This is a genomic window from Citrobacter sp. JUb117 (assembly GCF_024809055.1).
GTDB classification, from domain to species: Bacteria; Pseudomonadota; Gammaproteobacteria; order Enterobacterales; family Enterobacteriaceae; genus Citrobacter; species Citrobacter gillenii.
Genome location: NZ_JANUFB010000002.1, coordinates 57,672 through 113,037, shown reverse-complemented (window position 1 = coordinate 113,037; position 55,366 = coordinate 57,672). Strand labels below are relative to the sequence as shown.

General features: G+C 52.9%; 62 protein-coding genes, 2 tRNA genes and 1 riboswitch (2 of these 65 only partly in view). Of the genes, 45 read left to right on the top strand and 19 right to left on the bottom strand.

Translation table 11 applies throughout. The features are described 5' to 3' along the window. Positions 1-618: the 5' portion of a propanediol utilization microcompartment protein PduB gene (pduB, locus tag M2374_RS04460; RefSeq protein ID WP_096756651.1), read on the bottom strand. 195 nt of this gene lie to the left of the window's left edge; the window shows 618 of its 813 coding nt (coding positions 1-618); its start codon is at positions 616-618; its stop codon lies beyond the left edge, outside the window. After that, positions 618-899: a propanediol utilization microcompartment protein PduA gene (pduA, locus tag M2374_RS04455; protein WP_003030255.1), complete on the bottom strand. Its 282-nt coding sequence runs from the start codon at positions 897-899 to the stop codon at positions 618-620. The genes pduB and pduA overlap by 1 nt, the downstream gene beginning before the upstream one ends. Positions 900-1,424: 525 nt before the next feature. Between pduA and pduF the strand changes: the two genes are divergently transcribed. The 23 genes from pduF to ldtA all read left to right on the top strand — a co-directional run bounded on the left by pduF (position 1,425) and on the right by ldtA (position 21,481). After that, complete coding sequence (gene pduF / locus M2374_RS04450) at positions 1,425-2,234, top strand: propanediol diffusion facilitator PduF (protein ID WP_096756652.1); 810 nt, start codon at positions 1,425-1,427, stop codon at positions 2,232-2,234. 204 nt (positions 2,235-2,438) lie between these two features. Further along, on the top strand, positions 2,439-3,350 hold the full coding sequence (gene pocR / locus M2374_RS04445) for a transcriptional regulator PocR (RefSeq protein WP_115258156.1): 912 nt from the start codon (positions 2,439-2,441) through the stop codon (positions 3,348-3,350). A 331-nt stretch (positions 3,351-3,681) separates the two neighbouring features. Continuing rightward, positions 3,682-3,857, top strand: a riboswitch (cobalamin riboswitch). An 87-nt stretch (positions 3,858-3,944) separates the two neighbouring features. Further along, a complete protein-coding gene (locus tag M2374_RS04440; protein ID WP_146716948.1) occupies positions 3,945-5,324 on the top strand; it encodes a cobyrinate a,c-diamide synthase in 1,380 nt (459 codons plus the stop codon). After that, positions 5,321-6,280: an adenosylcobinamide-phosphate synthase CbiB gene (gene cbiB, locus M2374_RS04435; RefSeq protein WP_153879968.1), complete on the top strand. Its 960-nt coding sequence runs from the start codon at positions 5,321-5,323 to the stop codon at positions 6,278-6,280. The genes M2374_RS04440 and cbiB overlap by 4 nt, the downstream gene beginning before the upstream one ends. A 10-nt stretch (positions 6,281-6,290) precedes the next feature. After that, entirely contained in the window at positions 6,291-6,923 is a 633-nt protein-coding gene (locus M2374_RS04430; protein ID WP_096756656.1) for a cobalt-precorrin-8 methylmutase, read from the top strand. Continuing rightward, positions 6,920-8,068 (top strand): cobalt-precorrin-5B (C(1))-methyltransferase CbiD, encoded by a 1,149-nt coding sequence (gene cbiD, locus M2374_RS04425; RefSeq protein WP_181689003.1) that lies wholly within the window; start codon positions 6,920-6,922, stop codon positions 8,066-8,068. Before M2374_RS04430 ends, cbiD begins: the two co-directional genes overlap by 4 nt. After that, positions 8,053-8,658, top strand: coding sequence for a cobalt-precorrin-7 (C(5))-methyltransferase (locus tag M2374_RS04420; protein ID WP_115258160.1), 606 nt, complete (start codon positions 8,053-8,055; stop codon positions 8,656-8,658). The genes cbiD and M2374_RS04420 overlap by 16 nt, the downstream gene beginning before the upstream one ends. Beyond that, complete coding sequence (locus M2374_RS04415) at positions 8,648-9,217, top strand: decarboxylating cobalt-precorrin-6B (C(15))-methyltransferase (RefSeq protein ID WP_115258161.1); 570 nt, start codon at positions 8,648-8,650, stop codon at positions 9,215-9,217. Before M2374_RS04420 ends, M2374_RS04415 begins: the two co-directional genes overlap by 11 nt. Next, on the top strand, positions 9,210-9,983 hold the full coding sequence (locus tag M2374_RS04410; RefSeq protein WP_096756660.1) for a cobalt-precorrin-4 methyltransferase: 774 nt from the start codon (positions 9,210-9,212) through the stop codon (positions 9,981-9,983). The genes M2374_RS04415 and M2374_RS04410 overlap by 8 nt, the downstream gene beginning before the upstream one ends. Continuing rightward, positions 9,964-11,019 (top strand): cobalt-precorrin 5A hydrolase, encoded by a 1,056-nt coding sequence (gene cbiG / locus M2374_RS04405; protein ID WP_115258162.1) that lies wholly within the window; start codon positions 9,964-9,966, stop codon positions 11,017-11,019. Before M2374_RS04410 ends, cbiG begins: the two co-directional genes overlap by 20 nt. Next, on the top strand, positions 11,019-11,744 hold the full coding sequence (locus M2374_RS04400) for a precorrin-3B C(17)-methyltransferase (RefSeq protein ID WP_096756662.1): 726 nt from the start codon (positions 11,019-11,021) through the stop codon (positions 11,742-11,744). The genes cbiG and M2374_RS04400 overlap by 1 nt, the downstream gene beginning before the upstream one ends. Beyond that, entirely contained in the window at positions 11,741-12,526 is a 786-nt protein-coding gene (locus M2374_RS04395) for a cobalt-precorrin-6A reductase (RefSeq protein ID WP_181596600.1), read from the top strand. Before M2374_RS04400 ends, M2374_RS04395 begins: the two co-directional genes overlap by 4 nt. Positions 12,527-12,536: 10 nt before the next feature. Beyond that, on the top strand, positions 12,537-13,331 hold the full coding sequence (locus tag M2374_RS04390) for a sirohydrochlorin cobaltochelatase (protein WP_115258164.1): 795 nt from the start codon (positions 12,537-12,539) through the stop codon (positions 13,329-13,331). Beyond that, positions 13,328-14,041 (top strand): cobalt-factor II C(20)-methyltransferase, encoded by a 714-nt coding sequence (locus M2374_RS04385; protein ID WP_117343324.1) that lies wholly within the window; start codon positions 13,328-13,330, stop codon positions 14,039-14,041. The genes M2374_RS04390 and M2374_RS04385 overlap by 4 nt, the downstream gene beginning before the upstream one ends. Beyond that, entirely contained in the window at positions 14,038-14,775 is a 738-nt protein-coding gene (cbiM, locus tag M2374_RS04380; protein WP_181689004.1) for a cobalt ECF transporter S component CbiM, read from the top strand. The genes M2374_RS04385 and cbiM overlap by 4 nt, the downstream gene beginning before the upstream one ends. A gap of 2 nt (positions 14,776-14,777) precedes the next feature. Beyond that, a complete protein-coding gene (locus M2374_RS04375; RefSeq protein ID WP_096756667.1) occupies positions 14,778-15,059 on the top strand; it encodes an energy-coupling factor ABC transporter substrate-binding protein in 282 nt (93 codons plus the stop codon). After that, positions 15,046-15,723: an energy-coupling factor ABC transporter transmembrane protein gene (locus tag M2374_RS04370; protein WP_096756668.1), complete on the top strand. Its 678-nt coding sequence runs from the start codon at positions 15,046-15,048 to the stop codon at positions 15,721-15,723. The genes M2374_RS04375 and M2374_RS04370 overlap by 14 nt, the downstream gene beginning before the upstream one ends. Positions 15,724-15,731: 8 nt before the next feature. Next, positions 15,732-16,547, top strand: coding sequence for an energy-coupling factor ABC transporter ATP-binding protein (locus tag M2374_RS04365; protein WP_181689005.1), 816 nt, complete (start codon positions 15,732-15,734; stop codon positions 16,545-16,547). Next, entirely contained in the window at positions 16,544-18,064 is a 1,521-nt protein-coding gene (locus tag M2374_RS04360; RefSeq protein ID WP_181689006.1) for a cobyric acid synthase, read from the top strand. The genes M2374_RS04365 and M2374_RS04360 overlap by 4 nt, the downstream gene beginning before the upstream one ends. Then, positions 18,061-18,606 carry a bifunctional adenosylcobinamide kinase/adenosylcobinamide-phosphate guanylyltransferase gene (gene cobU / locus M2374_RS04355; RefSeq protein ID WP_096756671.1) on the top strand — a complete coding sequence of 182 codons (546 nt, stop codon included), beginning with the start codon at positions 18,061-18,063 and terminating at the stop codon, positions 18,604-18,606. Before M2374_RS04360 ends, cobU begins: the two co-directional genes overlap by 4 nt. Further along, the gene (gene cobS / locus M2374_RS04350; RefSeq protein ID WP_135911858.1) at positions 18,603-19,346 is read left to right on the top strand and encodes an adenosylcobinamide-GDP ribazoletransferase; all 744 of its coding nucleotides are present in this window, start codon (positions 18,603-18,605) and stop codon (positions 19,344-19,346) included. Before cobU ends, cobS begins: the two co-directional genes overlap by 4 nt. A 25-nt stretch (positions 19,347-19,371) precedes the next feature. Beyond that, a complete protein-coding gene (gene cobT / locus M2374_RS04345) occupies positions 19,372-20,436 on the top strand; it encodes a nicotinate-nucleotide--dimethylbenzimidazole phosphoribosyltransferase (RefSeq protein WP_135911859.1) in 1,065 nt (354 codons plus the stop codon). Between the two features lie 118 nt (positions 20,437-20,554). Continuing rightward, positions 20,555-21,481, top strand: coding sequence for a L,D-transpeptidase (ldtA, locus tag M2374_RS04340; protein WP_117343330.1), 927 nt, complete (start codon positions 20,555-20,557; stop codon positions 21,479-21,481). Between the two features lie 30 nt (positions 21,482-21,511). Here the strand turns inward: ldtA and M2374_RS04335 are convergent, their stop codons facing one another. The 5 genes from M2374_RS04335 to M2374_RS04315 form a co-directional block, all read right to left on the bottom strand. Next, the gene (locus M2374_RS04335) at positions 21,512-22,186 is read right to left on the bottom strand and encodes an ABC transporter ATP-binding protein (RefSeq protein ID WP_181689007.1); all 675 of its coding nucleotides are present in this window, start codon (positions 22,184-22,186) and stop codon (positions 21,512-21,514) included. A 10-nt stretch (positions 22,187-22,196) separates the two neighbouring features. Next, entirely contained in the window at positions 22,197-23,885 is a 1,689-nt protein-coding gene (locus M2374_RS04330; RefSeq protein ID WP_115258171.1) for an iron ABC transporter permease, read from the bottom strand. Further along, positions 23,869-24,906 carry an extracellular solute-binding protein gene (locus tag M2374_RS04325; protein WP_115258172.1) on the bottom strand — a complete coding sequence of 346 codons (1,038 nt, stop codon included), beginning with the start codon at positions 24,904-24,906 and terminating at the stop codon, positions 23,869-23,871. Before M2374_RS04325 ends, M2374_RS04330 begins: the two co-directional genes overlap by 17 nt. Positions 24,907-25,127: 221 nt before the next feature. Next, positions 25,128-26,195, bottom strand: a complete 1,068-nt coding sequence (dctP, locus tag M2374_RS04320; protein ID WP_228758144.1) for a TRAP transporter substrate-binding protein DctP — start codon at positions 26,193-26,195, stop codon at positions 25,128-25,130. 52 nt (positions 26,196-26,247) lie between these two features. Next, positions 26,248-26,838 carry a nuclear transport factor 2 family protein gene (locus M2374_RS04315; RefSeq protein ID WP_181491242.1) on the bottom strand — a complete coding sequence of 197 codons (591 nt, stop codon included), beginning with the start codon at positions 26,836-26,838 and terminating at the stop codon, positions 26,248-26,250. 109 nt (positions 26,839-26,947) lie between these two features. On the opposite strand from M2374_RS04315, the gene M2374_RS04310 reads away from it, so the two are divergent. Beyond that, entirely contained in the window at positions 26,948-27,835 is an 888-nt protein-coding gene (locus M2374_RS04310) for a LysR substrate-binding domain-containing protein (protein WP_117343333.1), read from the top strand. A gap of 43 nt (positions 27,836-27,878) precedes the next feature. On the opposite strand, the gene M2374_RS04305 is transcribed toward M2374_RS04310, so the two are convergent. Next, positions 27,879-27,954, bottom strand: a tRNA-Asn gene (locus M2374_RS04305). 6 nt (positions 27,955-27,960) lie between these two features. Here M2374_RS04305 and M2374_RS22320 point away from each other — a divergent pair. From M2374_RS22320 to M2374_RS04295, 3 genes are all read left to right on the top strand, one after another. Beyond that, positions 27,961-28,095 carry a DUF5951 family protein gene (locus tag M2374_RS22320; RefSeq protein ID WP_226794618.1) on the top strand — a complete coding sequence of 45 codons (135 nt, stop codon included), beginning with the start codon at positions 27,961-27,963 and terminating at the stop codon, positions 28,093-28,095. Positions 28,096-28,114: 19 nt separating this feature from the next. Then, on the top strand, positions 28,115-29,602 hold the full coding sequence (locus tag M2374_RS04300; protein WP_310470870.1) for an EmmdR/YeeO family multidrug/toxin efflux MATE transporter: 1,488 nt from the start codon (positions 28,115-28,117) through the stop codon (positions 29,600-29,602). 99 nt (positions 29,603-29,701) lie between these two features. Further along, positions 29,702-29,777: transfer RNA gene (locus tag M2374_RS04295), tRNA-Asn, on the top strand. Between the two features lie 316 nt (positions 29,778-30,093). On the opposite strand, the gene purT is transcribed toward M2374_RS04295, so the two are convergent. Further along, a complete protein-coding gene (gene purT / locus M2374_RS04290; protein ID WP_146716936.1) occupies positions 30,094-31,272 on the bottom strand; it encodes a formate-dependent phosphoribosylglycinamide formyltransferase in 1,179 nt (392 codons plus the stop codon). 131 nt (positions 31,273-31,403) lie between these two features. Between purT and yebG the strand changes: the two genes are divergently transcribed. The 4 genes from yebG to ptrB all read left to right on the top strand — a co-directional run bounded on the left by yebG (position 31,404) and on the right by ptrB (position 35,067). Beyond that, on the top strand, positions 31,404-31,694 hold the full coding sequence (yebG, locus tag M2374_RS04285) for a DNA damage-inducible protein YebG (protein WP_115258185.1): 291 nt from the start codon (positions 31,404-31,406) through the stop codon (positions 31,692-31,694). Between the two features lie 119 nt (positions 31,695-31,813). Then, complete coding sequence (gene yebF, locus M2374_RS04280) at positions 31,814-32,167, top strand: protein YebF (RefSeq protein ID WP_096756683.1); 354 nt, start codon at positions 31,814-31,816, stop codon at positions 32,165-32,167. 93 nt (positions 32,168-32,260) lie between these two features. Next, the gene (locus M2374_RS04275; RefSeq protein WP_096756684.1) at positions 32,261-32,920 is read left to right on the top strand and encodes a tellurite resistance TerB family protein; all 660 of its coding nucleotides are present in this window, start codon (positions 32,261-32,263) and stop codon (positions 32,918-32,920) included. 86 nt (positions 32,921-33,006) lie between these two features. Further along, positions 33,007-35,067 (top strand): oligopeptidase B, encoded by a 2,061-nt coding sequence (ptrB, locus tag M2374_RS04270; RefSeq protein WP_181506896.1) that lies wholly within the window; start codon positions 33,007-33,009, stop codon positions 35,065-35,067. Here ptrB and exoX read toward each other — a convergent pair. The 3 genes from exoX to M2374_RS04255 form a co-directional block, all read right to left on the bottom strand. Next, positions 35,064-35,726: an exodeoxyribonuclease X gene (gene exoX, locus M2374_RS04265; RefSeq protein WP_096756686.1), complete on the bottom strand. Its 663-nt coding sequence runs from the start codon at positions 35,724-35,726 to the stop codon at positions 35,064-35,066. The genes ptrB and exoX overlap by 4 nt on opposite strands. Positions 35,727-35,749: 23 nt before the next feature. Beyond that, positions 35,750-36,406, bottom strand: coding sequence for a carbon-nitrogen hydrolase family protein (locus M2374_RS04260; RefSeq protein WP_153879980.1), 657 nt, complete (start codon positions 36,404-36,406; stop codon positions 35,750-35,752). Positions 36,407-36,512: 106 nt separating this feature from the next. Beyond that, a complete protein-coding gene (locus M2374_RS04255; protein ID WP_096756688.1) occupies positions 36,513-36,737 on the bottom strand; it encodes a DNA polymerase III subunit theta in 225 nt (74 codons plus the stop codon). A 144-nt stretch (positions 36,738-36,881) separates the two neighbouring features. On the opposite strand from M2374_RS04255, the gene yobA reads away from it, so the two are divergent. The 4 genes from yobA to pphA all read left to right on the top strand — a co-directional run bounded on the left by yobA (position 36,882) and on the right by pphA (position 39,543). Next, positions 36,882-37,256 carry a CopC domain-containing protein YobA gene (gene yobA / locus M2374_RS04250; protein ID WP_135911868.1) on the top strand — a complete coding sequence of 125 codons (375 nt, stop codon included), beginning with the start codon at positions 36,882-36,884 and terminating at the stop codon, positions 37,254-37,256. A gap of 4 nt (positions 37,257-37,260) precedes the next feature. Further along, positions 37,261-38,133 carry a copper homeostasis membrane protein CopD gene (gene copD, locus M2374_RS04245; RefSeq protein WP_115258190.1) on the top strand — a complete coding sequence of 291 codons (873 nt, stop codon included), beginning with the start codon at positions 37,261-37,263 and terminating at the stop codon, positions 38,131-38,133. A 16-nt stretch (positions 38,134-38,149) separates the two neighbouring features. Then, on the top strand, positions 38,150-38,488 hold the full coding sequence (locus M2374_RS04240; protein ID WP_146716933.1) for a YebY family protein: 339 nt from the start codon (positions 38,150-38,152) through the stop codon (positions 38,486-38,488). 413 nt (positions 38,489-38,901) lie between these two features. Then, positions 38,902-39,543: a protein-serine/threonine phosphatase gene (gene pphA / locus M2374_RS04235; protein ID WP_146716932.1), complete on the top strand. Its 642-nt coding sequence runs from the start codon at positions 38,902-38,904 to the stop codon at positions 39,541-39,543. Here pphA and M2374_RS04230 read toward each other — a convergent pair whose 3' ends face one another. The 5 genes from M2374_RS04230 to yebS all read right to left on the bottom strand — a co-directional run bounded on the left by M2374_RS04230 (position 39,544) and on the right by yebS (position 45,560). Then, complete coding sequence (locus M2374_RS04230; protein WP_045444034.1) at positions 39,544-39,735, bottom strand: YebW family protein; 192 nt, start codon at positions 39,733-39,735, stop codon at positions 39,544-39,546. 102 nt (positions 39,736-39,837) lie between these two features. Further along, entirely contained in the window at positions 39,838-40,074 is a 237-nt protein-coding gene (locus M2374_RS04225) for a YebV family protein (RefSeq protein ID WP_161959030.1), read from the bottom strand. 100 nt (positions 40,075-40,174) lie between these two features. Then, positions 40,175-41,596 carry a 16S rRNA (cytosine(1407)-C(5))-methyltransferase RsmF gene (gene rsmF, locus M2374_RS04220; RefSeq protein ID WP_181689008.1) on the bottom strand — a complete coding sequence of 474 codons (1,422 nt, stop codon included), beginning with the start codon at positions 41,594-41,596 and terminating at the stop codon, positions 40,175-40,177. A 78-nt stretch (positions 41,597-41,674) separates the two neighbouring features. Then, positions 41,675-44,308, bottom strand: a complete 2,634-nt coding sequence (locus M2374_RS04215) for a PqiB family protein (RefSeq protein WP_181689009.1) — start codon at positions 44,306-44,308, stop codon at positions 41,675-41,677. Further along, on the bottom strand, positions 44,277-45,560 hold the full coding sequence (gene yebS, locus M2374_RS04210; protein WP_096756695.1) for a membrane integrity lipid transport subunit YebS: 1,284 nt from the start codon (positions 45,558-45,560) through the stop codon (positions 44,277-44,279). The genes M2374_RS04215 and yebS overlap by 32 nt, the downstream gene beginning before the upstream one ends. Before the next feature lie 128 nt (positions 45,561-45,688). Here yebS and M2374_RS04205 point away from each other — a divergent pair, with 128 nt between their 5' ends. From M2374_RS04205 to htpX, 4 genes are all read left to right on the top strand, one after another. Then, entirely contained in the window at positions 45,689-46,186 is a 498-nt protein-coding gene (locus M2374_RS04205) for a GAF domain-containing protein (protein ID WP_137362929.1), read from the top strand. A 96-nt stretch (positions 46,187-46,282) separates the two neighbouring features. Then, on the top strand, positions 46,283-46,969 hold the full coding sequence (gene proQ, locus M2374_RS04200; protein ID WP_096756697.1) for an RNA chaperone ProQ: 687 nt from the start codon (positions 46,283-46,285) through the stop codon (positions 46,967-46,969). 19 nt (positions 46,970-46,988) lie between these two features. Then, positions 46,989-49,037 (top strand): carboxy terminal-processing peptidase, encoded by a 2,049-nt coding sequence (prc, locus tag M2374_RS04195; protein WP_096756698.1) that lies wholly within the window; start codon positions 46,989-46,991, stop codon positions 49,035-49,037. Positions 49,038-49,229: 192 nt separating this feature from the next. Next, positions 49,230-50,111, top strand: a complete 882-nt coding sequence (htpX, locus tag M2374_RS04190; RefSeq protein ID WP_096756699.1) for a protease HtpX — start codon at positions 49,230-49,232, stop codon at positions 50,109-50,111. A gap of 49 nt (positions 50,112-50,160) precedes the next feature. Here the strand turns inward: htpX and M2374_RS04185 are convergent, their stop codons facing one another. Then, positions 50,161-51,534 (bottom strand): MFS transporter, encoded by a 1,374-nt coding sequence (locus tag M2374_RS04185; RefSeq protein WP_117342934.1) that lies wholly within the window; start codon positions 51,532-51,534, stop codon positions 50,161-50,163. A 175-nt stretch (positions 51,535-51,709) separates the two neighbouring features. Between M2374_RS04185 and kdgR the strand changes: the two genes are divergently transcribed. After that, positions 51,710-52,501 (top strand): DNA-binding transcriptional regulator KdgR, encoded by a 792-nt coding sequence (kdgR, locus tag M2374_RS04180; protein ID WP_096756701.1) that lies wholly within the window; start codon positions 51,710-51,712, stop codon positions 52,499-52,501. A gap of 113 nt (positions 52,502-52,614) precedes the next feature. Here the strand turns inward: kdgR and M2374_RS04175 are convergent, their stop codons facing one another. After that, the gene (locus M2374_RS04175; protein ID WP_181689010.1) at positions 52,615-52,854 is read right to left on the bottom strand and encodes a YobH family protein; all 240 of its coding nucleotides are present in this window, start codon (positions 52,852-52,854) and stop codon (positions 52,615-52,617) included. Positions 52,855-53,017: 163 nt separating this feature from the next. Here M2374_RS04175 and mgrB point away from each other — a divergent pair, with 163 nt between their 5' ends. From mgrB to ftsI, 5 genes are all read left to right on the top strand, one after another. Further along, entirely contained in the window at positions 53,018-53,161 is a 144-nt protein-coding gene (gene mgrB, locus M2374_RS04170; protein WP_115258239.1) for a PhoP/PhoQ regulator MgrB, read from the top strand. 74 nt (positions 53,162-53,235) lie between these two features. Beyond that, positions 53,236-53,517, top strand: coding sequence for a YebO family protein (locus M2374_RS04165; RefSeq protein WP_117342933.1), 282 nt, complete (start codon positions 53,236-53,238; stop codon positions 53,515-53,517). A gap of 639 nt (positions 53,518-54,156) precedes the next feature. Then, complete coding sequence (locus M2374_RS04160; RefSeq protein WP_003034983.1) at positions 54,157-54,300, top strand: DUF2627 domain-containing protein; 144 nt, start codon at positions 54,157-54,159, stop codon at positions 54,298-54,300. 12 nt (positions 54,301-54,312) lie between these two features. Beyond that, positions 54,313-54,522 carry a transcription antiterminator/RNA stability regulator CspE gene (cspE, locus tag M2374_RS04155; protein ID WP_001062678.1) on the top strand — a complete coding sequence of 70 codons (210 nt, stop codon included), beginning with the start codon at positions 54,313-54,315 and terminating at the stop codon, positions 54,520-54,522. A 219-nt stretch (positions 54,523-54,741) separates the two neighbouring features. Beyond that, a protein-coding gene (ftsI, locus tag M2374_RS04150) for a peptidoglycan glycosyltransferase FtsI (protein ID WP_181689011.1) crosses the window boundary here: on the top strand, positions 54,742-55,366 show its start. The gene runs 1,121 nt beyond the window's last position; 625 of the gene's 1,746 nt are visible here — the first part of the coding sequence; it begins with the start codon at positions 54,742-54,744; its stop codon lies beyond the right edge, outside the window.

Genomic DNA, 55,366 nt, shown 5'->3' with positions numbered 1-55,366 from the left:
CAGTGCGGTATCGGCCATCAGTACACCAACCGATGCCGGTGCGCCGACGATCACACCACAGGCACGACCAATGGGTGCGCCGAAGGCTTTTTCCAGCGCATAGCTGGCACGTGCGGTGTATTGCATTTCGATGTGACCGGCTTCATTGGCGTAGACATCACCAAATGTGCGATCCAGTTCTTTCAGCGCGACTTCAATTCCGCGTTTTACGTCGGAAACATCGTTGCCGCCGAGGATAATCAGTGAACCGTGGCCTGCTCCGCCTTTGGTATCTCTCGGAAGCTCAATGCTCACCACTTCAGTATTGGTGGCTTTTACTGCTTCATCCGCGGCCATGATATGGGGGCCTGCGCCGGTACGGGCGCCTAGAATGCCAATGGAGCGATAGCGTTTTTCAAGCTTCATCGCGTCCAGTAAGGCGCTGTCGACGTTGGCGATCACCAGACCGACGGTGTCGCCAATCGCGGTGCCGACAAATTCCGTTAAACTGCAGCTTTTCTCTGCCATAGCCGTCTCTCGTGTTGGAAGATTATTTTCAGGGATAGCCTTGTGTTCTGGCGTTGCCACTCGAGCAATCACCTGCGCCATGATCTGTTCAACCAGCTCATTGCTGCTCATCAGCTAATTCCCTTCGGTAAGATTTTTTCGACATCGGTATGAGGACGTGGGATCACGTGTACGGCTTTCACTTCACCCACATTACGTGCGGCAGCGGCGCCTGCATCTGTTGCCGCTTTTACCGCGCCAACATCACCGCGAACAATCACGGTGACCAGCCCTGAACCAATTTTTTCGTAGCCGACCAGCATCACATTGGCTGACTTCACCATTGCATCTGCGGCCTCTATGGCTGCAGTTAAGCCTTTGGTTTCTACCATTCCTAACGCTTCTTGTTGCATAAAGACCTCGCCTGGGTTGTTCCGATTTTCATGACTATAAAAAGAAGCGAGGAAAAAGAATGGCTGACTTGAAACGGAGAGTGAAAAAATAGTAAGCGAACGGTGATGTAAAATTGCTTGATTTTATTTTATCAGATTGTTTTAAAATGATTTTTGTGATCTTGTGGATGTGAAAAATTGGTTATGTCAATACCAGATTTACATTTTTGCTAGTGACACGATAAATATCATTTGCTATGCGGGGGAAATGAAATTGTGATGCTTGTTTGAAAACAGAAATCTGCTGTTGGCAATATTTTATTATTTTTATAATGCGTTTTTAATAGGGCTAATGCCCGTTTTTGTTAGCTGTTTTAATAATGCTGACAGCAAGAATTTGTTATCACTACACGATTTTAAAAAGGTGGAAGTGCTCAGATTGCCAACAATTTGCCGACGGCGCTTTTTATAGTAAGCCTTGAAGTACTCTACTGCCAGCAGGGAGTCCGCTGGTACAGACACGAACTCTGCTTAGAAGGTGTCACAATGAACGATTCACTAAAAGCGCAATGCATTGCCGAGTTTTTAGGTACCGGGCTGTTCCTGTTTTTTGGCATTGGATGCCTGAGTGCCCTTAAGGTGGCCGGTGCGAGTTTAGGGTTATGGGAAATATGCATCATTTGGGGTCTTGGGATTTCGCTGGCGGTCTACCTGACTGCCGGAATATCCGGGGCACACCTCAACCCTGCGATTACCATCGCTCTGTGGCTGTTTGCCTGTTTCCCTGGGCGTAAAGTTTTACCCTATACGGTCGCGCAAGTCGCGGGTGCCTTTGGCGGCGCGTTGCTGGCCTATTTGCTGTACGGCAGTTTATTCATTGAATATGAGACGGCGCACCATATGGTTCGTGGCAGTCTTGAAAGCCTGCAACTGGCCAGTATTTTTAGTACTTATCCGGCCTCTGCGCTTAGCGTATGGCAAGCGGCGCTGGTGGAAGTGGTCATCACGTCCATTCTGATGGGTATGATTATGGCGCTGACGGACGATGGCAATGGGGTGCCTAAAGGTCCTCTCGCGCCATTGCTGATTGGTATTCTGGTTGCCGTCATCGGTGCATCAACAGGTCCGCTCACAGGATTTGCCATGAATCCGGCGCGTGATTTTGGTCCTAAGTTGTTTGCCTGGTTTGCCGGATGGGGAGATGTTGCGATGACGGGGGGACGCGATATCCCATACTTTATCGTCCCGATTGTGGCACCGATCATCGGCGCGTGCGCCGGGGCAGCAATTTATCGTTACTTTATTGGCAAAAATTTACCGTGTAATACTTGTAAGCTGGAGGAAAATGAGAACTAGCTTCATGGAAATTGTTTATTTCTGAAATGCAAAAACTGATTTCGTGATCCGGTTTCCTGAACAGCTTAAAAAGTCTCCCCACAATGGGAGACTTTTGTTATGGTCCATTAACACCTTTTATCATTGCGTCTAATAGCGAGATGAAAAGTGAATGTAAATAATGTGTTTTTATTTATAACAATAAATTAACTGAGAGGTTTTATCATGATTTCTGCGAGCGCCCTGAACTCAGAACTCATTAATAAAATCGCACAGGATTTTGCACAGGCCACCAGTCTGGCCGTTGTGGTTGTCAATATTCACGGTGATGAAATTTCTGAACTCTTTAATTTTACCCCTTTCTGCCAGTTGATGCGCCAGCATCCGCAGCACAGCACGCGATGCCGTATGAGCGATCGTTGTGGGGGCCTTGAAGCATCAAAATCAGACCAGCCGTGTATTTATCGCTGTCATGCTGGCCTTACCGATTTTTCTATCCCTTTGGTGATTGCAGGCCACTTGGTTGGTTTTGTTTTATGCGGTCAGGTGCGCTTAAGCAATGACGTAGGCCTGGTTGATATTTTGAATGTCGATGATCGCTGGCAAGCCGATCCCGAACTGCTCAATGAATTTCGTAATGTTCCGGAAATGGACTATTCTCGCGTCATCGCCTCTGCAGATTTGCTGAAGTTGATTGTTGAAAATTGCCTTAAAAAACAATTGAATTTCGTTGTCATTAAAGACAGTCCACAGCAGTCAGAGTCGGTGCGTTCAACCCGTAGCCCGACTCCGCATGACAGCAAAATGAAAAAAGCGTTGCGCTATATCGACGCACATTTGTCGGATGAGCTTCGTCTCGAGGAGGTGGCTTCGCATGTTTATCTCAGCCCGTACTATTTCAGCAAGCTGTTCAAAAAATATCAGGGGATCGGTTTTAATGCCTGGGTAAACCAACAGCGAATGGCAAGTGCTAAAGAGTTGCTTTGTCATAGTGACTGGAGTATTGCCAGTATTGCGCGAAATTTAGGCTTTTCGCAAACCAGTTATTTTTGCAAAGTTTTCCGCCAGACATACCAGGTGACGCCGCAGGCTTTTCGCCAGCAAATTAGTGTTGTTTCGTCCGAAGAGTCAGCATAAATAGCAATATTTTGCTATTGCCGATTTTTGATATCGTATTGTATGTCCGTCATTATAAAATGAAAAATAAGGATAGAAGACAATAAATTGTCATAGCGCAACAAAGTAATAGTGTCTGAAGGATAAACTGCACCAGTTTTTATTTTTGTGATGAGATACAGTGTCTGTATGAATGACTTTCTTTATTATTAATTGAAGCTTTCATACGGAATGCAAACTTAAGAATAAGCTGAATGACGCCATAACATTGGCTGAATGAGCGTAAAAGATATTTAAATGAATTTTTGTCATGAGGTGTGTTAATTCATCTCATGCCTGGAGCTTAATAGAATTTGCTCCTGAGCTGACAGGTTTACCACGTTTGTGGTAGGGAAGGGGGTGAGAATCCCCCGCAGCCCCCGCTGCTGTGATGCTGACGACCCCGTATAGACCACTGATCGCGAGATTGGGAAGGACGGGTGAGAATGACGCTAAGCCAGAAGACCTGCCTGTCAGTGACTACCAACAACTTCGGTGGGAAGTGGGTTGCTCAGATGCATACAGTCGAAAGACTGGGTATCTCTACACCCCTACCACCCTGAACAGGATCAGGGTATGGCGGCCAATTTTCGCGCGTTTGTTCTTGCAGGTACCGGAAGCGGCTGTGGTAAAACCACGGTAACGCTGGGCTTGTTGAGTCTGCTGAAAAAACGCGGTTTGCGCGTCCAGCCTTGCAAAGTCGGTCCTGATTATCTGGATACCGGCTGGCATACCGCCGTATCTGGCACAGCCTCCCGCAATCTTGATAGCTTCATGCTCCCCACTTCCACGCTGAACGCCTTATTTTGCGAACATATGCAGCATGCGGATATCGCCGTCATCGAAGGCGTTATGGGGTTGTATGACGGTTATGGTACGGACCCCAATTACTGCAGTTCCGCCGCGATGGCGAAGCAGTTGGGCTGTCCGGTCATTTTGCTGGTGGACGGTAAAGCCGTCTCAACGTCAATTGCCGCCACGGTGATGGGATTCCAGCATTTTGACCCAACGCTGAACATTGCTGGCGTGATTGTTAACCGGGTAAACAGCGAAACGCATTACCAGCTACTTAAAGTCGCCATCGAACGCTACTGTTCGATACCGGTATTGGGCTATGTTCCCCGCGTGGATGGCGTGGCGCTCCCTGAGCGTCATCTGGGACTGGTGACCGCGCGGGAATCAATCGTCAATCAGTTGCCGTGGCAGGAATTTGCTACAACGCTTGAGCAAACGTTAGATATCGACGCGCTGCTGGCCTTAAGCCAGTTAGACACCCCACCGGTGGGCGAATGGCCCGCGCTTCCTGCCGCCGATGCCGGAGCTGGACTGACGCTTGCCATTGCTGATGACGAAGCATTCAACTTCTACTATCCGGATAACATTACGCTACTGGCGCGCACGGGCCTCAATATTGTCCGTTTCAGCCCGCTACACGACAGCCGTCTCCCTGATTGCCAGATGATCTGGCTAGGGGGCGGATACCCTGAGCTGCACGCAGCCGGGCTTGCCCGAAATTCCACCATGCTGGCGCAACTGCGTGCGGCTCATCAGCGCGGTGTGGCGATTTACGCGGAGTGCGGTGGTCTGATGTACCTGGGGAGTTCGCTGGAAGACAGCAACGGCGATATCTGGCCGATGGCGGATATTATTCCCGGTCACAGCAAAATGGGCAAACGTCTGACCCGATTTGGCTATTGTGAAGCGCAGGCCGAACAACAAACCTTACTCGCTGCGCCCGGTGACGTGCTGCGCGGACATGAATTTCACTATTCCGATTTTACCCCTCAAACCCAGGCCGTGATGAGCTGTCGCAAAGTTCGCGATGGCGAAACGTTACAGGCGTGGTCTGGCGGTTGGCAGGTTGGCAATGCGTTTGCCAGCTACCTGCACGTTCATTTTGCTCAGCGTCCTGAGATGCTTAATCACTGGCTGGACGCCGCGAGGAGCGTGAAATGACACTGCTCGCGTGGTGTGTCGCCTGGCTGCTTGATTTTATCATTGGCGATCCGCAGAGCTGGCCGCATCCGGTACGTTGGATTGGCAATCTCATTACCGCTGTGCAGCGCCTGGTGCGCCGCTACTGCCATAGCGATGGCATGCTGCGTATCGGTGGCGCAGTGCTGTGGGTTGTGGTGGTCGGCGTGACCTGGGGCGTTTCATGGGGCGTACTGGCGCTGGCGCAATCGCTTCATCCGTGGCTAGGGTGGGGCGTCGAGGTGTGGATGATCTTTACCGTGTTGGCTGGCCGCTGCCTGGCGAATGCCGCACGAGATGTCGAACGTCCACTGCGTGCCAATAATCTCACAGAAAGTCGGGAAAAACTCTCCTGGATTGTGGGGCGTGACACCTCACAATTACAGCCGAAACAGATCAATCGCGCGGTGGTGGAAACCATCGCTGAAAACACCGTGGACGGCATCATTGCACCGCTGTTCTTCCTGTTTCTCGGCGGTGCCCCGTTGGCGATGGCCTACAAAGCGGTGAACACCCTGGACTCCATGGTTGGCTATAAAAATGAAAAGTACCGCGCTATCGGGATGGTCAGTGCACGACTGGATGATGTCGCGAATTTGATTCCTGCCCGACTGGGGTGGCTGTTGCTCGGGTGCGCTGCATTTTTATGCCGTAAAGACGGCTTCGGTGCATTACACATTGGTTGGCGCGATCGCTACAACCACAGCAGTCCAAACTGTGCCTGGTCCGAGGGGGCCGTTGCCGGGGCATTAGGCATTCGACTGGGTGGTCCTAACGACTACTTTGGCGAGCGCGTTGAGAAACCGTGGATCGGTGATGCACAACGAGACATTTCAGTAGACGACATTTCCCAAACGATACGATTGATGTGGGTAGCATCGACCCTGGCTCTGGCGCTATTTATTGCGCTGCGGTGGCTGTTGGTCGGTGTGGCCTGAGGACAAAACAATGCAATACATTCAGCAACCCCAGGCGATTGAAGCCAAAAGTTTCGACATCATTGGCGACATTATTCGTGAAACCCGCCCGGACTATCAGTTTGCCAGCCCATTACATGAGGCCATCATCAAGCGGGTGATCCACACCACCGCTGACTTCGACTGGCTGGACATTTTGTGGTTTTCCGATGATGTACTGGCGCAGTTTTGCGCCGCGTTAAACCGATCAAGCGTGATTTATACCGATACTACGATGGCCCTTTCCGGGATCAACAAAACGTTGCTGGCAAAATTCGGCGGAGAATGCCGCTGTTACATCAGCGACCCGCGTGTGGTGCGCGCCGCAAAAGAACAGGGTATCACTCGTTCGATGGCCGCCGTCGACATTGCGGTTCAGGAAGAGGGCGAAAAGCTGTTTGTCTTTGGCAATGCGCCGACGGCGCTGTTCCGCCTGATGGAACATGATGTTGCCGTGAGCGGCGTGGTCGGTGTGCCGGTAGGGTTTGTCGGCGCGGAGGAGTCAAAAGATGCGCTGACGAAAAGTCATCTGCCTGCCATAGCTGCCCTGGGCCGCAAAGGCGGAAGCAACGTCGCAGCCGCTATCGTCAACGCGATGCTCTACCACATGCAGGGGGCGCGATGAGCGACCAACCCTTTGACGCACCGGTATGGCACAACGGTAAAGCGCTGCGCAAAGGGTACACCACCGGATCGTGTGCGACGGCAGCAGCCAAAGTCGCTGCGTTGATGGTATTGCGTCAGCATTTGATCCATCAAGTATCCATAGTCACCCCGTCCGGGGTCACGCTATGCCTGAACGTTGAGTCGCCGCACATTGAAGGGCAGCAGGCGATTGCCGCTATTCGTAAAGACGGCGGCGATGATGTGGACGCCACCCACGGGATGCTGATTTTTGCTCGTGTGACGCTAGACGACAGCGGCGAAATAGCGCTGCAGGGCGGCGAAGGTGTCGGCACGGTCACCCGCAAAGGAATTGGCCTACCGGTAGGCAGTTCGGCAATCAATCGCACGCCGCGTCAGACTATTGAGTCAGCGGTTCGCGAGGCGATCGGCCCAAATCGTGGGGCAAAGATTGAAATTTTTGCCCCGGAAGGTGAAGAGCGGGCGCAGAAAACCTACAACTCGCGTCTGGGTATTCTGGGCGGCATTTCCATTATCGGCACCACCGGCATTGTTACGCCCATGTCGGAAGAGAGCTGGAAGCGTTCATTGTCGCTGGAGTTGGAAATCAAACGTGCGGCGGGACTTGAACACGTGGTGCTGGTGCCGGGTAACCATGGCGAACGTTTTGTCCGCGAACAGATGGGGATTGACACGCAGGTGGTGGTCACCATGAGCAACTTTGTCGGCTACATGATTGAAGAGGCCGTCCGCCTTGGGTTCAAACAAATCGTTCTCGTCGGACATCCGGGCAAGCTCATCAAAATTGCAGCGGGTATTTTCCATACCCACAGCCATATTGCCGACGCACGTATGGAAACTCTGGTCGCCCACCTGGCGCTGCTCGGTGCGCCGCTGGAATTACTGACGTTGGTCAGCGACTGCGATACCACCGAAGCCGCGATGGAGCACATCGATGCCTACGGTTTTCAGCATATTTACGATCATCTGGCTAAACGTATCTGCATGCGTGTCCTGCAGACTTTGCGTTTTACCAAAAATCCGCCGACCTGCGACGCCATCATGTTCTCTTTTGATAACCAGATCCTCGGCAGCAACCGCCCGGTCACAGAGATTGCGCAGGAGATGACATGCTTACCGTTGTAGGGATGGGACCCGCGGGGTTGCATTTGATGACGCCCGCAGCACGCGAGTCTGTCGCCACGGCGGATGTGCTGGTCGGTGGTAAACGGCATTTGCAGCAGTTCCCGGATTTTACCGGCGAGCGGTTTGCCCTTGGCGCCAATATCCCGGAGTTATTAACCTGGATTGGCGAGCATCAGGGGAAGCATGTAGTGGTACTGGCCTCTGGCGATCCGTTGTTCTACGGCATTGGCACCCGGATGGTGGCGCATTTTGGCATTGAACATGTGCGCATTATTCCTGGCATCAGTGCGGTGCAATATCTGTGCGCGCAGTCCGGTATTGATATGAACGACATGTGGCTGACCAGTAGCCACGGCCGTAGCGTCTGTTTCGATGAACTGGCACGACATAACAAGGTGGCGATGGTCACGGATGCCCTGTGCGGTCCGCGCGAAATTGCACATCAGCTTATTGCCCGTGGTAAGGGGCATCGCTGGATGGTGATTGGCGAAAACCTGGCAATGGAAAATGAACGCATCCACTGCCTGCCGCTCAGTGAAATTAATGCCGACTATGACATGAATGCAGTGGTGATCCTCGATGAAAGATGAGCTTTTTCTGCGTGGAGAGAAGGTGCCGATGACCAAAGAAGCGGTACGTGCACTTGCCCTCTCAAAACTTGAATTACACCGTGCCACGCACCTGATTGATATTGGCGCAGGAACCGGCAGCGTGTCGATAGAAGCGGCGTTGCAATATCCATCGCTACGCGTGACGGCGATTGAGCGTAACCCGGCGGCACTCAGACTGCTGGACGAGAATCGCCAGCACTTTGCCTGCGCCAACGTTGATATTTATCCCGGTATCGCGCCGATGACCATCGCGGAAAAAGCTGATGCCATCTTTATGGGCGGCAGTGGTGGTCACTTGACCGACCTGATCGACTGGTCGATGCGCCAACTGCATCCCGCCGGACGGCTGGTAATGACCTTCATTCTTCAGGAAAACCTGAATACCGCGCTGGCGCATCTGGAGCACCTTGGCGTGCAGGGTGTGGACTGCCTGCAAATGCAGGTGTCATCACTGACCACGCTTGGCAGTGGCCACTATTTCAAACCGAATAATCCCGTTTTTGTTATCGCCTGTCAGAAGGAAGGAAACCATGTCTGAGATATTTGATCCCCGTAGTGTGTGGTTTGTTGGCGCTGGTCCTGGCGATCGCGAGCTGATTACCCTCAAAGGTTACCGGTTGCTGCAGCAGGCGCAGGTGGTTATCTATGCCGGATCGCTGATTAATACCGAACTGCTGGAATATTGCCCACCTGACGCTGAGTGTCACGACAGCGCCGAACTGCATCTGGAACAAATCCTCGACCTGATGGAAGCCGGTGTAAAAGCGGGTAAAACGGTTGTGCGTCTGCAAACCGGCGACGTCTCGCTGTACGGCTCGGTCCGCGAGCAGGGTGAAGAGCTGACCAAACGCGGGATTGAATGGCAGGTGGTGCCTGGCGTCAGCGCGTTCCTCGGGGCAGCGGCAGAACTCGGCGTCGAGTACACGGTACCTGAAGTGTCGCAGAGTCTGATCATTACCCGTCTTGAAGGTCGTACGCCGGTACCGGAGCGCGAACAACTGGAGGCGTTTGCCAGTCACCAGACGTCGATGGCGATTTATCTTTCCGTCCAGCGTATCCATCGGGTGGCTGAGCGTCTGATTGAAGGCGGTTATCCGGCGACCACGCCAGTGGCGGTCATCTATAAAGCCACCTGGCCTGAAAGCCAGACCGTACGTGGCACCCTTGAGGATATTGGCGACAAAGTGCGCGATGCGGGGATCCGGAAAACGGCGCTTATTCTGGTCGGCAACTTCCTGGGCACGGAGTATCACTACTCCAAACTCTATGCGGCGGATTTTAGCCATGAATACCGTAAAGCCTGAGTCTATCGCGTTGTTCTGCCTGACGCCCGGCGGTGTTTTGCTGGCGAAGCGTCTGGCGGCAATGCTACCGGTGACCTGTTTCACCAGTGAAAAATTGCTGGAGGAGGGATTTCTTCCCTTCGAAAACGGGTTTGCCAATGCGGCCCGCGATGCGTTTGCGAACTATTCGGCGCTGATTTTTATCGGCGCGACCGGTATTGCGGTACGTGTGCTGGCCCCGCTGGTTAACGACAAGTTTTGTGACCCGGCGGTGGTCGTGATCGATGAGCGTGCGCAGCATGTCATCAGCCTGCTGTCGGGCCATGCGGGGGGCGCTAACACGTTGGCGCGCTACCTGGCGGGCATGCTGGGTGCGGATCCGGTGATCACCACGGCGACGGATGTGAATGACATGGCGGCCCTTGATACGCTGGCGTTTCAACTGAATGCGCGAATGACCGACTTCCGTTCGGTGGTAAAAATCGTTAATCAGATGCTGGTCAGCAACAAGCGGGTTGGCCTGTGGTGGGACGACGAACTGGCGCAGGACGTCAGTCATTGCGATCGTCGTGGTTTCATCACGGTGACTGACCTGAACCAACTCCCTGAACTCGATGCGCTGATTTGCATCACCTTGCGGACCGATCTCCCCGAGTTGCCCCTTCCGCACTGGAAGTTGGTGCCACAGCGGGTTGTCGCCGGGATTGGCTGTCGTCGCGATACGCCGTTCCCGCTGTTAGCTGAACTGCTTTCCCGCCAACTTGAAGCCCAACGGCTCGATCCGTTGGCACTAAAAGCCATCGGCAGCATCACGCTGAAAAAAGATGAACAGGGGCTTATCCAACTGGCTTCCTGCTGTCGCGTACCTTTCGAAACCTTTACTGCTGACGCGCTGCGTGAGCATGAACACCGTTTTCCTGCCTCATCGTTTGTGCGTAAAACGGTCGGGACGGGGAGCGTCTCCGGTCCTGCAGCCTGGCTGCTGAGCCATGGACAACTGTTAGGCGAGACCCTGCGTGAACAGGGCGTCACTATTACTTTGGGAGTTTCACACTGATGTTAACCGTAATTGGAATTGGTCCTGGCTCGCAGGCAATGATGACCATGGAAGCCGTTGAAGCACTGAAAGCGGCAGAAATTATCGTGGGTTACAAAACCTACACCCACCTGGTAAAAGCCTTCACCGGCGATAAGCAGGTGATCAAAACCGGGATGTGCAAAGAGATAGAACGCTGCCAGGCTGCGATTGAGCTAGCGCAGGCCGGTCATAACGTGGCGCTAATCAGCAGCGGCGATGCCGGAATTTACGGCATGGCCGGGCTGGTGCTTGAGCTGGTCAGCAAGCAGAAACTGGATGTTGAGGTCAAGCTAATTCCAGGGATGACTGCCAGCATTGCCGCGGCCTCTTTGCTCGGTGCTCCGCTGATGCACGACTTCTGCCATATCAGTTTAAGCGACCTGTTAACACCGTGGCCGGTGATTGAAAAACGCATTGTGGCCGCGGGCGAAGCTGACTTCGTGATTTGTTTCTATAACCCGCGCAGCCGTGGCCGCGAAGGGCATCTGGCACGTGCTTTTGAGCTGCTTTCTGCCAGCAAAAGTGCACAAACACCGGTGGGTATCGTGAAGTCAGCCGGACGTAAAAAACAGGAAAAATGGCTGACCACGCTCGGCGAAATGGACTTTGAACCGGTGGATATGACCAGCCTGGTGATTGTCGGCAACAAAACGACCTACGTTCAGGATGGCCTGATGATCACCCCACGCGGTTATGTACTGTGAATTACGGTGATGTGCTGGTCATGGGCGGTACCAGCGATGCGCGCATGCTGTGCCAGCAACTGGACGCGGCGAACGTGGCTTATACCCTGTCGGTAGCCACCCCAACGGGGAAACAGCTGGCGGGCGATATTAAAGGTCAGGTGCGCTGCGGACGTCTGGAGCGGGAACACATGGTTGCCTGGCTGCAGGAAAACCGTACGCGCTGGGTGATTGATGCCTCACATCCGTATGCCGAAGTGGTGAGTCGTAACATCATGAGCGCCTGTGAAGCGGCGGGCGTGCTGCTGAGCCGCTATCAGCGCCCTGAGCAGTTGAGTGGCTTAACGCATCCGCATCTGTACACCGTGCAGAGTATTCAGCAAGCCTGCGACGTAGCGCGTCGCTTTGGCGAACGCGTGCTGCTAACCACCGGCAGCAAAGATCTGGCTATCTGGCGCGCGGGGCTGCCGGAAAAAACACTGCTGGCCCGCGTACTGCCGGTGCCTGACGTTATCCAGCAATGCGCCGATTTAGGATTTGGCGTTGGCGAAATATTCGCCCTGTGCGGGCCGTTTAGTGCTGAGTTTAATGCCGCTTTTTACCGTCAGTGTCTGGCTGACGTGGTCATCACCAAAGCATCGGGTGCGGAAGGTGGTTATCAGGAAAAAGTACAACCCTGTCTGGATGCCGGGATCCCCTGCATCGTGATTACACGTCCGGCACCGTTGGTGACGGGAGAAGAATTACTGGATAGTCAGGCCGCATTTGCGGCGCGTTTAGTGCGCTGGCTGGCTGTGGCTTAAGGAGTTAGAGATGAAAAAGGCGCTTCTGGTGGTCAGCTTTGGCACCAGCTATCACGACACCTGTGAGAAAAATATTGTGGCCTGTGAGCGCGATCTTGCGGCCAGTTGCCCTGACCGTGACCTGTTTCGGGCATTTACCTCCGGGATGATCATCCGCAAGCTCAAACAGCGCGACGGCATTGACATCGACACGCCGTTGCAGGCCCTGCAAAAGCTGGCGGAGCAGGGGTATCAGGATGTGGCTATTCAGTCGCTGCACATCATTAACGGTGACGAGTACGAAAAAATAGTTCGTGAAGTACAGAGTATGCGCCCGCTGTTTGCCCGCCTGACGCTGGGGGTTCCCCTGCTGAGTAGCCATGATGATTACGCGCAACTGATGCTGGCGCTGCAGCAGCAGATGCCGTCGCTTGGTGAGCGCGAAAAAGTGGTGTTTATGGGGCACGGGGCCAGCCATCACGCTTTTGCCGCTTATGCCTGCCTCGATCACATGATGACCGCGCAGGGTTTCCCGGCGCGAGTTGGTGCGGTAGAGAGCTACCCGGAAGTGGATATTCTTATCGACAGCTTAGGTCGCGAAGGGATAACTGCGGTGCATCTTATGCCATTAATGCTGGTTGCGGGTGACCACGCTATCAACGATATGGCCTCCGACGAAGACGATTCGTGGAAAACATTATTTAACGCGGCAGGCATTCCGGCCACGCCGTGGCTGAGTGGTCTGGGTGAAAATCCGGCGGTACGCGCCATGTTCGTGGCACATTTACAGCAGGCGCTGAGCGTGGCGCTGGAGGAAGCAGCATGAGTGGCAAATTGTATGCATTGAGCACCGGGCCAGGTGCTTCCGATCTGGTAACCGTGCGCGCGGCGCGCACGCTCGGCTCGCTGGATATTCTCTATGCGCCCGCCGGGCGTAAAGGTGGCGACAGCCTGGCGCTGTCTATCGTTCGGGAATATGTCGGTGAGCAGACCGAAATCCGCTGCTGCCATTTCCCGATGAGCGCCGACAGTACCGAAAAAGAAGCCGTCTGGGATGAGGTTGCCGCTGCACTGGTTGCGGAAGTGGAGGCCGGCAAGCAGGTCGGTTTCATTACCCTCGGCGATGCCATGCTGTTCAGTACCTGGGTCTTTTTACTCCAGCGTATTGGTAATCCTGATTGGTTAGAAATCGTCCCCGGCGTGACCTCATTTGCTGCGATTGCCGCGCGTTCAAAAACGCCGCTCGCCATGGAACAGCAGTCGCTGGCGGTCGTCTCGTGCACTGCGCCGGAGGCAGAAATCCGGCAGGCGTTAAAGCAGCATGACAGCCTGGTGCTGATGAAGGTCTACGGTCGGTTTGCACGCATCAAGGCGTTGCTGCAAGAAGAAGGCATTCTGGACTGCGCGTTAATGATGTCCGAAGCCACGCTACCGGGTGAGCAGTGCTGGCGCCAACTCAGTGAAGTGAGTGACGATCAGCCGCTGCCGTATTTCTCGACCATTCTGGTCAATAAACAGTGGGAGTATGAAAGATGAAGCTAGAACACCAGCTAAAACAGCTGTCTTTCAGCGGGTTGGCTGCGGCGCTATTGCTGATGATTGTGCCTGAGCAGGCGTTTGCTATGCACATTATGGAAGGCTTTTTACCGCCGATGTGGGCGCTGGCCTGGTGGCTGCTGTTTTTACCCTGCCTGTGGTATGGGCTGGTGCGCCTGCGCCAAATTGTGCAGGAAGATAGCCACCAGAAAGTGTTACTGGCCCTGTGTGGCGCGTTTATTTTCGTGCTGTCAGCGCTGAAAATTCCATCTGTTACCGGGAGTTGTTCGCATCCGACCGGGGTCGGTCTGGCGGTGATTCTGTTCGGGCCAGGCGTGGTGGCCATTCTCGGGGCCATCGTTTTGTTATTCCAGGCATTATTGCTGGCACATGGCGGTTTGACCACGCTGGGCGCTAATGGTATGTCGATGGCGGTTATTGGTCCGGTCGTCGGCTATATGGTGTGGAAGATGGCTTGCCGTGCGGGGTTCCGTCGTGATGTCTGCGTCTTCCTCTGCGCCATGCTGGCCGATCTGGTGACCTATTTTGTGACGTCGGTGCAACTGGGTGTTGCTTTCCCGGACCCGTCCGTAGGTGCTACGGGCTCCATCATCAAGTTCATGGGGATTTTCTGCCTGACGCAGATCCCAATCGCTATCGCAGAAGGCTTGCTCACGGTGATGATTTATGACCAGCTCACCAAACGGCAGCTCATCACCGCACAAGGACATTAACCATGAAAAAGACGCTGATTCTGTTAGCAATGGTGATTGGGCTGGTTGTCCTGCCATTTTTCATCAACCACGGTGGAGAATACGGAGGATCAGATGGCGAAGCGGAAAGCCAGATTCAGGCCATCGCTCCGCATTATGAGCCGTGGTTCCAGCCGCTGTATGAGCCAGCCAGCGGTGAAATTGAAAGTCTGCTGTTTACGCTTCAGGGATCGCTCGGTGCAGCGGTAATTTTCTACATTCTGGGTTACACCAAGGGCAGACAACGCCGTGATGACCGGTCTTGACAGGCTGAGCTACCAGAGCCGCTGGTTTCATGTCACACCGCAGCGCAAATTTCTGCTGTGGTTAGTGATGATGATTCTGGCGTTTACCCTGCCTCCGTTGGGGCAGGGTATCGAGCTGTTACTCATTGCCGCACTGAGCTGCTGGCTGCTGCGCATCTCTTTCTGGCGTTGGTGTCGCTGGATGGCGTTGCCGTTTGGTTTTTTGCTGGTCGGGGTAGTGACGATCCTATTCAGTGTGAGTCGCGATCCACATAGCTTACTGGTTAGTCTGCCGGTGGGTAGCTACTGGTTAGGCGTCACCGAAGCGGGTGTACTCACTGCCAATGCAACATTCTGGCGAAGCCTGGCGGCGCTGGCATCCACCTTTTGGTTGGTACTTAATCTGCCGTTCCCGCAATTAATTCTTTTACTGAAATGGGCGCGCGTTCCGCGCCTGCTGACTGAGCAGATCCTGCTGACCTGGCGATTTATTTTTATTCTTTTAGACGAAGCGCTCGCTATTCACCGCGCGCAAACGCTGCGTTTTGGTTATCGTAGCGTGCCGCTGAGCTATCGCTCGTTGGCAATGCTGGTGGGGCTGTTGTTTACGCGTGTGTTAATCCGCTATCAGCAAATGACCACCACACTGGATATCAAACTGTATCAGGGTGATTTTCACCTGTAAGGATAAGTATGCTTGCCACCTCAGCGCTTTGGTTTCGCTATCAGGATGACCCGGTCCTCAAAGGGCTCACGCTGGATTTTTCCACGCAGGCCGTCACTGGACTGGTGGGGGCCAATGGGTGCGGAAAATCCACGCTGTTTATGAACCTGAGTGGCTTGTTGCGTCCACAGCAGGGGGCGGTGATGTGGCAAGGAAAACCGCTGGATTACAGCAAGCGAGGCCTGCTGGCACTGCGTCAGCAGGTGGCGACCGTATTTCAGGACCCCGATCAGCAAATCTTTTATACCGATATCGACAGCGACATCGCCTTTAGCCTGCGCAATATTGGCGTGGATGAAAAAGAAATTGCTCGCCGGGTGGAAGATGCCCTGACGCTGGTGGATGCACAACATTTCCGTCATCAGCCTATTCAATGCCTAAGCCACGGACAAAAAAAACGCGTGGCGATCGCTGGCGCGCTGGTACTGCAGGCGCAGTATCTGCTGCTGGATGAACCGACAGCGGGCCTTGATCCCTCGGGCCGTACGCAAATGATTGAGATTATTAAACGGATCGTGGCGCAGGGAAATCATGTGGTTATTTCCAGCCATGATATCGATCTTATCTATGAAGTGAGCGACGCGGTTTACGTTTTGCGCCGGGGAGAAGTGCTGACGCACGGCACCCCCGGTGAGGTATTCGCGCGCACGGACCTTATTGAACAAGCAGGATTAACTCAGCCCTGGCTGGTGAAGTTGCACACAGAGCTAGGCTTTCCATTGTGTAAAACAGAGGCTGAATTTTATCGTTGTATGCGAGAGAACGCACTGAAGGAGGCGTCATGACGCAGGCAATAATGTTGCAGGGAACGGCATCTGATGTAGGCAAAAGCGTATTAGTCGCCGGGCTGTGTCGTATTTTTTATCAGGATGGACGACGTACTGCGCCGTTCAAATCGCAGAACATGGCGCTGAACTCGGGTATTACGCCTGAGGGGAAAGAGATGGGGCGCGCGCAAATTTTCCAGGCTGAAGCGGCAGGGATCACCCCAGATGTACGTATGAATCCGGTGCTATTGAAACCGACCAGCGACCGCAAAGCGCAGGTGGTATTGATGGGCAAAGTGGCGACCGATATGGATGCGGTAAGCTACCACGAGTACAAACCGCGTCTGCGCGAGCAGATCATTTCGGTTTATAACAGCCTGGCGCAGGAATTTGACGTTATTGTGCTGGAAGGGGCGGGAAGTCCGGCTGAAATTAACCTGCGCGATCGCGATATCGTCAATATGGGGATGGCGGAGATGGCGCAGTGCCCGGTTGTGCTGGTGGCGGATATCGATCGCGGCGGCGTGTTTGCCTCGATTTATGGCACGCTGGCGCTGCTGCATGATCATGAACGCGCGCGCGTAAAAGGCGTGATTATCAATAAATTTCGTGGCGATGTGGCGCTGCTCTATTCCGGTATTGAACAAATTGAAGCGCTGACCGGCGTTCCCGTACTCGGCGTGATGCCGTGGCTGGATGTTGATCTCGAAGATGAAGATGGCGTCGCGCTGCAAAAAGGGAAGTATTTACGCACCGACAAACGCGATATCGAGATTGCTGTGGTGCAACTGCCGCATATTTCCAACTTTACGGATTTTAATGCGCTGGCCGCCCAGCCGGACGTTCGGGTGCGCTATGTTCGCCACCCGGAAGAGCTGGCAGGCGTCGATCTGGTGATTTTGCCGGGCAGTAAAAATACGCTCGGCGATTTAGTCTGGCTGCGCGAAAGCGGTCTTGCGCACAGCGTGTTGCAGCTACACCGTCAGAATGTGCCGGTGGTGGGGATTTGCGGTGGCTATCAAATGCTCGGCGAGACCATTATCGATGACGTGGAGTCGGGCCTGGGAACGCTGCCGGGCCTTGGCTTGCTCGATACCGTTACCCATTTTGCGCAGCACAAAACCACGACCCTGGTTGAAGGGCAAATGTCGGCCACATTGCCGGACTGGCTGGCAGACGCCTCAGGGTTAGCTGTTCGCGGCTATGAAATTCATATGGGTGAAACGGTGTTATCCGGGGAGTGTCGGTCGGTGATGACGCTGCAAAAAGAGGGTGGTAACGTTGCTGATGGCGCGGTGACTCACGACGCTCTGGCGTTCGGCACCTATCTCCACGGCTTGTTTGACAGCGATGAATTCACGCGCGCGCTGGTGAATGGCCTGCGGGTGCGCAAAGGGTTAGCACCACTGGATTCAACCTTCCATTACGCGCAATATAAATCACAGCAGTTTGATCTGCTGGCGGATGCGATGCGGCAACACATCGATATTGAGAAAATTTATACCATCATGCAGCAACACCAGGAGCCAGTATGATGATTCTGGTTACCGGTGGTGCCCGTAGCGGCAAGAGCCGTCACGCAGAGGCACTGATCGCGGACTCCCCAAACGTGCTGTACATCGCGACGTCGCAGATATTCGACGAGGAGATGGCGGCGCGAATTCAACACCATCGTGATGGACGCCCTGCGCACTGGCGTACAGCCGAGCGCTGGCAACATCTTGATGCGCTGATTACGGCTGAGAACGATCCGCACGAGGCGATTTTACTGGAATGCATTACCACGATGGTGACGAACCAGCTGTTTGCGTTAGGCGGCGACAGTTCACCGGATGGCTGGGACTACGCCGCGATGGAACGGTCCATTGAGGATGAGATCCGTGTGCTGATTGACGCTTGTCAGCGTTGCCCGGCAAAAGTCGTGCTGGTGACTAACGAAGTGGGGATGGGGATTGTTCCGGAAAATCGTCTGGCGCGGCATTTTCGCGATATTGCTGGACGGGTAAACCAGCGCCTGGCGGCAGCGTCAGATGAGGTCTGGCTGGTGGTATCTGGAATTGGAGTCAAAATTAAATGAGTAAGTTGTTTTGGGCAATGCTCTCTTTTATCAGTCGCTTGCCCGTTCCTGCACGCTGGTCGCAAGGTCTGGAGTTCGAACAATACTCGCGCGGCATCGTCATGTTCCCGCTGATTGGCGTGGTGCTGGGAGGGTTGACGGGACTGGTCTTCATGGCGCTGCAAACCTGGTGCGGTATCCCGCTGGCAGCGCTGTTTAGCGTGCTGACGTTGGCGCTGCTGACCGGCGGTTTTCATCTTGACGGTCTGGCGGATACCTGTGACGGCGTGTTTTCTGCTCGTCGGCGCGAGCGGATGCTGGAAATAATGCGCGACAGCCGCCTGGGGACCCACGGCGGACTGGCGCTGATCTTTGTTCTGCTGGCTAAAGTGCTGGTGGTGAGCGAACTGGCTCTACGCGGAACGCCAATGCTGGCTGCACTGACTGCAGCCTGTGTGGCAGGGCGTGGAACCGCAGTTCTGCTGATGTACCGGCATCGTTATGCCCGCGAAGAAGGGCTGGGAAATGTCTTTATAGGCAAAGTAACCGGACGACAAACCTGCGTTACGTTGGGGCTTGCGGCGATCCTTGCTGCTGTACTGCTTCCCGGCATGCGTGGAGTGGCGGCGCTGGTCGTCACGATGGTGGCAATTTTCATTCTTGGGCAATTATTAAAACGCACGTTAGGTGGGCAGACAGGCGATACGCTTGGCGCGGCCATCGAACTTGGCGAGTTGATCTTCTTACTGGCTCTGCTTTGAGCCAGTCAACACATTGAGAACCCTTATGCAGACTTTATCCGCTTTACTCCACGCGATCCCTTCTCCCGACAGTGCTGCAATGTTACGCGCACAGCAGCATATTGATGGCTTACTTAAACCACCGGGCAGCCTGGGACGTCTTGAGTCCCTGGCCGTGCAACTCGCCGGTATGCCAGGCCTGAAGGGCGTGCCGCGCGTGGGGGGGAAAGCGATGCTGGTGATGTGCGCCGATCACGGCGTCTGGGATGAAGGTGTGGCCGTTTCGCCGAAAGTGGTTACGGCGATTCAGGCAGCAAATATGACGCGTGGCACGACCGGCGTTTGCGTACTGGCGACCCAGGTTGGCGCAAAGGTTCATGTGATTGATGTGGGGATTGACGCTGAACCTATTCCTGGCGTGGTGAATATGCGCGTTGCGCGTGGCTGCGGCAATATTGCTGAAGGCCCGGCAATGCACCGTTCTCAGGCCGAGGAACTGTTGCTGGAAGTGATGCGCTATACCCGTGAACTGGCGAAAGAGGGCGTCACGCTGTTTGGCGTCGGCGAGTTGGGCATGGCCAATACCACGCCTGCGGCGGCGATTGTTAGCGTACTGACCGGCAGTGATGCTGAGGCGGTGGTGGGGATTGGCGCTAACCTGCCACTCTCGCGGGTGGGCAATAAGGTGGATGTGGTGCGTAGGGCGATCGCCGTTAATCAGCCCGACCCCACAGATGGTATCGATGTGCTGGCCAAAGTCGGTGGTTTTGATCTTGTGGGGATGACGGGTGTGATGCTGGGGGCTGCCTCCTGCGGTCTGCCGGTGTTGCTGGATGGGTTCCTTTCTTATTCCGCTGCGCTGGCAGCCTGTCAGATTGCGCCAGAGATTAAGCCGTACCTGATCCCTTCACATTTTTCCGCCGAAAAAGGTGCCCGTACCGCCCTGGCGCATCTGGAGCTGGACCCGTATCTCAACATGGGCATGCGTTTAGGTGAAGGCAGCGGTGCCGCGCTGGCGATGCCGATCGTTGAGGCCGCCTGCGCCATGTATAACAATATGGGGCATTTAGCCGCCAGCAATATTGTGCTTCCGGACGGTAAGGAAGCGTAGTCAAGCTGCACCCCGCTCAACGGCGGGGTTCTTGTTGGTAGGGTCCGTCGTAACCCCGTTAACCCGATAAAAAAGCTATAATTAACGGATATCTGCTGCGGCGAAGGAAAGGACAATGATGCGTCGTGTAAAACTGTTGTGTTCACTTATCATACTGCTTGCCGGCCAGGGAGCTCAGGCGGTGAGCTATCCGTTGCCGCCAGAGGGCAGCCGCCTGGTCGGCAGTCCGCTGACTATTACGGTGCCGCCAGCCAATACGCAACCGCTGGAAGCATTTGCGGCGCAGTACGGGCAGGGGCTGAGCAATATGCTGGAAGCCAATCCGGGGGTGGATGTCTATTTGCCGAAGTCGGGCTCTACGTTGGTGGTGCCACAGCAGGTTATTTTGCCGGATACCGTGCGCGAGGGCATTGTTATAAACGTCGCTGAAATGCGTCTTTACTATTACCCCAAAGACAGCAATACAGTTGAAATCTTACCCATCGGTATCGGTCAGGCGGGGAGAGAAACGCCGCGCAACTGGGTGACGACGGTACAGCGTAAGCAGGAAGCACCGAGCTGGACGCCAACAGCAAATACCCGCCGGGAATACGCCGCGCGTGGCGAAAGCTTACCGGCGTTTGTTCCGGCCGGGCCGGAAAATCCGATGGGGTTGTACGCCATTTATATTGGCAAGCTGTACGCTATTCACGGCACCAATGCTAATTTCGGAATTGGGCTGCGAGTCAGCCAGGGCTGTATTCGCCTGCGCAATGACGATATTAAATACCTGTTTGATACCGTGCCGGTGGGAACGCGGGTTCAACTTATCGACCGGCCTGTTAAATACAGCACTGAGCCAGACGGTAGCCGCTGGGTTGAAGTTCATGAACCGTTGTCACGCAACCGCAGCGAATATGAGTCGGATAAAAAGATCCCACTGCCGGTGACTCCGGCATTACGCAGTTTTGTGAGCGGAGAGGGAGTGGACGTCAGTCGTGCTAATGCAACGCTGGAACGCCGCTCCGGGATGCCAGTGAATATCAGCCAGGTGCAGAGATTCTAATCACTACCCCGCGCGGCCTGTATGTTACTGTCAGGCCGCGTGCTTCGTTTGAAACTGCCCCATTTTCACAAAACCAATATGGTCCGCCATCAACTGCGCTTCATGCTCACTGTGGGTGACCAGCAGCGCCGTTTGTCCGGCGGCGCGCAAAATATCCCGTACCTCGCCACCCAGACGCTCGCGGGTGCTTTTATCCAGACTGGAAAACGGTTCATCCAGCAGCAGAATATCCGGATGTGGCGCCAGGGCGCGGGCCAGGGCGATACGCTGCTGCTGTCCGCCAGAAAGCTCATGAGGGTAATGGCTGGCGTGGCTGTGTAGTTCAACCATTTTTAACAGCTCGGTGACTCTGGCCTGTTGCGCTTCTCGTGGCAGGCGGCGCAAACCAAAGGCCACGTTTTGTTGGGCTGTCAGATGTGGGAATAACGCGTATTCCTGAAACACCATGCCGACATGCCGTTTTTCCGGCGGCAGATGCACGCCGGGGCCAGCAACACGCCGCTGTGAAACATAAATCTCTCCGCGTTGCAGGCGTTCAAATCCGGCGACCGCGCGCAAAACCGTGGTTTTCCCACAGCCTGACGCACCCAGCAGGCAGGCGATTTCGCCTTTGCGCACCGACATTGAAAAGCCGGCCAGCACCGATTGCTGGCTGTTGCCGTAGGCCACGTGTACATCCTGGAGTCGTAACGCGATTTCTGACATTGTTGCTCTCTCAACCACGGCGCGTCATCTGATGACGAACCAGCAAAATAACAGGCAGTGTGCCGGCTAACACAATCATTAGCGCAGCAATTGCCCCTTCTTCATAGGTACCTCGCGCCGCTTCTGCATACAGCAGCGTGGCCAGCGTTTCGAAGTTTACCGGGCGTAGTAGCAGGGTAGTGGGCAACTCTTTCATTGCATCGGCAAACACCAGCAATGCACTGCTTACCAACGCTGGACGCAGTAGCGGGAAATGCACGCGAGCAAACGTACCGGCCCCATTTTCTCCCAGTAAACGTGAGGCTTGCTCAAGGGAAGGAGGAATACGGCCCAGCCCGGAATCCAGCGCGCCGATGGCTATGGCCTGAAAACGCATCGCACAGCAAATGATCAGCAAAATACCGGCAGACATCAGCGGTAAACCGCGCATGTCGAGCAGATCGGCCAGCCAGCGGTCAACCGCCATCGCCGGGGGAAGAAAACCAATCGCCAGAATCGTACCAGGCACGGCGTAACCTAACGAGGCCAGACGCATCACACCGCGACGAAAGCCAGGCATGGCGTTGTCTGCGGCGCTGCGACGTGCGCTCCACGCCACCAGCATGCTGACGCAAATCACCACCAGCGTGGTACCAGCCGCTAGCGATAGCGTGTTTTGCAATGCAGAAAGTAATGACGCGGACAGCGGATTCTCACCGCCTAACCGTTTGGCGCTCTCCCACAGTAAAAACAATACCGGGGCCAGGAAACCCAGTACAACCGGGAGCGAAATAACCACGCCGAGCAGCCAACCGCGCCAGCCATGCACGCGCGTGGGTTGAATTTCTCGCAGACTGCGACTGCTGAATCCTTGTTTTCTGCGACCGTAAAACTCCAGCGTCAGGATAAAGAAGATAAACATCAGCATCATGCAGGCGATTTGCGCCGCAGCGGATAAATCAGAGCGCGAGATCCACGTGGTGTACACGGTGACGGTTAAGGTTTGTACCCCAAGGAATTCCGACGCGCCGATGTCATTGAGCGTTTCCAGCAGCGCCAGGCTGATCCCGACCGCCAACGCCGGACGGGCCATTGGCAGGGCCACGCGGAAGAAGGTTCCGCTGGCGCTGCAGCCCAGGGTACGTGCCGCCTCCAGCAAATGCGCAGGCTGGCTGATAAACGTGGCGCGAGTGGTTAAATAAACATACGGATACAGTACTAAACCGAGCAGCAGGATCGCGCCGGAAAGGGAGCGTAAATCCGGCAAGCGGAACTGTCGCGGGCTATCGAAACCGAGTAAAAAACGGATGAAGGTTTGCAGTGGGCCAATGGGATGCAGTAAATCGAGCCAGGCAAAGGCCACGATATAGGTCGGCATCGCCAGCGGCAGCAGCAGCGCCCAGCTCAGTATTTTGCGCCCAGGAAAATCCCATGCAGTGACTGCCCACGCGCTGCCAACGCCAATCACGCCGACCATGACCGCGACACCTGCCAACAACAGTACAGTGTTTTTTAACGCAGAGGGCAACACCCAGGTGATGAGATTATCCCAGTGAGACAAATCAGCTTGTGTGGCCTGCCAGATGAGCGCCACAATAGGGGTCAGGACGCCGAGTGCAATACACAGGGCACCAAGATGTAACGGCGTTAATAATGACTGCGGCCCGGAAACCAGGCCGCGTAACGTCGGAAGCAATAGCGGTTTATTGATCGAATCCAACTTTATCTACCAGCAGACTAGCTTGTTTACGGTACTTCACGATTTCGGTTAACGGGATCTTGTCGACGTCGATTTCACCGATAGTGGCGCTGATAACCGGGTCGAGCGTTACACCTTTGAGTACCGGATATTCGAAGTTCGCTTTCGCGTATTGTTGCTGGGCAGGTGCGGAAACCAGATATTCCATCAGCTTAACGGCGTCGGCTTTATTGGGTGCGTAACGGGCTACGGCAGCACCGCTAATGTTGACGTGTGTGCCGCCTTTCTCAAAGGTCGGTTTCACCACTTTAATGGCATCACCCCACTGACGTGCATCGGTGCCTTCTTTGGCATTTTTCATATGACCGACGTAATAGGAGTTGGCGAGGCCAATATCACAAATCCCGCCGAGGATATCGCGGGCAACGTCACGATCGCCGCCGGTTGCTTTACGTGCCAGGTTCGCCTTCACGCCGCGCAGCCACTCTTCTGTTTTGGCCTCACCGTGGTGGGCAATCATGGCGGCAATCAATGCGGTGTTATACGGATGCTGCCCGGAACGGATACAGACTTTGCCTTTGTACTCCGGGCTTGCGAGCTGCTCATAATGCCAGTTATCGATAGGCATCGATTTCTCAGCGTAGAGCACGCGTGCACGCATGGAAAGCGCAAACCACTGATTATCTGCACCGCGCAGGTTAGCCGGAATGGCGGCTTTCAGCGCATCGGACTCTACCGGTTGCGTTACGCCCGCTTCGACTAAATCGATGAGGTTACCGGCATCGACGGTCATCAGCAGGTCGGCAGGGGAGTTCTTCCCTTCCGCTTTAACACGCTCAAGCATGCCATCCTTGATATACACCGTGCTCACTTTTATACCGCTGGTTTTTGTCCAGCTATCGAGCAGGGGTTGGATCAGGCCAGGTTCACGGGTGGTATAAAGCGTTAACGTATCCTGTGCGAAAGCCGGCAGGCTGACGGAGAGGACCAGGGCAGATGCAAGCGTGATACGGCGCAGTCCGGTGCGAGGCAGAGCATTCATCGTTTATATCCCAGAGTAATTGGAACGTACAGTGACCCGAGCAGGCGCTCGTTCTTTTGGCCCGCGTACAATAAATGATAATCACTAGCACTTACAATAATGGCAAAGTTTAAACGATTTACATTTACATAACTTTAAACAACGGTGTGATGTGGGGTTTACTCGGCGAAAAGTGGCGGGTAGAGAGAGGGTGAGACTCCCTGCCACTAGTTCATGGATAACTACCGTTTTACGCGCGCTTTTTGTGACAGGGTTTCATCCATAATGGCGCTAACTTGTTTCATCACCATGCCTGCGTTTTTGACGCCTTTCGCTTCCTGCTCGTGGACCCACTTGGTTTGCGCAGCCCGGTAATGGGTGGCGGTGTTCCACTGTGCGACCTCCTGCGATTGCAGAACGCGTACCGAGGCCCCAGCCTGGCGTAAATCGTCTATCTGGGTGTTAAAACACCTGTCCATGACTGAACCCAGAGATTGATACGCTGTTTCAGCCGCACGCTGAATGGCGACCTGATCTTCATGAGAAAGCGCGTTCCAGGTTTTTTTGTTCATCGTCAGAATATAGAGATGCCCCAGCCACAGATTTTTGGCGAGAAGCACATTGGGTGCGAACTGATACGCTTTAAGAGCGTAACCGCTGTCCACGTTCAGCATCATGCCATCGATTGCCCCCGTTTTTAGTGCGTTATAGGTCTTTTCACCCCAGGGCATGGTCACCGGTTTAGCCCCAGCGTTTTGCAGAAAATCACGGTGCCAGAAGCTGGCAGAGCGCCATGTGCCGCCTTTGATATCGCTCAACGTCGCTATGGGCTTAGCGCTGAAAAAGGCCAGTGGATAGCCAGTGGCAAGGAAAATACTCACCACATTATTTTTCTCAAGTTCAGCCGGAAATGCCGGGATGTCAGCGTAGACGTGGCGGAAGAAGGCCACCTGTTGTTCACTGGCCGGTCCGACGGGAAAGCTTTTAAATATCTGATTCAGGGGCAGCGCGTCGGCGGTGTATTCAGGTACGACAGTCGCCATATCCACCTTTCGTTCGTTGCCGACGTTGCGTAATGCATCGTAGCTGTTACTGAGCTCACCGCTCCAGTGCGCCTCTATTTTCAGCCGTCCGTTTGACTCTTTCTCAATGGCGGGGAAGAGCACGTCGTTAAGAAAGCGAGTGCGCATCCCACCCAGCGGTTCATGATCACTGTATGTCAGGATTTGTGTAGCCGAAACCGTGGTCGGTAGCAGCAAGGCGATGAACAGCATTGCCAGATATTTTCCGTATATTTTGTTGGGGCGCATACATTTCCTTTGCGTTGCTGAGATGAAAAAGGGTCAATGGCGGATGAAATTGTCAGGCCGTCTGCCCGGCTAACCAGCGTGTACCACTTGCTTTCATTTGTTGTTCCAGATCGCTGCCACGGGTGGCAAAGACGCGCTGAACCGGAAAACCACTTTTTTCCAGCAGATAAGCCAGCGCGGCGTATTCACGCGGATATTTCTCTGCCGCACTTTGGTCAATCGCGACCATGCCGAGCGGAAAGGTAAAGCTGGCCATATCGTAAATACTCTGGCGATGGAACAGCTTCCAGACGCCGTCGCGTTTTTCTGCCATGTCATAGAAACGGTTATGACCAATGCAGCCCAGATTCAGCTTAACGTGCTCAGCGATAATCATGGCGTTGGTTTCGACAATAGCCCTCGTCGCGTTGGCATTGAAGGTGACTACCGGCGTGCCAATTAGATGCTTGGTGCGCACATCTGACGCTCCCATCCGTATTGAGCCCTCAACGAAATCGCTGGCGAGGCCCTCAAACCACGTGATTTCAATGGTGCCGTCCGGGTGAAAAAGGTTGCGCAGCTGCTCCCATTCCCCCAGATCGCGGTGCATCCAGCCCGTGAGAAGATCGGTGATTTGCTGACGGTCGTCCAAATAATTTTGCATAACATGTACTCTGGTATGGGATTGGATTTCAGTTTCATCCCCAATGGAGATAAACTCAAATAGATAGATATGACCGATCAATCATTTTATTTGATGACGGAGTAACGATATGGATCTGCGCCATCTGCGCTATTTTCTGGCTGTTGCCGAAGAAGGCCATTTTGGTCGCGCGGCTCAACGTCTGCATATCGTCCAACCTGCGCTGAGTATGCAAATCAAGGCCCTGGAAGAGGAACTCGGTGGTCCGCTGTTTGTACGCACCAGCCGCAAAGTGGAGTTAACGGACGCCGGGCGGCTACTACAGGTCGAGGCGCAGCGCACGCTGGAGCAAGCGGATCACGCCCGACTGACCGTTCAGCGCTCAATACGCGGTGAAACGGGTCAAGTACGCGTGGGGTTTGCCGGTAATGCCGTCTTTAGCGGCAAGCTCACCAACGATCTACGTGCTTTTCGCCGAACCTACCCTGATGCCGAACTGGTTGTGAATGAAGTCGCACCGTTGCTGCAAGCCGAGGCTATCCTGACGGGACAGCTCGATGTGGGTTATACCCCCGATCACCACAAAATCCATGATGCCGCGCTAATGGCTGAACAGATCGGTGTCTGGCACCGGCAAGTGGCGATGGCTGACGACCACCCGTTGGCCGCACGGGCGTCGCTGACAATCGATATGCTCGCCGAGCAGCCACTCATTTTTTATGACGCGCATGGGGCTGATGAGTCGCTTTACACCGCACTTACCGAAATTATGGGCCATGCTCCGCATATCGCCCATTGCACCGCAAGTACCCTAAGCGTGCTTGCACTCGCCGCCGCCGGCCAGGGGCTGGCGCTGGTGCCCGATCCTCTGCAGCATGTGAATATTCCTGGATTGGTATACCGCCCACTGGATGCGCCGGAACTGTCGGCGAATCTGATGCTCATCAGCAGGCAACAAGAGAATAAGGGGGCTGTACAGGCTTTTCTGCAGATAGCGCGTGAAAATGCGGGAGTATAAAAGCAAAAAACCCGCTTAGTTTCCTAAGCAGGCTTCTTAAATATGGCTCCTCTGACTGGACTCGAACCAGTGACATACGGATTAACAGTCCGCCGTTCTACCGACTGAACTACAGAGGAATCGGTGTGGAGGCTTATCTTAGCGGCGAAAAATTTTTTGTCAAACCCCATTTCCTTCAATGCGTATCAATTGGTGCTTCTCTCGACAGTTTGTTGCATTTACAGACATTTTATATGGAAAAAACTTTGCAGCTTTTTTGATTCTCCCTCATCATTTGAAATGAGGTTTCAACTTTCTTCATTAAGGTCCACTTTGAACGTCTCCGCTGCCTTACGCCAGGTCGTTTCCCGCACGCCCTGGTACGCCAAACGCAAGAGTTATAAAGTTCTATTCTGGCGCGAAATCACCCCGCTTGCCGTACCTATTTTTCTGGAAAATACCTGTGTGCTCTTAATGGGGGTACTGAGTACCTTCCTGGTAAGCTGGCTGGGCAAAGAAGCGATGGCAGGCGTCGGCCTCGCCGACAGTTTCAATATGGTCATCATGGCATTTTTTGCCGCCATCGATCTTGGCACCACGGTTGTCGTGGCCTTTAGTCTGGGAAAACGCGATCGTCGTCGAGCCCGAGCCGCAGCCAGACAGTCGCTGGTGATCATGACAATTTTTGCCGTCGTGCTGGCCGCGATCATTCATTACTTTGGGGAACAGATCATTAATGTCGTTGCCGGAGAAGCGACACCTGAGGTTAAAGCGCTGGCGCTAACGTATCTTGAACTGACGGTGCTCAGTTATCCTGCGGCAGCCATTGCGTTGATCGGCAGTGGGGCGCTACGCGGTGCTGGAAACACCAAAATACCGCTGCTGATTAACGGCGGTATGAACATACTGAACATCATCATCAGTAGTATCCTGATCTACGGTATTTTTTCCTGGCAAGGGCTGGGGTTTGCAGGCGCTGGGCTGGGGTTGACGATTTCTCGTTACATCGGTGCTGTCGCCATTATCTGGGTATTGATGATTGGTTTTAACCCAGCGCTGCGGATTCCCCTGAAGAGCTATTTTAAGCCGTTGAATTTTGCCATTATCTGGGAGGTGATGGGGATCGGTATTCCTGCGAGTATCGAATCAGTACTGTTTAACGGCGGTAAGCTGCTCACTCAGATGTTTGTCTCAGGGATGGGAACCAGCGTCATTGCCGGTAACTTTATCGCCTTCTCTATCGCAGCACTGATTAACCTGCCCGGCAATGCTCTGGGTTCTGCCTCCACCATTATTACCGGGCGGCGTCTGGGAAATGGACAGATTGCCCAGGCTGAGATTCAGTTGCGGCATGTATTCTGGCTATCCACAATTGGTTTAACCGCCATAGCCTGGTTATCAGCTCCCTTTGCCGGATTAATGGCCTCGTTCTATACCCGCGATCAGGATGTAAAAGAGGTCATAGTTGTTCTGATTTGGCTCAACGCGGCATTTATGCCGATATGGGCGGCATCATGGGTTCTTCCTTCCGGGTTTAAGGGGGCACGCGATGTCCGTTTTGCAATGTGGGTTTCCATGCTGGGCATGTGGGGCTGTCGCGTGGTGGCAGGTTATACCCTCGGGATCGTCTTAGATTGGGGTGTCGTCGGGGTTTGGATGGGGATGTTCTTCGACTGGGCAGTGCGTGCTGCGCTGTTTTACTGGCGCATGATCACCGGGCGATGGTTATGGAAGTATCCGCGTCCGGAACGGGAAAAGTCTATAAAACAACCCGTTGCGTCTGAATAAGCAACGAAATGAAGAAATATTCGGCAAACGATCGCATTTCTCCATTCAGGCTTTGACAATGCTAACTGGCATCGCTAATATTCGCCCCGTTCACACGATTCCTCTGTAGTTCAGTCGGTAGAACGGCGGACTGTTAATCCGTATGTCACTGGTTCGAGTCCAGTCAGAGGAGCCATATTTAAGAAACCTGCTTAGGAAACTAAGCGGGTTTTTTGCTTTTAGCGCAGTACAGCCGTTTGAGTCGGGATAGCAAGCCAGGCGGCGGTTTCACCTATCGAAAATTGTTTATCCAAAACGTTTTGCTGTGCGAAGGGTCCGATCTTTTCTGGAGAGAATACGGTCAACTAACGTCAGTTTCGTTTCCAGAGAATATTGTGATTTAGTCAAAAAAAACTGCACCTTATTCAGCTGGATAACCAATCTTGGGGTGCAGTCCACTACGCTTTTCGGGCCGACGGAATACCTTACAACGGGCCAGAAGGCCCGATATTTTATCCTGCGACGTTCACCTGTGCGGCAGCATTCTTTGCCCGTTCAACCGCCTCGTCAACGCTTTCATCTGTTGCCAGCACAACGCCTAAGCGACGTGAGCCATCAATTTCCGGCTTACCGAACAGACGAAGCTGCAAACCTGCACCAACGGCACTTTCTACGTGATTAAACGTCACATTCTGACTGGTGAGTTGTGGCAGGATAACGGCTGATGCGGACGGACCATATTGTCGGATTGCGCCGATGGGTAATCCGAGGAACGCGCGGACGTGCAGCGCAAACTCGGACAGATCCTGCGAAATTAACGTCACCATGCCGGTGTCGTGTGGGCGAGGGGAGACTTCGCTGAAAATTACCTCATCACCGCAAACAAATAGCTCTACGCCAAACAATCCGTGACCGCCCAACGCCAGCACGACCTTGCGGGCAATTTCCTGTGCGCGTTTCAGCGCCAGTTCACTCATCTGCTGCGGCTGCCAGGATTCGCGGTAATCGCCATCTTCCTGGCGATGGCCTACCGGCGCGCAGAAGTGCACACCGTCAACGGCGCTGACGGTGAGTAGGGTGATTTCAAAATCAAAATTCACTACCCCTTCCACGATTACACGTCCCGCACCAGCTCGGCCGCCCTGCTGGGCATATTCCCAGGCTTCGGTAAGCTGCTCAGCGGAGCGAATAAAGCTCTGACCTTTGCCGGAAGAACTCATTACCGGTTTCACGATACATGGAAAGCCGATTTCAGCCACCGCATCTCGAAAGCGGGCTTCGCTATCGGCGAAGCGGAAAGAGGATGTGGGTAATAACAGCTCTTCAGCAGCCAGACGACGAATGCCTTCACGGTTCATGGTCAACTGTGTGGCGCGCGCGCAAGGCACGACGTTCATACCTTCCTGTTCCAGTTTTACCAGCATATCCGTCGCAATAGCTTCAATTTCTGGCACGATATAATGGGGTTTTTCGCGCTCGACAACCTCGCGCAATGCCTCGCCATCCAGCATATTAATCACGTACGCACGGTGGGCTACGTGCATCGCTGGCGCGTCGGGGTAACGATCCACGGCGATGACTTCTACACCCAGGCGTTGGCATTCAATCGCCACTTCTTTACCCAGTTCCCCTGAACCTAATAACATCACTCGCGTTGCTGCCGGACGCAGCGCTGTGCCTAATAACGTCATAAATTAATCCCCTGTTTTATCTGGGCGCAGTATATACGAAAACGTTTGCGTCTGTCTTTATTACCAGGTTGATTTTGCGGCTGAAAAAGAATATACTGTACATAATTACAGGTAATTTAAGAGGCTGCAAAATGGCGGTTGAAGTTAAATACGTAGTCATTCGGGAAGGTGAGGAAAAAATGTCGTTTACCAGCAAAAAGGAAGCCGATGCGTATGACAAAATGCTGGATACAGCAGACCTGCTAGACACCTGGCTGGAGCAGTCGCCGGTCGCGCTGGAAGATGAACAGCGTGAAGCGCTTTCTCTTTGGCTGGCCGAGCAAAAAGACGTGCTAAGTGCGATCCTGAAAAACGGCAAACTGCCGTCGCCTCAGGCAGTAGAAAACACGGCGTCCGACGGAGATGACACACAAGCAGCCTGATCCGACTTGCGCTCCCGGCGTTTTGTACCATGCTTTTCCCTGAATCATTGTGCTGTACCCAACTGATTTCGCGTTGCATTTCTGCGGCCTGAAGGACGAAGGGGATAAAGGAGAAAAGAATGAATAAAAGAAAAACGCTGTTAAGCCTGCTGCTGTTATCCGCCAGCGTGTCGACCTTTGCTGCAAATACGGAAAGTAAGACCGTTCAGTTTCCCAAGTGTGAGGGACTGAACGCCGACGGTATTGCTGCGAGCGTGAAACGTGATTATCAGCAAAATCGTATCGTGCGCTGGGCTGACGATCAGAAAAAACTGGGACAACTCGATCCTGTTGCCTGGGTTAATCCACAGGACATTGTCGGCAAAGACGGGCAGTGGACGGTACCACTTACCGTGCGCGGTAAGAGTGCGGATATTCGCTATCAGGTGAAGGTTGATTGCAAAACGGGCAGCGCAGAGTATCTGGCGCAGTAACCTGGTATTTGCGCATCTTTTGCTACAATAGACACTTCCTGACATCCCCTCGGGTACGCTGTGATAATTAATCGTCAGTATTTGAGGGGCAAAATGGCTAACTGGCTGAATCAACTGCAATCTCTTCTTGGGCAAAAAGGATCTTCCGCGTCTTCTTCGGGCGATCAGGGACTGAGCAAATTGCTGGTTCCCGGCGCATTAGGCGGACTGGCGGGGTTACTGGTAGCCAATAAATCCTCGCGCAAATTGTTGACCAAGTACGGCACCAGTGCGCTGCTCGTCGGTGGCGGCGCGGTGGCTGGCAGCGTGTTATGGAACAAATACAAAGATAAAGTCCGCACGGCGCATCAGGATGAGCCGCAGTTTGGCGTGCAAAGTACGCCGGTGGATGAGCGGACTGAACGCCTGATCCTCGCGCTGGTTTTTGCGGCAAAAAGCGATGGTCATATCGATGCAAAAGAGCGTGCGGCCATCGATCAGCAGCTGCGTGAAGCGGGAGTAGAAGACCAGGGGCGTATCCTGATTGAACGCGCCATTGAGCAACCGCTGGATCCTCAGCGTCTGGCACAGGGGATCCGCAACGAAGAAGAGGCGCTGGAAATCTACTTCCTCAGCTGTGCGGCGATTGATATCGACCACTTTATGGAGCGCAGCTATCTGAACGCGCTGGGCGATGCGTTAAAGATCCCACAGGATGTTCGAGAAGGTATTGAGCAAGATCTTAAGCAACAAAAACAGGCATTGCCGGGCTAAATAGTTACGGCGCAGGAGCATATTTCGCTTGCATCATTGCTGACTTTTGCCACCCTTATAGGATGATTAAGCAAAAGAACAATGACATGCTACCGAACGCTCCTCGTATTCCACACGCCATGACGCAACATGGCGACACCCGCGTCGATAATTATTACTGGTTGCGAGATGACACGCGCTCGCAGCCAGAGGTCCTCGACTACCTGCAGCAAGAAAATGCTTATGGTCGCCAGGTTATGGCCTCACAGCAGGCATTACAGGATCGCGTGCTGAAAGAAATTATCGACCGTATTCCCCCGCAGGATGTTTCGGCTCCCTACGTGAAAAACGGTTATCGCTACCGGCATATCTATGAGCCCGGTTGTGAATATGCCATATACCAGCGTCAGTCTGCGCTCAGCGAAGAGTGGGATGCCTGGGATACGTTGCTGGACGGAAACCAGCGCGCAGCTCACAGCGAGTTTTATACACTGGGCGGTCTGGCAATCTCGCCGGACAACACCATCATGGCGCTGGCTGAGGATTATCTCTCGCGCCGGCAATATGGTGTGCGTTTTCGCAATCTGCAAAGCGGTAACTGGTATCCGGAAGTCCTCGACAACGTCGAGCCTGAACTCGTCTGGGCCAACGACTCGCAAACTTTCTACTACGTGCGTAAGCATGAAACAACGTTACTGCCGTATCAGGTCTGGCGACATACCATCGGTTCGCCGTCATCCGAAGACAGGCTGGTATATGAAGAGGCAGACGATATGTTTTATGTCAGTCTGCACAAAACGACTTCGCAGCATTATGTCGTTATTCATATTGCCAGTGCGACCACCAGTGAGGTTCTGCTGATTGACGCTGAGCTGGCCGACGCTGAACCGTTGGTTTTTTTACCGCGGCGTAAAGACCATGAGTACAGCCTCGATCACTATCAACACGCGTTTTATCTGCGATCTAACCGACAGGGTAAAAACTTTGGTCTGTACCGTACCCGTGTGCGTGATGAACAGACCTGGGAAGCGTTAATTCCGCCGCGTGAAAACGTTATGCTGGAAGGGTTTACGCTGTTTACCGATTGGCTGGTGGTGGAAGAACGTCAGCAGGGCTTAACCAGCCTGCGGCAGATCAACCGTAAGACGCGTGAAGTGGTTGGGATTGCCTTTGACGATCCGGCTTATGTCACCTGGCTTGCCTATAATCCCGAACCGGAGACGTCGCGGCTGCGCTATGGTTATTCATCCATGACGACACCGGACACGCTATTTGAACTGGATATGGACACCGGAGAGCGACGGGTGCTCAAACAGACGGATGTCCCCGGTTTTGATGCGACAAACTACCGCAGCGAGCATGTGTGGGTAACCGCCCGTGATGGCGTAGAGGTGCCGGTTTCACTGGTTTATCATCAGCGGCATTTCCAAAAAGGGAAAAATCCACTGCTGGTATATGGATATGGTTCGTATGGCGCCAGCATGGATGCTGATTTCAGCAGCAGCCGTTTGAGCCTGCTGGATCGCGGCTTTGTATATGCTATTGCCCACGTCCGTGGCGGTGGCGAGCTGGGGCAGCAGTGGTACGAAGACGGTAAATTCTTGCAGAAGAAAAATACCTTCAACGATTATCTCGACGTCTGTGACGCGCTGCTCAAACTGGGCTACGGAGCGCCTTCACTCTGCTACGGCATGGGAGGAAGCGCGGGTGGAATGCTGATGGGGGTCGCCATTAACGAACGTCCGGAGTTATTTCACGGCGTGGTTGCCCAAGTGCCGTTTGTTGACGTAGTCACAACGATGCTGGACGAGTCGATCCCGCTCACCACCGGGGAATTTGAAGAGTGGGGCAACCCGCAGGATGTGGAATATTACGCTTACATGAAAAGCTACAGCCCATACGATAACGTCACCACACAGGCTTATCCGCATCTGCTGGTCACCACCGGGCTTCACGACTCCCAGGTGCAATACTGGGAACCGGCAAAGTGGGTAGCGAAACTGAGGGAGCTGAAAACGGACGACAATCTACTGTTGCTGTGTACGGATATGGACTCCGGTCACGGCGGCAAGTCCGGACGTTTTAAATCTTATGAAGGTGTGGCCCTTGAGTTCGCCTTTTTGATTGGCCTGGCGCAGGGGACGTTGCCCGGCAACGCGGCCGTCTAGGCGTTATCCAGATAGTGCTTCAATGTTAACCGCAGTTCCGGGCTCATACTGTCAAGGTTATTAAACAGCCAGCGCAGATAGCCCGGATCGCGTTCTGCCACCTCGGAAACGGGTTTACCGCGGTATTTACCAAAGGTAAATGTGGTTAACAGCGCAGGGCGACCGGTGATCTCGACCATTTGCTCTGCCGACCAGCCTGAGGTGTTCATGATGTCGATCAGCAGTGCCGCGGTAATGTAGCAATCGTATAGCGCGCGGTGCTGATGCAAACCAACGGGGGTTTGTACGCTCAGCTTGCGGGAATTATACAGCGCCATGTTGCTGTATTTTATCCCCGGCCACAGGCGGCGGGACAGCTTCATCGTGCAAATCCATTCCCCCGGCATGTCAGGCAATACGCGACGGTCGAAACTGGCGTTGTGCGCGACGTACCACTCGCTACCGTAATAATGATGGATGACGTCTTCAATCCACGGTTTATCCGCCACCATGGCTTCCGTAATCCGATGTATCGCCATTGCCTGCGGGCTGATGGGGCGGTCGGGTCGCACCAGGTGGCTCATCGGATTCACAATTTTGCCATCAACCACATCGACAGATGCGATCTCAACAATGCCTCCCTGCAGACCGCAGGTTTCTGTATCTATTATGCGCAGCATGCCATGCTCCTGGCCGAAAACGCCTAGCGTAATGGAATGATATCGCCTTGCCAACCCTGAGAGGTGCGCTTGCCGGTTAAGAGCAGTGAGCCGCTGTCCGCGCGAACAATTAAACGGCCCCGTTCATCCCATAATGCGCTGCTTCCGCGCGCATTGGCCATCAGTACCGCAATGGCGAACTGATGCGAGAAACGTTGCAGGCGAGAGGTTGATGAGAGAAGTTCAGGTTCGCTGACGCACTGGCAGGTGGTAAACAGTGAAAACGCAGGATCAATATCGATGCCTTCTGGCTGGCTGTCGACAACGCTGATGGTATTTCGCTGTCTGGCAATACAAGCCCCATGGCTCTGGTGGAACATTAAGGGGGCGGTCATCCACGGCGAAAAAAGCGCCATACCTTTCACAAAACGTTCGTTATGTTCAACCGGCAACCCCACAATAATGGTCATGCGATACGTCGCCGCGGCGTGGGCGAGGGGCTGCAACAGAGATTCATCGGGTGGGGCTGGCAGCTCATCGCTTTCATCCATACAACCTAATAGAGAAAGGGAGGGGAAAACCAGCAATTCACATTGGCATTTGGCCGCCGCCCTGATGAATTGCAGGTGATGGGCGACGTGTTCAGTTAGTGAGGTTTGAAGCGGTTCATACTGCGCTGCGGCAATTTTCCAGTGTGACATAATGACTTCCTTTTCATAGTGTCTACAATCATCTCTAAAGTATAGATTAAGAATATACTTATACTGTAGCAGTCATCATGTAAGGAATCGTAACGTATTATAAGGTTTATTTAACTTTCGGCTCGTAAGGTAAACGTGAGAGGGAAACGGACGCTAAACGATGCGCAATTAACCGTTCACGAAACCAGTCTCGCAGGTGTGCGGGTTGCTCACGTTCGACGACTTCGGCAACAACAGGCATGTTATAGCGCTCTTTAAAGGCGACACCAGCTGCGGCCAGGTCAACATTGACCTTATCCATTTCAGATTGTTCGAGTTTGGCCAGATTCATGCGTTTCTCCTTATAGGTATCCCGTAGCGCGCAAAAGTTACTAAGAGTGTGCGCTAATGGCAAGCCTGAATTGATGATTCTCGACTCGTTCATTGTAGAAGGTTATTCTCTATAGATTAGACATAACAAAAAGGAATAGTTGATATGGCTTCATCTGCATCCTCACTTCGCTTTGCTCTCATCGCTCTCGTCTCCACGTTGATTTCTCCTGCCGCACTGGCACATGCACACCTGACGCAACTAAATCCGGCAGCGAATGCGCAGATTACCGTGTCTCCTGAGGCGCTGACCCTGAATTTTTCAGAGGGCGTTGAACCTGCATTCAGCGGTGCAACGCTGACAGGCCCACAGCAGCAGCCGATTAAAACGGGTAAGGCGACGCGTAATGAGCAGGATAAGACGCAACTGATCGTTCCTGTGGAACAATCGCTGGACGCCGGAAAATATACGGTTGACTGGCACGTTGTGTCGGTAGACGGTCACAAAACCAAAGGACACTATACCTTTAGCGTGAAATAAAACGATGCTGGCATTCACCTGGGTTACGCTGCGGTTTATCCATTTCACCTCTTTAATGCTGGTATTTGGCTGTGCGCTGTACGGCGCCTGGTTGGCACCTGTTTCGGTACGACGTTTAATGATGCGCCGTTTTATGCGCCTGCAACGCCATGCCGCGATGTGGAGCTTTATCAGCGCGACGCTGATGCTGGCTGTCCAGGGGGGATTAATGGGGTCCGGCTGGCAGGATGTTTTCTCCGTTGATATATGGGGAGCAGTCCTGCAAACGCAGTTTGGCGGCGTATGGCTGTGGCAAATTATCCTCGCTCTGGTTACGCTGGTGGTGACCCTCATTGTGCCGCGCAGTATGTCACGACTGCTGCTGATGCTGACGATTGCGCAGTGTATTTTATTAGCCGGTGTCGGACATGCGACGCTGCATGACGGCGCAACGCGGGCGGTGCAGCAGCTTAATCACGCTCTGCATCTGGTCTGCGCCGCTGCCTGGTTTGGCGGCTTGCTGCCCGTTCTTTACTGTATGAGAATGGCGCAAGGCCGCTGGCAACAACAGGCGATCGCCACCATGATGCGTTTTTCCCGCTTTGGGCATCTTTTCGTAATTGGCGTCTTGCTGACGGGCATCACCAACGGCCTGTTTATTGTCGGATTATCCTTTCCCTGGCATGCAGCCTATGGGCAACTTCTGTTGTTAAAATGTGTGCTGGTCGCGCTAATGGTGGCGATTGCGCTGGCGAACCGGTATGTTCTCGTACCACGTATGCAGCAGGATAATCGCTGCATGACTCTCTATTTTATTTGGATGACTAAGATTGAATGGGGAATAGGGGCCGTCGTGCTGGCAATCGTCAGCCTGTTTGCAACCCTGGAACCGTTCTGATGGACTGGCAAAACGTATGAAAAAATTGATTATCTCTGTGTTCCTGCTGGCAAGTTCAGGAGCTGCATTGGCCGCGCCGCAGGTTATTACCGTCAGTCGCTTTGAGGTTGGCAAAGACAAGTGGGCGTTTAATCGCGAAGAAGTGATGCTGACGTGCCGACCGGGTAATGCGCTGTATGTCATCAACCCCAGCACGCTGGTGCAATACCCGCTGAACGATATTGCCAGACAGCAGGTAGCAAGCGGTAAAACGACCGCCAAACCGATCGACATTATCCAGATTGACGATCCGGCAAAGCCTGGCGACAAAATGAGCCTGGCCCCGTTTATTGAGCGTGCAGAAAAGCTCTGTTAATTGTCAGATGTAGCTTTCTGATTTCCAATAAAAAACCGCAACGTTCTGGCTGCAGAACTTGCGGTTTTTGCATTCTAGCGGGTGACAATCGTCCTTTTTTTCAGGCCACTTTGGTCGCGGACTGGAAAACCTGGCGCTGTCATCTATTCTTAAATGGCAGGGTAACTTAGCCTGCATTAATGCCAACTTTTAGCGCACGGCTCTCTCCCAAGAGCCATTTCCCTGGACCGAATACAGGAATCGTATTCGGTCTCTTTTTATCTGTCGAATACGATGCCGTCCAGGGCAAAACACTGCGTGTCGCATGCTGTATTCTTCCCAAACCATACCATACTCCGCCCCTCAATCGTCCAGGCTTTTTTGCTGCTATTGTTAAATTATTATAAGGGCGATCGCTCTATCCGGGAGGTCGAATGGAACACCCTGATGCTGTCTACCAGAGAATAGAAGGTACGCGTTGGCGCCACGTCTGGGTGGTGGGGGATCTCCACGGCTGTTTTTCCATGTTGATGGCTAAATTGCGCCAGTGCCGTTTTGATCCGTGGCAGGATCTGCTGGTTTCAGTCGGTGATGTGATTGACCGTGGACCAGACAGTTTGCGCTGTCTGGTGTTATTGCGTAAAAACTGGATGGTAGCGGTCAGGGGGAATCATGAGCAGATGGCGCTGGATGCGCTGACAACGGGAGAACAGTTGCTGTGGCAAATGAACGGGGGAGAGTGGTTTACCCATGCCGTGCAACCGGCGGCGAGGCATGCGCTTGAGGCGTGTCAGCAATTACCCTGGATTGTGGAACTGCGCTGTCAGAATGGTGTTCACGTTATTGCCCATGCCGATTACCCGGATGATGAATATCAATGGCAAAAGCATGTCGATTTACAGCGGGTATTGTGGGATCGCTCGCGGTTGATGAACAAAAGTGGCGGAATTGGTGGCGCGGACCATTTCTGGTTTGGTCATACGCCGCTGCGCCATCGTCTGGACGTTGATAACCTGCACTATATCGATACCGGTGCGGTATTCGGCGGCGAGCTAACGATGGTGCAATTACAATAATCAAAAATCGCTATATTCCTGCGCAGGTCGCCAGAAGCTGTCGATGTAGCCATCTGCTGGCAGGCATCCGCCATTGCGAATCCGCTGATCGTCCATCGAAATAAGGCACTGCTGTTCCGTATTGTAGACATCGACCACGATATCTTCACAACCGCCATCCAGGTAGCAAACAAAAAGAACCAGCGTGAACATTCCATCCCCAAATTATACTGCCGTACCGATAGTGTAGAAGAGGTTACTGCGTGGGGGAAATGAAGACATAAATAACCCGTCTGGCGACGGGTTCTTTTTGAATCAGGCAAAACGCATGATCCAGGCATCTGACTTACGATCGTAGTGCTCGCGGAATAGAACAGAATGTTCGCCATTAAGGAGAGCCGGGACGCTGGTATCGGCATCCCAGGCGTCCAGTTGCATACATAAATCCGGATCGGATTTACACGGAATGGTTAACGTTCGGTCTCCCGGCGATTCGCCGTGTAACTCGGCGTCGTCGATTTCAAAAGCGCCAATGCGCACACTGGTTTTCATCATCGTGCTCTCCGTCAATTTGCTGGTTGTGGTACGACCAGTTAGGTCGTCCATTTTTCAGCGTAGTCAACGTGAGCAAAAGCGCCAGTAAAAACGTGCGTTATCCTGTAAAGAGTTTGCCATCCCGGACAAGATCGCGTGGATAGCTGTTCTTCAACCGTGAACCAATCCGTTTTGCCAGCCCAACCGGCTGGTGCTGGAAGGTGACCAGCACGTCGTCGCTGGCAGGCGCGGTCTGCGGGTAGACATCTCTGCCGCGATACCACTCTTCTGCTTCTTCAAGGTTCAGTTCGAACGCGTTGCGGTGATGTGGGTTGGCGAGAGCGATGACGGCCTCATGTTGCCAGCGGTACCCTTTATTGTGGGTTTCAGCCAGCTTAATCCCGAGGCGGGAAAACCGCACTTTACCAATCAGTGATTCAATCTCAACAGGGAATAGCCAGACTTCTTTATCACGCTGCCAGAGGCGAAGATTGTCTTCCCATTGTAATCCGCTGGCGTTTGCCGCCGCAGTGATTTGTGCGGTTTCACGACCTTTCAATGGGCTGAACGGGAAATTGCCGACCTTATATTTAGGGGCAGGCAGAGGAGGGATAGCGGCTGTTTTTCGCAAACGGGCAACAAAGAATCCTTCGCAGTCGTAAATTTGCGGGAAGACATGCAGAAAACCTTCTGGCGTCAGCGCACGTTCAGCATCCGGGAATAAATCACCTAATGGGAGAAACTCCACGGCGTCCGGATAGGTTTCTAGTAGCCACTGCATGACGAGTTCATTTTCATCACGGTTCAGCGTACAGGTGGAATACACCAGCGTGCCGCCAGGGCGTAAAGCATGAAACGCGCTGTCGAGCAGTTCGCGCTGGGTGGCGGCAATCTCAAGATTACTGTCGACGGACCAGTTTTTCAGCGCATCGGGATCTTTACGCACCACGCCTTCACCGGAGCACGGTGCGTCCAGTAGGATGGCATCGAAAGATTCTGGCAACGCTGCGCCAAATACGCGTCCGTCAAAGTGGGTGAGGGCAACGTTAGCGATCCCACAGCGGCTGATATTGGCATGCAGCACTTTAACGCGACTGGCGGAAAACTCATTGGCCAGGATCGCGCCCTTATTCTTCATTTTTGCGGCGATTTGCGTGGTTTTTGAACCCGGCGCGGCGGCTACGTCCATCACCCGATCCGGAGTATTCCCTTCGGCAAACAGCGCGGCAACTGGCAGCATTGAACTGGCTTCCTGAATATAAAACAGCCCACTTAAATGCTCGGCGGTGCTGCCCAGTGGGACTGACTGCTCTTCGTCACGCTCGATCCAGAACCCTTCTTCACACCAGGGGATCGGCGTGAGCGACCAGCCGTAAGGTGCCGTTAAGGCGAGGAAATCGGCAACGGAGATTTTCAGTGTATTGACACGAATGCTGCGTCGTAACGGACGCTGGCAGGCGGCGAGAAAATCATCGAAAGAGAGCGTGGAAGGCATTGCTTCCCGCATTTGAGTCAGAAAGGCGTCAGGAAAATAAGCCACTTGATACCACCGGAAAAAAAACAGGCGCGCAGTGTAGCATATTTGCTCCGGCGCGAGTACGCCGGAGCAGGAGGGTCATTAACGCGGCAGGGCGGTTCCCCATTCACGCCACTCTTTGGGTTCGCTTTCCAGCAACAGGAAGTGTTTTCCAGCCTGTGCTTTTGGTGCCAGTGGCGTACCCGGTGGAGTGGCGAAGGCAATACCGCCGCGAATGAACTGATTAAAGGTCCCGGTTTTCACCACGCCGCCGGTCAGGCCGAAGTCGAGGTTGTAGCCGGACGCCAGCCAGAACACGGAGTTATTACGCACCAGATGCTGATAGCGCTGGCTGATGCGCATGGCAATCATCACGCGGTCAGAAAGCGAACCCAGCGTCAGCCCGGTGACGGTACCCACCTCGATACCTCTGAACAGAACCGGAGTGCCGATATTCAGCGACCCGGCTTCCGGCGCTTCGACCACGATGCTCAGGCCATCAAGATAACGCGAGTCGGTAATAGTGGCTTCCTGTAGCTCAAAATCACGGCGTGGATTCCCGCGACCCGGCTCCACGTTAATATAAGGCTGCAAGATGGTATCGAGGTGCTCCACACCTGCCGCAGAGATTTGCGGGGTAATTACCGAGAAGCGTGTCCCGCTGCGCGCAAAGGTCTGGACATATTCCGGGTACAGTACCGCTTTCGCCTGCACTTCATTGCGTGCGGTGATGAGTTCCAGGGTTTGGATCTGACCAATATCGATGCCAAGATAGCGAATTGGCATGCCCGCGGCGAGCTTACCGGCGTCAAAGGCGTGCAGGGTAATTTGGCCGCCTACCGCACGTGCGGCGGTTTCAGAAGCGTACAGAATCCGCTTGTCACCTTTGCGTTGGCTGGCGCTGGCACCGCTCAGGTTGTCGAAGCTAATTGCCCCTTTTAGCGCGCGAGACAACGGAGAAGCCTGTACGGTCAGTCCGCTACCGTTAAGTTGAACTTTTGCGCCGCCTTCTGCCCAGAACACGCTGTTGTTGGTTAACAGGTTGCGGTATTCCGGTTTGATGTGCAGGTCGATATCAAACGCATCGGCGCGAGGGCGCACGCTAATCACTTCACCCACTTCGAATTTACGGTACAGCACCACTGAACCGGCCTGAACGTCAGGCAACGTTTCGGCGCGCAGGCTGAGCGTGGTGGTCGGCAGATCGCTCAGGCTGTTTTCAATCGCTTTCTCCAGGTTGGCATAAAGCGGATAGCTGGGTTTCATTTCACCTTTGGTGCCGGGTAAAATACGAATACCGCCGCTAATCCATTCGCTGGCACTGGCTCCTAAGAACTCCACGCCGTCAATGCCTACTTTGACGTCAACCCGACTGTTGACCACAAATTTACTGTCACCTTGTACCAGGTCGCGATGCTGGGGTTCGATGGCAACAGTAAAGGAAACGCCTTTGCTGGACAGCGTACGTTCAATCACTTGTCCAACCTGGACACCATGCAGGATCAGCGGTTGACCCGCCTCAATGCCGTAGCTTTCCGGTGCAGTCAGGGTGAGCGTCATCACACCTGGATCGTGCAGTAAAGATTTTTCGCCGGGAACCACCACAAACTGACTGCGAGGTTCGCCCTCGCCGGGGACCAGTTCGAAGGTTTTACCGGTTAACAGCGAACTGAGGTTCGCATCGCTCAACGACAATTTGGGGCTGTGCAGCTCAATGCGCGTATTGTCCCGCAGCAACGAGACGACGCTCGGATCCACCGTCATTTCGCCGGTGACTTTGCCTCCTGGGATAAGTTCTAGTTTTGTCAGTTCGCCGACCTCCAAGCCCTGGTACATCAGCGATGTGGACCCTGCTTTTAGCCCATCGCCGCTGGGTAATTCCAGCTTGACGATCACGCCGCGCTGGCTATGGGCAAGGTCTTGATACAGACCAAATGTATCGTCGGCAACAGCGGGCTGTGAATCTTCCGGTGAGTCAAAGGCGATGGCACCATTCACCAGTGCGGCCAGACTTTCCAGCTTAACCTTCGCCCCACTGAGGCTGATATCCGCATTGACCCCAGACACGTTCCAGAAACGGCTGCCTTTTTTGACCAGATTAGTAAATCGGCGCTCAATGAGCACATCGATGGTTACGCCCTGATTATTGGGGTTAATGGTGTAGTCATATACCCTGCCTACCGGTATTTTGCGGAAATATACCAGCGAGCCGCTGTTCAGGGAGCCGAGGTCAGGTGCATGCAGATGCAACATTAAATCGCCGTTATTCAGGCGATACTTGGGCTGCGTATCCAGGGCGACGAAATGATCTCTCGGCTCCCCGGTTCCGGGCATCATTCCGATATAGTTTCCGCCAACCAGTGCGTCGAGACCGGAAACGCCTGCCAGCGAGGCTTTTGGCGTCACCAGCCAGAACTGCGTATCTTTACGCAGGGCATCTTTCATGCTGGCCTTGATGCTGACGCGAACTTCAATCTTGCGCAGATTTTTGCTGAGACTGATATCCTGCACCGTGCCAACTTCGACACCCTGATAGCGAACAGGCGTCCGGCCCGGCACAATACCATCTGCAGACATAAAGTCGATGGTAACGGTGTTGCCGCGGTCTTCATAGCTTCCCCAGATCAGCCACCCGGCGATCATCAGGGCGATGAACGGTAGCAGCCAGAATGGAGAAATACGGCGTTTTGTTTTAATCTGCGCTTCAGTCTGCGAAGCGGGCGTTTCCTGACTCATGTGCATCCCAAAGTAAGCGGCTGTCCAGCCATTCCACAGCAAGAATAGTCAAAATTACCGCTGCGCCGAAATAAAACGCAGCCGGTCCCATAGTAAAAGCAAGTATCTGGTCGCGATTAATCAGCGACATGGTTAAGGCAATAACAAACAGATCCAACATCGACCAGCGGCCAATCCACGTCACTATGCGCAGTAGCAGAATGCGCGTGCGTAAGCCCTGTTCACATTTAAAATGGATGCTAATCAATAGGGTAAGCATCACGATCACTTTGGTGAAAGGCACCAAAATACTGGCGATAAAGACGATTGCCGCGACACCAACATTGCTGCTTGCCAGCGACATAATGCCGGACAGGATCGTGTCTTCCTGCCGGGATCCGTTAACGTAAATAACCGAGATGGGCAGCAGATTAGCAGGCAGCAGCAGGACAATCGAGGCCAGCAGCGCGGCCCAGCACTTTTGTATGCTTTGATTCCTGCGCCAGCGCAACGGAATATGGCAACGCGGGCAGCGACTGCGGGTGTCCGGATAGCCTGTAAAATGGCAGCCGAGGCACACGCGAAGCTGTTCATCGGGGCGCCGTGCGGGTCTTTGCGGGTAAAAACGGTCCCACAACTGTTCCACGTTGAGGTGCGACAGCGTCAGAATACTGAGGATCACCAGCGCAAGAAAAGCATACAGCCCCACGCCCGGCAGCAGGAAAGCGTAGTCCTGCACTTTGATCGACGCGACGCCAATACCGACCAGGTAAATGTCGAGCATGACCCACTCTTTGAGCCTTTCCAGCATCAGCAGGACCGGGCGCAGGTTCATACCGAGAATGTTGCCTAACCACAGATAAGCAATGGACGAGACAAGTATTATCGGCGCGCCCATCACGCAAAAGAGCACGAAGGAGGCGGTGAGTGGATCACCCTGGCGGGTCATTTGCCAGATCCCCTGAACCACATTGGCGTCAATACGAATGCCTAATAAAAAGATGTGTAACAGCGGCTCTCCCCAGGCAAAAGGCATCAGCAGCAGCATGGTGAAGGCCATTGCCGCCAGCCGTGTTAATGACCAGTCGCGTCCGTCACGAATTTTTGCCTGACAGCGGGGACAGTATGCACTTTGGTGCGAACGCATTTTCGGCAAGCTAAATAGCATGTCGCATTCGGGGCAACGCTGGTAGTGCGCACGGGGTAGCGCCTCACCGACGGACCTGATCGCTATTTTTTTGGATGGCTTGATGCGTGGAGTATTTAGGGCCATGTATCGCGGATCAAAGTGTTAGAGTAATGTTATCTTAACCCATGACGGGAATGATCTTGAGCATTAACGCATTTAATGTTTATTTTAGTAGGCTGCAGTTTTAAGTAAGACAACTAAGTGATTACATAATGAACAAAATAGAGCTATACACGGATCTGAACCGTGATTTTCGCGCATTGATGGCAGGTGAAACCAGTTTTCTGGCAACGTTGGCAAATACCAGCGCCTTGTTGTACGAACGTCTTTCAGAAGTGAACTGGGCTGGTTTTTATCTGCTCGAAAACGACACGCTGGTGCTCGGTCCCTTCCAGGGAAAGATCGCCTGTGTGCGTATCCCTGTTGGGCGTGGCGTGTGTGGTACAGCGGTGGCGCAGAACCAGGTTCAGCGCATTGAAGACGTTCACACCTTTGACGGGCACATTGCTTGCGATGCCGCCAGCAATGCTGAAATCGTCCTGCCAATCATGGTTGAAAATCAGATAATCGGCGTGCTGGATATTGATAGCACAGCGTTTGGCCGCTTTACTGAAGAGGATGAACAGGGGCTGCGTACGCTTGTGGCACAGCTTGAAACCGTGCTTGCAATGACGGATTACAAAAAATTCTTTGCGACCGTCGCAGGATAATCAACGGATAACGTAGCAATTACTGATGACGTCATTATAATGACGCCTGTTCATGCCTGCGCTTGTTGGCTACGTCCGTTGTAATCAGGAAATTTCATGGAAAATCAACCTAAGTTGAATAGCAGTAAAGAAGTTATCGCGTTTCTGGCCGAACGCTTCCCGCAATGTTTTAGTGCGGAAGGCGAAGCGCGCCCGCTGAAAATTGGCATTTTTCAGGATCTGGTAGAGCGTGTTGAGGGTGAAATGAACCTCAGCAAGACACAGCTTCGTTCTGCCTTACGTCTCTACACTTCAAGCTGGCGCTATCTGTATGGCGTTAAGCTGGGCGCAACGCGTGTCGATCTCGACGGCAACCCATGTGGTGAGCTGGATGAGCAACACGTCGAACATGCGCGCAAACAGCTTGAAGAAGCAAAAGCCCGCGTTCAGGCGCAACGTGCCGAGCAACAGGCGAAAAAACGCGAAGCGGCAGCTGCTGCGGGTGAAAAAGACGGCGCACCGCGTCGCGAGCGTAAGCCGCGTCCTGCTCCGCGTCGTAAAGAAGGTGCAGAGCGTAAACCTCGCGCTGAAAAACCGGCCGCTCAAGCACCGCGTGCTCCTCGCGAAGAACAGCATACCCCAGTGTCTGATATTTCAGTGCTGAAGGTAGGGCAGTCTTTAAAGGTGAAAGCAGGTAATAATGCGATGGATGCCACCGTATTAGAAATCACCAAAGATGGCGTCCGTGTACAGCTGAATTCGGGTATGTCTTTGATTGTACGCGCAGAACACTTGGTGTTCTGAAACGGAGGCCTGGCCTGGCATGAACACTTTTTTTAGGCTTACTGCGTTAGCTGGTCTGCTTGCATTAGCAGGCCAGGCACTCGCTGTGGAAGACATCACGCGTGCCGATCAACTCCCCATACTGAAGGAAGAAACGCAGCACGCGACGGTGAGCGAACGTGTCACATCGCGTTTTACGCGTTCTCATTATCGCCAGTTCGATCTGGATCAGGCGTTTTCGGCAAAAATTTTTGACCGCTATCTGAATCTGCTCGACTACAGCCATAACGTGCTGTTAGCGAGCGATATAGAGCAGTTTGCTAAAAAGAAAACCGTCATCGGTGATGAACTGCGCACGGGCAAGCTGGATGTCTTTTACGATCTCTACAATCTGGCGCAAAAGCGCCGGTTTGAACGTTACCAGTACGCGTTAAGCGTGCTGGCGCGTCCAATGGATTTCACCGGTAACGACACGTTTAACCTCGATCGCAGCAAGGCCCCATGGCCAAAAAGCGAAGCCGAGCTAAACGCATTGTGGGACGGTAAGGTTAAATTCGATGAACTTAGCCTGAAACTGACCGGTAAAACCGATGCTGAAATTCGTGAAACGCTGACCCGTCGTTACAAATTTGCTATTCGCCGTCTGGCGCAGACTAACAGTGAAGATGTGTTCTCACTGGCGATGACGGCGTTTGCGCGTGAAATCGATCCGCATACCAACTACCTGTCTCCGCGGAATACCGAACAGTTCAATACCGAAATGAGCCTGTCTCTGGAAGGTATTGGCGCGGTTCTGCAAATGGATGATGACTATACCGTTATTAATTCAATGGTAGCGGGTGGTCCGGCAGCCAAAAGCAAGGCGATAAGCGTAGGCGATCGTATTGTTGGCGTCGGCCAGGCTGGTAAAGGCGTCGTTGATGTGATTGGCTGGCGTCTCGATGACGTTGTCGCGCTGATCAAAGGACCAAAGGGTAGCAAGGTTCGCCTTGAAATCCTGCCTGCCGGTAAAGGCACCAAGACACGTACCGTTACGCTAACGCGTGAACGTATTCGTCTGGAAGACCGTGCTGTTAAAATGTCGGTCAAAACCGTTGGCAAAGAAAAAGTCGGTGTGCTCGATATTCCCGGTTTCTACGTTGGCTTGACGGATGACGTTAAAGTTCAGCTGCAGAAGCTGGAAAAACAGAATGTTAGCAGCGTGATCATCGATTTGCGCACTAACGGTGGTGGTGCACTGACCGAAGCCGTATCGCTTTCCGGTCTGTTTATTCCTTCTGGCCCTGTTGTTCAGGTTCGCGACAATAACGGTAAAGTGCGCGAAGACAGTGATACCGACGGCGTTGTTTACTATAAAGGCCCGCTGGTGGTGCTGGTTGACCGTTTCAGTGCTTCTGCTTCTGAGATTTTTGCCGCGGCAATGCAGGATTACGGCCGTGCGTTAATCGTCGGGGAACCGACCTTTGGTAAAGGCACCGTGCAGCAGTACCGTTCTCTGAACCGTATCTACGATCAGATGCTGCGTCCGGAATGGCCAGCGCTGGGTTCCGTTCAGTACACTATCCAGAAATTCTACCGTGTTAACGGTGGCAGCACGCAACGTAAGGGCGTGACGCCGGATATCATCATGCCGACAGGCAATGAAGAAACTGAAACCGGTGAGAAGTTCGAAGATAACGCCTTACCGTGGGATAGCGTTGATGCTGCAACCTATGCGAAGTCAGATAATTTAACGCCGTTTGGTCCTGAATTACTGAAAGAACATAATGCTCGTATCGTTAAAGATCCTGAGTTCCAGTACATCATGAAGGATATTGCTCGTTTCAATGCCCTGAAAGATAAGCGCAACATAGCGTCTCTGAATTACGCTCAGCGTGAGAAAGAGAATAACGAAGATGATGCCCTGCGTCTGGCGCGTATCAACGATCGCTTGAAGCGTGAAGGTAAACCGCCGCTGAAGAAACTGGACGATCTGCCGAAGGATTACCAGGAGCCGGATCCGTATCTCGATGAGACGGTGAAAATAGCGCTCGACCTGGCGCGTCTTGAAAAAGACAAGCCAGCGGAACAGTCTGCGACCAAACAGTAATATCCAACAGGCACAAGAAATTGTGCCTGTTTTTTTAACAAGCGTATGAAGTCGTCAGTCTGATACGGTAAAATGTAAAGTTGTGTCTTTCTACTGACTTAGCACGTATGCATGCTTGAAAATAGCCGTAAGACCCATACGATATGGGTAATCGCATAGTGCGTTTTGTTAAATTGAGGTTAAAAGAAAATTATGATGCGAATCGCGCTCTTCCTGCTGACGAACCTGGCTGTGATGGTCGTTTTCGGGCTGGTATTGAGCCTGACAGGGATTCAGTCAAGCAGCGTTCAAGGCTTGTTGATTATGGCTCTGCTGTTTGGTTTTGGTGGTTCCTTTATTTCGCTGCTGATGTCCAAATGGATGGCGTTAAAGTCCGTTGGTGGGGAAGTAATTGAACAGCCCCGTAATGAAAGAGAACGCTGGCTGATGAATACTGTAGCAACTCAGGCTCGTCAGGCTGGGATCGCTATGCCGCAGGTGGCTATTTACCATGCGCCAGATATTAACGCGTTTGCGACCGGCGCTCGCCGGGATGCGTCGCTGGTGGCTGTCAGCACCGGCTTGTTGCAAAACATGAGTCCCGATGAAGCCGAAGCCGTTATCGCACATGAAATTAGCCACATTGCCAATGGCGATATGGTTACCATGACGCTGATCCAGGGCGTGGTGAACACCTTTGTTATCTTTATCTCACGTATTCTGGCGCAACTCGCCGCCGGCTTTATGGGCGGAAACCGTGAAGAAGGTGAGGGTAGCAACGGCAACCCGCTAATCTATTTCGCGGTAGCGACGGTGCTGGAGCTGGTGTTTGGTATTCTGGCGAGCATTATTACCATGTGGTTCTCACGTCATCGTGAATTCCATGCGGATGCAGGCTCTGCCAAACTGGTGGGTCGTGAGAAAATGATTGCTGCGCTGCAGCGGCTGAAAACTAGCTATGAGCCGCAGGAAGCAACCAGCATGATGGCCTTCTGCATCAACGGTAAATCTAAGTCGCTGAGTGAGCTGTTTATGACTCACCCGCCGCTGGATAAGCGTATTGAAGCGCTGCGCAGTGGGGAATACCTGAAATAACCCGCAGCAGGTTAAATAATGAAGAAGCGCGTCGTTAGACGCGCTTTTTTTACGCCTGAATCCGAGGTTGGGTGATCCGCAGTCCGCTGACAATAGCGGCAAGCGTCGCCAGAATGCCAGCCGCCAGCAGAGACATGTGGGTACCGCTGTCGCCAAACTGATTCAACATCAACGCCACTAACGCGGCACCGGTGCTTTGTCCCAGTAAACGCGCCGTTCCCAGCATCCCGCTTGCGCCACCGCTGCGTTCACGCGGCGCGGAAGTGATGATGGTATGGTTGTTTGGTGACTGGAACAGACCAAAGCCAGCACCGCACAGGATCATCGGCCAGATAATATTGAAGTCCGACGGGGCGGAGGGCAGCAACACCAGAGAAAATAACCCGCATGCCATCACCACCATGCCTAATGCCCCTAAAAGCCCGGCGTGGACGCGTTCAATCAGGTAACCCGCCAGCGGTGCCATAACCATGGTGGCCAGCGGCCATGGGGTCAACAACAGACCTGTTTCAACTTCACTACGACCCAACACGGTTTGTAAAAAGAAGGGGAGAGAGACCATGGCCAACATTTGCGCGCAGAATGAACAGATCGAGGTGCCGATGGAGAGCGAAAAAAGCGGTATGCGCAGCAGATCAACCGGTAACAGCGGTACAGGTAGTGACAGCTGTCGACGGACAAAGAAATAGCCCACCACGAGAAGTCCCGCCAGTTCAGCCCCGATTAGCGTGAGTGACTGTCCCTGGGCAAACCCACTGAGTGCAGTTATCAGCAAACCGAACGTTAACGCATTCATCACCGCGCTGGGTAAATCAAAACGGGGTTTATTGCTGCGTGCAGCGTTTGCGGGCAAAAAGCGCATAGCCAGCAGTAGAGCAATAATCCCAAGCGGTACGTTAATCAAAAACAACCATTTCCATGAGGCAATGGAGAGGATCGCCGCGGCAATAGTCGGACCTGCAGCAGACGAGACCGCCACGATGAATGAATTAATACCCATTCCGCGCCCCAGTTGGCGTTGAGGGTAAATAAGCCGGATCAGCGCCGTATTCACGCTCATTAATGCGGCTCCGCCAAACCCTTGTGCCACGCGCGCCAGCGTGAGCATCTGCAGGGAATCTGATAATGCGCAGAAGAGAGATGCGAGCAGAAAAACGACCAGTCCGCATTTATAAATACGTCGGTAGCCAAACATGTCGCCCAAAAAAGAAAATGAGAGTAGTGAAACCACTATCGCAATTTGATAGGCATTAACGACCCAAATTGAACTGGCGGGGGAGGCCTGAAGATCGGCGGCAATCGTCGGCAGGGCAACATTGGCAATTGCACCATCCAGTACGGCCATCGAAATACCCATAATAATGGTTAATATTGCGCCATATCGTTGGGGCAGCGGCAGGCCATCGGCCTGAAATTTATCCATAGGAAGTCAATATTGTCGGAAATTATGATGAGAATAATAATTTTAGCATTGATATTCAGGTGTTATGTCGCAGATTTGTAACTAAGTGGGCAAAGATGGATTGCGAGCATCGGTACGTGAAATTATAATAAAAACCGGTTCTGATTTTTATAAAACACTCGTAATGAGGTGATAAATGGCTATCGCAGATCTGGATAAACAACCCGATTCTGTTTCTTCCGTGCTGAAGGTTTTTGGCATTCTGCAGGCGCTGGGTGAAGAGCGCGAAATTGGTATAACCGAATTGTCGCAACGCGTCATGATGTCTAAAAGCACCGTTTATCGCTTTTTACAGACCATGAAAACGCTGGGTTATGTGGCACAGGAAGGTGAGTCTGAGAAATACTCTCTGACCCTGAAACTGTTTGAACTGGGCGCTCGCGCGTTGCAAAACGTCGATCTGATCCGTAGCGCTGATATTCAGATGCGTGAACTGTCGCGTTTAACTAAAGAGACGGTCCACCTCGGTGCGCTGGACGAAGACAGCATTGTCTACATCCATAAAATCGACTCGATGTACAATTTACGCATGTATTCTCGCGTAGGACGTCGTAACCCGTTATACAGCACGGCGATCGGTAAAGTACTGCTGGCATGGCGTGACCGTGACGAAGTAAAACAGATTCTTGAAGGCGTGGAATACAAACGCAGCACCGACCGTACGATCACCAGCACTGATGAGTTGCTGCTGCTGCTGGATAAAGTGCGTGAGCAAGGCTACGGTGAAGACAACGAAGAGCAGGAAGAAGGACTGCGCTGCATCGGCGTTCCGGTCTTTGATCGTTTCGGTGTGGTCATCGCAGGTTTGAGTATTTCATTCCCGACTCTGCGTTTTTCTGAAGAGCGTTTACACGAATATGTCGAAATGCTGCACACGGCTGCGCGAAAAATTTCAGAACAAATGGGTTATAACGATTATCCATTCTGATTTGATTTATACGCAATAGGTCAAAAGCCCCAGGTATTTTGTACCGGGGCTTTTTAAATGAGCAAAATTAATACAAGCCGACACCAATAACAGGTAATTTTCTTGCTTCAATATTAACCGTTATCGACAATGAAGGTGCTTTTCCTTAACAGGGGACAGTCCGACAAGCCGATGATACCGCTGCTGGTATGTACGTACTGTGCGGTGCTGGTGCCCCGTGCCGTCAGGTACTTGCATTGCAGACCCAGTCCTGCTGCGTTCTCCTTACTCCCTATCAGCACGCCATAGCCACTCAGTAATAAACCAATCCAAACCAGAGCCAGCAATACAATTGCGCGAATAATCAGACGCATTACAACCTCTTATCTTTTCTCGTTATTATAAGATTAGCTTGTACACTGAATGAAACAAGTGAATCATTCCTAAAAATATTTATGCCGCTAAGGTTAACGTTGGGTTTAGGTAACGCATGATAATTTAGTCGCATAAGATGTGGATTCGGAGAGTGGAGTTGGAGTGAAAAAAATTCGGTGGGTGGTGCTGATCATTGTCGTACTGGTATGCATACTGATGTGGGCGCAGGTGTTCAACATCATGTGCGATCAGGACGTACAATTTTTCAACGGAATTTGTGCCATCAATAAATTTATTCCCTGGTAAGCGCATTTTAGCAACAGTTGATTACCTTCTTGTGCGGCAGTGGTAAACTACGCTGTCTACATTGAGGTGGTAAAATGAACGAAGTTTTGAACTCTGGCGCGCTAAGTTTTGCGTCTTTAGTGGTATCGGTGGTGGTTCTGGTTATCGGGCTTGTGCTGTGGTTCTTCATCAATCGGGCAAGCTCACGAACTAATGAGCAGATCGAGTTACTTGAAGCGTTGTTAGATCAACAAAAACGACAGAACGCATTGCTTCGTCGTCTTTGTGAAGCTAACGAACCTGAAAAAGCCGCAGAACCTGCAGTGAAAAACCAGGATGAAGATGAAAGTATCATTCGCCTGGTAGCAGAACGTTAGTCAACTGAAAGACAGGGTGGGCGTCTGATGACGCTGTTCTCAGATATTCCATCCTGTCGTTAACCCTGTCATATCATTTTCTTCTGCGACCTCCACGCGGTTCGCGCGGTGAACTGTCGATAACGTTCTTCCATCAATTCATGTTGGCCGATTAATTCTGTGCCTGTGCGTGGTGTTAAATATAATTACCCATACGTTAATAATATGATTATGTCATTTTTGTGATAGTGATCGTTTTTATTATCAGCGAAACGTTTCTCTTACTTTTTTTGTGCTTTGTCATCGTTCTTTCATTATTTTTCTGCAAAACCAGAAGACGGATCTCATTTTTACCGTTGTGACAAATTATGCATTACTAAGCATAAAAAATGATATTCAGCACACGGTGCATCAGTGAGTCTGGAACAACCTCACAAGGTGAGCTATGGTAGACATGTCGCGGCTGCTGCGTATGCCAGCCGGGGCAGGGCGGGAGCGGTGAGAATATATCCAGACTCGGTCTGGCGCATAACTGTGCAGTTGTCGTGAGATGAACTTCGGGATTTGTGCGACCGATCGAGACACGTTTAAAAATGGCTTGCCATTATTATCGTTGTATGTGATAACACGTTTTGGGTTAAACGAGGTACAGTTCTGTTTATGTGTGGCATTTTCAGTAAAGAAGTCCTGAGTAAACACGTTGACGTTGAATACCGCTTCTCTGCCGAACCTTATATTAGTGCCTCAAGCAGTAATGTCTCAGTTTTATCTATGTTATGCCTGCGGGCGAAGAAAATACTCTAAGGAATTTTGCAAATGGCAAAGATTAAAGGTCAAGTTAAGTGGTTCAACGAGTCTAAAGGTTTTGGTTTCATTACTCCTGCTGATGGCAGCAAAGATGTGTTCGTACACTTCTCTGCAATCCAGGGTAACGGCTTCAAAACTCTGGCTGAAGGCCAGAACGTTGAGTTCGAAATTCAGGACGGCCAGAAAGGTCCGGCTGCTGTTAACGTAACAGCTATCTGATCGAAACCACTGATTTGAAGCGCTCAGGCGCAGCAATTTCAGATATAAAGCCTCGCATTTGCGGGGCTTTTTAATTCAGATTACGTCAAAGTATTTCAAAATGCCGTCTCATTAGCGCTTTGTTGCAAAGGCGTGATATTCGTAGCATTCTTTTCCCCGCTTTCTGTCGCTAATTCTCGTTAAATCAGTCACCTGAACAACTATCTTGCTGGAGAACAGGTGAAAAAGAAAAACGACGGCGATGCACGCAATTTTACTCCCGTACGTTTTGCCCTGCTTTGCGCGGCAATTTTATTGAGTCTGGGGTTGCTCCTTGGCAGGGTTGCGTGGTTGCAAATCGTCACGCCGACCAGTCTGGTGAAGCAGGAGGACATGCGCTCATTACGTGAAGTAACGACGGCATCACCGCGTGGAATGATTACCGACAGAGAAGGGCGACCGTTGGCGGTGAGCGTACCGGTTAATGCTGTCTGGGCCGATCCTAAGACGATTATTAGCAAAGGTGGTGTCGGGTATAACGAGCGCTGGCAAGCGTTGGCAAAAACGTTGAATTTGTCGCTTAGTTCATTGGCGGAACGCGTTAATAGTAACCCCGCCGGACGCTTTATCTACCTGGCGCGCCAGATTTCACCCCAACAGGCGCAGTGGGTTGATAATCTGAATCTTCCGGGGATTAATCTTCGCGAAGAGTCCCGTCGTTTCTATCCCGCCGGTCACGTTGCCGCGAATTTGATTGGCTTCACCAATATTGATGGCCAGGGTATTGAAGGGGTAGAGAAAAGCTTCAATAGCCAGTTGATGGGCAAACCCGGCTCGCGGTTGGTGCGTAAAGACAAATTTGGTC

What these genes read in the sequence shown, in the direction of transcription:
- pduA (WP_003030255.1), bottom strand. Translation starts at nt 899, where the DNA reads ATGCAACAAGAAGCGTTAGGAATGGTAGAAACCAAAGGCTTAACTGCA.
- pduF (WP_096756652.1), top strand. Translation starts at nt 1,425, where the DNA reads ATGAACGATTCACTAAAAGCGCAATGCATTGCCGAGTTTTTAGGTACC.
- pocR (WP_115258156.1), top strand. Translation starts at nt 2,439, where the DNA reads ATGATTTCTGCGAGCGCCCTGAACTCAGAACTCATTAATAAAATCGCA.
- M2374_RS04440 (WP_146716948.1), top strand. Translation starts at nt 3,945, where the DNA reads ATGGCGGCCAATTTTCGCGCGTTTGTTCTTGCAGGTACCGGAAGCGGC.
- cbiB (WP_153879968.1), top strand. Translation starts at nt 5,321, where the DNA reads ATGACACTGCTCGCGTGGTGTGTCGCCTGGCTGCTTGATTTTATCATT.
- M2374_RS04430 (WP_096756656.1), top strand. Translation starts at nt 6,291, where the DNA reads ATGCAATACATTCAGCAACCCCAGGCGATTGAAGCCAAAAGTTTCGAC.
- cbiD (WP_181689003.1), top strand. Translation starts at nt 6,920, where the DNA reads ATGAGCGACCAACCCTTTGACGCACCGGTATGGCACAACGGTAAAGCG.
- M2374_RS04420 (WP_115258160.1), top strand. Translation starts at nt 8,053, where the DNA reads ATGCTTACCGTTGTAGGGATGGGACCCGCGGGGTTGCATTTGATGACG.
- M2374_RS04415 (WP_115258161.1), top strand. Translation starts at nt 8,648, where the DNA reads ATGAAAGATGAGCTTTTTCTGCGTGGAGAGAAGGTGCCGATGACCAAA.
- M2374_RS04410 (WP_096756660.1), top strand. Translation starts at nt 9,210, where the DNA reads ATGTCTGAGATATTTGATCCCCGTAGTGTGTGGTTTGTTGGCGCTGGT.
- cbiG (WP_115258162.1), top strand. Translation starts at nt 9,964, where the DNA reads ATGAATACCGTAAAGCCTGAGTCTATCGCGTTGTTCTGCCTGACGCCC.
- M2374_RS04400 (WP_096756662.1), top strand. Translation starts at nt 11,019, where the DNA reads ATGTTAACCGTAATTGGAATTGGTCCTGGCTCGCAGGCAATGATGACC.
- M2374_RS04390 (WP_115258164.1), top strand. Translation starts at nt 12,537, where the DNA reads ATGAAAAAGGCGCTTCTGGTGGTCAGCTTTGGCACCAGCTATCACGAC.
- M2374_RS04385 (WP_117343324.1), top strand. Translation starts at nt 13,328, where the DNA reads ATGAGTGGCAAATTGTATGCATTGAGCACCGGGCCAGGTGCTTCCGAT.
- cbiM (WP_181689004.1), top strand. Translation starts at nt 14,038, where the DNA reads ATGAAGCTAGAACACCAGCTAAAACAGCTGTCTTTCAGCGGGTTGGCT.
- M2374_RS04375 (WP_096756667.1), top strand. Translation starts at nt 14,778, where the DNA reads ATGAAAAAGACGCTGATTCTGTTAGCAATGGTGATTGGGCTGGTTGTC.
- M2374_RS04370 (WP_096756668.1), top strand. Translation starts at nt 15,046, where the DNA reads ATGACCGGTCTTGACAGGCTGAGCTACCAGAGCCGCTGGTTTCATGTC.
- M2374_RS04365 (WP_181689005.1), top strand. Translation starts at nt 15,732, where the DNA reads ATGCTTGCCACCTCAGCGCTTTGGTTTCGCTATCAGGATGACCCGGTC.
- M2374_RS04360 (WP_181689006.1), top strand. Translation starts at nt 16,544, where the DNA reads ATGACGCAGGCAATAATGTTGCAGGGAACGGCATCTGATGTAGGCAAA.
- cobU (WP_096756671.1), top strand. Translation starts at nt 18,061, where the DNA reads ATGATGATTCTGGTTACCGGTGGTGCCCGTAGCGGCAAGAGCCGTCAC.
- cobS (WP_135911858.1), top strand. Translation starts at nt 18,603, where the DNA reads ATGAGTAAGTTGTTTTGGGCAATGCTCTCTTTTATCAGTCGCTTGCCC.
- cobT (WP_135911859.1), top strand. Translation starts at nt 19,372, where the DNA reads ATGCAGACTTTATCCGCTTTACTCCACGCGATCCCTTCTCCCGACAGT.
- ldtA (WP_117343330.1), top strand. Translation starts at nt 20,555, where the DNA reads ATGCGTCGTGTAAAACTGTTGTGTTCACTTATCATACTGCTTGCCGGC.
- M2374_RS04335 (WP_181689007.1), bottom strand. Translation starts at nt 22,186, where the DNA reads ATGTCAGAAATCGCGTTACGACTCCAGGATGTACACGTGGCCTACGGC.
- M2374_RS04325 (WP_115258172.1), bottom strand. Translation starts at nt 24,906, where the DNA reads ATGAATGCTCTGCCTCGCACCGGACTGCGCCGTATCACGCTTGCATCT.
- dctP (WP_228758144.1), bottom strand. Translation starts at nt 26,195, where the DNA reads ATGCGCCCCAACAAAATATACGGAAAATATCTGGCAATGCTGTTCATC.
- M2374_RS04315 (WP_181491242.1), bottom strand. Translation starts at nt 26,838, where the DNA reads ATGCAAAATTATTTGGACGACCGTCAGCAAATCACCGATCTTCTCACG.
- M2374_RS04310 (WP_117343333.1), top strand. Translation starts at nt 26,948, where the DNA reads ATGGATCTGCGCCATCTGCGCTATTTTCTGGCTGTTGCCGAAGAAGGC.
- M2374_RS04300 (WP_310470870.1), top strand. Translation starts at nt 28,115, where the DNA reads ATGAGGTTTCAACTTTCTTCATTAAGGTCCACTTTGAACGTCTCCGCT.
- purT (WP_146716936.1), bottom strand. Translation starts at nt 31,272, where the DNA reads ATGACGTTATTAGGCACAGCGCTGCGTCCGGCAGCAACGCGAGTGATG.
- yebG (WP_115258185.1), top strand. Translation starts at nt 31,404, where the DNA reads ATGGCGGTTGAAGTTAAATACGTAGTCATTCGGGAAGGTGAGGAAAAA.
- yebF (WP_096756683.1), top strand. Translation starts at nt 31,814, where the DNA reads ATGAATAAAAGAAAAACGCTGTTAAGCCTGCTGCTGTTATCCGCCAGC.
- M2374_RS04275 (WP_096756684.1), top strand. Translation starts at nt 32,261, where the DNA reads ATGGCTAACTGGCTGAATCAACTGCAATCTCTTCTTGGGCAAAAAGGA.
- ptrB (WP_181506896.1), top strand. Translation starts at nt 33,007, where the DNA reads ATGCTACCGAACGCTCCTCGTATTCCACACGCCATGACGCAACATGGC.
- exoX (WP_096756686.1), bottom strand. Translation starts at nt 35,726, where the DNA reads ATGCTGCGCATAATAGATACAGAAACCTGCGGTCTGCAGGGAGGCATT.
- M2374_RS04260 (WP_153879980.1), bottom strand. Translation starts at nt 36,406, where the DNA reads ATGTCACACTGGAAAATTGCCGCAGCGCAGTATGAACCGCTTCAAACC.
- M2374_RS04255 (WP_096756688.1), bottom strand. Translation starts at nt 36,737, where the DNA reads ATGAATCTGGCCAAACTCGAACAATCTGAAATGGATAAGGTCAATGTT.
- yobA (WP_135911868.1), top strand. Translation starts at nt 36,882, where the DNA reads ATGGCTTCATCTGCATCCTCACTTCGCTTTGCTCTCATCGCTCTCGTC.
- copD (WP_115258190.1), top strand. Translation starts at nt 37,261, where the DNA reads ATGCTGGCATTCACCTGGGTTACGCTGCGGTTTATCCATTTCACCTCT.
- M2374_RS04240 (WP_146716933.1), top strand. Translation starts at nt 38,150, where the DNA reads ATGAAAAAATTGATTATCTCTGTGTTCCTGCTGGCAAGTTCAGGAGCT.
- pphA (WP_146716932.1), top strand. Translation starts at nt 38,902, where the DNA reads ATGGAACACCCTGATGCTGTCTACCAGAGAATAGAAGGTACGCGTTGG.
- M2374_RS04230 (WP_045444034.1), bottom strand. Translation starts at nt 39,735, where the DNA reads ATGTTCACGCTGGTTCTTTTTGTTTGCTACCTGGATGGCGGTTGTGAA.
- M2374_RS04225 (WP_161959030.1), bottom strand. Translation starts at nt 40,074, where the DNA reads ATGAAAACCAGTGTGCGCATTGGCGCTTTTGAAATCGACGACGCCGAG.
- M2374_RS04215 (WP_181689009.1), bottom strand. Translation starts at nt 44,308, where the DNA reads ATGAGTCAGGAAACGCCCGCTTCGCAGACTGAAGCGCAGATTAAAACA.
- yebS (WP_096756695.1), bottom strand. Translation starts at nt 45,560, where the DNA reads ATGGCCCTAAATACTCCACGCATCAAGCCATCCAAAAAAATAGCGATC.
- M2374_RS04205 (WP_137362929.1), top strand. Translation starts at nt 45,689, where the DNA reads ATGAACAAAATAGAGCTATACACGGATCTGAACCGTGATTTTCGCGCA.
- proQ (WP_096756697.1), top strand. Translation starts at nt 46,283, where the DNA reads ATGGAAAATCAACCTAAGTTGAATAGCAGTAAAGAAGTTATCGCGTTT.
- prc (WP_096756698.1), top strand. Translation starts at nt 46,989, where the DNA reads ATGAACACTTTTTTTAGGCTTACTGCGTTAGCTGGTCTGCTTGCATTA.
- htpX (WP_096756699.1), top strand. Translation starts at nt 49,230, where the DNA reads ATGATGCGAATCGCGCTCTTCCTGCTGACGAACCTGGCTGTGATGGTC.
- M2374_RS04185 (WP_117342934.1), bottom strand. Translation starts at nt 51,534, where the DNA reads ATGGATAAATTTCAGGCCGATGGCCTGCCGCTGCCCCAACGATATGGC.
- kdgR (WP_096756701.1), top strand. Translation starts at nt 51,710, where the DNA reads ATGGCTATCGCAGATCTGGATAAACAACCCGATTCTGTTTCTTCCGTG.
- M2374_RS04175 (WP_181689010.1), bottom strand. Translation starts at nt 52,854, where the DNA reads ATGCGTCTGATTATTCGCGCAATTGTATTGCTGGCTCTGGTTTGGATT.
- M2374_RS04165 (WP_117342933.1), top strand. Translation starts at nt 53,236, where the DNA reads ATGAACGAAGTTTTGAACTCTGGCGCGCTAAGTTTTGCGTCTTTAGTG.
- M2374_RS04160 (WP_003034983.1), top strand. Translation starts at nt 54,157, where the DNA reads ATGTGTGGCATTTTCAGTAAAGAAGTCCTGAGTAAACACGTTGACGTT.
- cspE (WP_001062678.1), top strand. Translation starts at nt 54,313, where the DNA reads ATGGCAAAGATTAAAGGTCAAGTTAAGTGGTTCAACGAGTCTAAAGGT.